This is a genomic window from Nonomuraea wenchangensis (genome assembly GCF_900111685.1).
GTDB lineage: Bacteria > Actinomycetota > Actinomycetes > Streptosporangiales > Streptosporangiaceae > Nonomuraea > Nonomuraea wenchangensis.
In genome coordinates this window covers 1-49,830 of record NZ_FOHX01000007.1, presented here as the reverse complement: position 1 = coordinate 49,830, position 49,830 = coordinate 1, and the positions used below count along the sequence as shown (strand labels likewise).

The 49,830-nt window shown below is 72.4% G+C and carries 48 protein-coding genes and 1 pseudogene; 20 read left to right on the top strand and 29 right to left on the bottom strand.

Features of this window, described 5'->3' with window-relative positions:
* Nucleotides 1-591, top strand: a 591-nt coding sequence (locus BMW85_RS21815) for an FG-GAP and VCBS repeat-containing protein (RefSeq protein WP_177240813.1), incomplete at its 5' end; no start/stop codon positions are given.
* Here BMW85_RS21815 and BMW85_RS21810 read toward each other — a convergent pair.
* Genes BMW85_RS21810 through BMW85_RS21785 form a run of 6 tightly spaced genes read right to left on the bottom strand, consistent with a single transcriptional unit; the run spans nt 576 to nt 6,413 of the window.
* Nucleotides 576-2,069, bottom strand: a complete 1,494-nt coding sequence (locus BMW85_RS21810) for a sensor histidine kinase (protein WP_091084261.1) — start codon at nt 2,067-2,069, stop codon at nt 576-578. The genes BMW85_RS21815 and BMW85_RS21810 overlap by 16 nt on opposite strands.
* 5 nt (nt 2,070-2,074) lie before the next feature.
* Entirely contained in the window at nt 2,075-2,773 is a 699-nt protein-coding gene (locus BMW85_RS21805; RefSeq protein ID WP_091084258.1) for a response regulator transcription factor, read from the bottom strand.
* On the bottom strand, nt 2,770-3,312 hold the full coding sequence (locus BMW85_RS21800; protein WP_091084247.1) for a hypothetical protein: 543 nt from the start codon (nt 3,310-3,312) through the stop codon (nt 2,770-2,772). The genes BMW85_RS21805 and BMW85_RS21800 overlap by 4 nt, the downstream gene beginning before the upstream one ends.
* Before the next feature lie 10 nt (nt 3,313-3,322).
* On the bottom strand, nt 3,323-4,588 hold the full coding sequence (locus BMW85_RS21795; protein ID WP_091084246.1) for an ABC transporter permease: 1,266 nt from the start codon (nt 4,586-4,588) through the stop codon (nt 3,323-3,325).
* Entirely contained in the window at nt 4,585-5,334 is a 750-nt protein-coding gene (locus BMW85_RS21790) for an ABC transporter ATP-binding protein (RefSeq protein ID WP_091084244.1), read from the bottom strand. The genes BMW85_RS21795 and BMW85_RS21790 overlap by 4 nt, the downstream gene beginning before the upstream one ends.
* Nucleotides 5,331-6,413, bottom strand: coding sequence for an efflux RND transporter periplasmic adaptor subunit (locus BMW85_RS21785; RefSeq protein ID WP_091084242.1), 1,083 nt, complete (start codon nt 6,411-6,413; stop codon nt 5,331-5,333). The genes BMW85_RS21790 and BMW85_RS21785 overlap by 4 nt, the downstream gene beginning before the upstream one ends.
* A 194-nt stretch (nt 6,414-6,607) precedes the next feature.
* Here BMW85_RS21785 and BMW85_RS52010 point away from each other — a divergent pair, with 194 nt between their 5' ends.
* A complete protein-coding gene (locus tag BMW85_RS52010) occupies nt 6,608-8,311 on the top strand; it encodes an efflux RND transporter periplasmic adaptor subunit (protein ID WP_091084241.1) in 1,704 nt (567 codons plus the stop codon).
* A gap of 57 nt (nt 8,312-8,368) precedes the next feature.
* Here BMW85_RS52010 and BMW85_RS21775 read toward each other — a convergent pair whose 3' ends face one another.
* From BMW85_RS21775 to BMW85_RS21765, 3 genes are all read right to left on the bottom strand, one after another.
* Complete coding sequence (locus BMW85_RS21775; protein ID WP_091084239.1) at nt 8,369-9,907, bottom strand: alkaline phosphatase D family protein; 1,539 nt, start codon at nt 9,905-9,907, stop codon at nt 8,369-8,371.
* A 75-nt stretch (nt 9,908-9,982) separates the two neighbouring features.
* Complete coding sequence (locus BMW85_RS21770; RefSeq protein ID WP_091084237.1) at nt 9,983-10,576, bottom strand: HAD family hydrolase; 594 nt, start codon at nt 10,574-10,576, stop codon at nt 9,983-9,985.
* Complete coding sequence (locus BMW85_RS21765; RefSeq protein ID WP_245774990.1) at nt 10,573-11,400, bottom strand: hypothetical protein; 828 nt, start codon at nt 11,398-11,400, stop codon at nt 10,573-10,575. Before BMW85_RS21765 ends, BMW85_RS21770 begins: the two co-directional genes overlap by 4 nt.
* A gap of 102 nt (nt 11,401-11,502) precedes the next feature.
* Between BMW85_RS21765 and arfB the strand changes: the two genes are divergently transcribed.
* A complete protein-coding gene (gene arfB / locus BMW85_RS21760; RefSeq protein WP_091084233.1) occupies nt 11,503-11,910 on the top strand; it encodes an alternative ribosome rescue aminoacyl-tRNA hydrolase ArfB in 408 nt (135 codons plus the stop codon).
* A 42-nt stretch (nt 11,911-11,952) separates the two neighbouring features.
* Here the strand turns inward: arfB and BMW85_RS21755 are convergent, their stop codons facing one another.
* From BMW85_RS21755 to BMW85_RS21725, 7 genes are all read right to left on the bottom strand, one after another.
* Nucleotides 11,953-12,627 (bottom strand): NADPH-dependent FMN reductase, encoded by a 675-nt coding sequence (locus tag BMW85_RS21755; protein WP_177240812.1) that lies wholly within the window; start codon nt 12,625-12,627, stop codon nt 11,953-11,955.
* 117 nt (nt 12,628-12,744) lie between these two features.
* Complete coding sequence (locus tag BMW85_RS21750; RefSeq protein WP_091084229.1) at nt 12,745-14,748, bottom strand: ABC1 kinase family protein; 2,004 nt, start codon at nt 14,746-14,748, stop codon at nt 12,745-12,747.
* A gap of 81 nt (nt 14,749-14,829) precedes the next feature.
* On the bottom strand, nt 14,830-15,756 hold the full coding sequence (locus BMW85_RS21745; protein WP_342743431.1) for an acyl-ACP desaturase: 927 nt from the start codon (nt 15,754-15,756) through the stop codon (nt 14,830-14,832).
* A 155-nt stretch (nt 15,757-15,911) separates the two neighbouring features.
* On the bottom strand, nt 15,912-16,310 hold the full coding sequence (locus tag BMW85_RS21740) for a hypothetical protein (protein WP_143082362.1): 399 nt from the start codon (nt 16,308-16,310) through the stop codon (nt 15,912-15,914).
* 187 nt (nt 16,311-16,497) lie between these two features.
* A complete protein-coding gene (locus tag BMW85_RS21735; protein ID WP_143082361.1) occupies nt 16,498-17,064 on the bottom strand; it encodes a hypothetical protein in 567 nt (188 codons plus the stop codon).
* A gap of 131 nt (nt 17,065-17,195) precedes the next feature.
* Nucleotides 17,196-17,822 carry a hypothetical protein gene (locus tag BMW85_RS21730; RefSeq protein ID WP_091084221.1) on the bottom strand — a complete coding sequence of 209 codons (627 nt, stop codon included), beginning with the start codon at nt 17,820-17,822 and terminating at the stop codon, nt 17,196-17,198.
* Between the two features lie 43 nt (nt 17,823-17,865).
* A complete protein-coding gene (locus tag BMW85_RS21725; protein ID WP_091084219.1) occupies nt 17,866-18,645 on the bottom strand; it encodes an HAD-IIA family hydrolase in 780 nt (259 codons plus the stop codon).
* 59 nt (nt 18,646-18,704) lie between these two features.
* On the opposite strand from BMW85_RS21725, the gene BMW85_RS21720 reads away from it, so the two are divergent.
* From BMW85_RS21720 to BMW85_RS21685, 8 genes are all read left to right on the top strand, one after another.
* Nucleotides 18,705-19,898, top strand: coding sequence for a M20 metallopeptidase family protein (locus BMW85_RS21720; RefSeq protein WP_091084217.1), 1,194 nt, complete (start codon nt 18,705-18,707; stop codon nt 19,896-19,898).
* A 78-nt stretch (nt 19,899-19,976) separates the two neighbouring features.
* A complete protein-coding gene (locus tag BMW85_RS21715) occupies nt 19,977-20,942 on the top strand; it encodes a zinc-dependent alcohol dehydrogenase family protein (protein WP_091084216.1) in 966 nt (321 codons plus the stop codon).
* A 145-nt stretch (nt 20,943-21,087) separates the two neighbouring features.
* Nucleotides 21,088-22,923, top strand: coding sequence for an ABC transporter substrate-binding protein (locus BMW85_RS21710; protein ID WP_245774989.1), 1,836 nt, complete (start codon nt 21,088-21,090; stop codon nt 22,921-22,923).
* A gap of 3 nt (nt 22,924-22,926) precedes the next feature.
* A complete protein-coding gene (locus BMW85_RS21705) occupies nt 22,927-23,934 on the top strand; it encodes an ABC transporter permease (protein ID WP_091084213.1) in 1,008 nt (335 codons plus the stop codon).
* Nucleotides 23,931-24,836, top strand: coding sequence for an ABC transporter permease (locus BMW85_RS21700; protein ID WP_091084211.1), 906 nt, complete (start codon nt 23,931-23,933; stop codon nt 24,834-24,836). The genes BMW85_RS21705 and BMW85_RS21700 overlap by 4 nt, the downstream gene beginning before the upstream one ends.
* Before the next feature lie 5 nt (nt 24,837-24,841).
* The gene (locus BMW85_RS21695) at nt 24,842-25,855 is read left to right on the top strand and encodes an ABC transporter ATP-binding protein (RefSeq protein WP_245774988.1); all 1,014 of its coding nucleotides are present in this window, start codon (nt 24,842-24,844) and stop codon (nt 25,853-25,855) included.
* Nucleotides 25,852-26,862, top strand: a complete 1,011-nt coding sequence (locus BMW85_RS21690; protein ID WP_091084207.1) for an ABC transporter ATP-binding protein — start codon at nt 25,852-25,854, stop codon at nt 26,860-26,862. The genes BMW85_RS21695 and BMW85_RS21690 overlap by 4 nt, the downstream gene beginning before the upstream one ends.
* A complete protein-coding gene (locus BMW85_RS21685; protein WP_091084204.1) occupies nt 26,862-27,734 on the top strand; it encodes a GNAT family N-acetyltransferase in 873 nt (290 codons plus the stop codon). The genes BMW85_RS21690 and BMW85_RS21685 overlap by 1 nt, the downstream gene beginning before the upstream one ends.
* Nucleotides 27,735-27,736: 2 nt before the next feature.
* Here the strand turns inward: BMW85_RS21685 and BMW85_RS21680 are convergent, their stop codons facing one another.
* Nucleotides 27,737-28,840, bottom strand: coding sequence for an exo-beta-N-acetylmuramidase NamZ family protein (locus tag BMW85_RS21680; protein ID WP_091084201.1), 1,104 nt, complete (start codon nt 28,838-28,840; stop codon nt 27,737-27,739).
* Between the two features lie 58 nt (nt 28,841-28,898).
* On the opposite strand from BMW85_RS21680, the gene murQ reads away from it, so the two are divergent.
* Genes murQ through BMW85_RS21665 form a run of 3 tightly spaced genes read left to right on the top strand, consistent with a single transcriptional unit; the run spans nt 28,899 to nt 31,281 of the window.
* Nucleotides 28,899-29,798, top strand: coding sequence for an N-acetylmuramic acid 6-phosphate etherase (gene murQ, locus BMW85_RS21675; protein WP_091084200.1), 900 nt, complete (start codon nt 28,899-28,901; stop codon nt 29,796-29,798).
* Nucleotides 29,799-29,820: 22 nt separating this feature from the next.
* Nucleotides 29,821-30,867, top strand: a complete 1,047-nt coding sequence (locus tag BMW85_RS21670) for a serine hydrolase domain-containing protein (protein ID WP_245774987.1) — start codon at nt 29,821-29,823, stop codon at nt 30,865-30,867.
* Between the two features lie 33 nt (nt 30,868-30,900).
* Nucleotides 30,901-31,281: a VOC family protein gene (locus tag BMW85_RS21665; RefSeq protein ID WP_091084197.1), complete on the top strand. Its 381-nt coding sequence runs from the start codon at nt 30,901-30,903 to the stop codon at nt 31,279-31,281.
* On the opposite strand, the gene BMW85_RS21660 is transcribed toward BMW85_RS21665, so the two are convergent.
* Nucleotides 31,278-32,165, bottom strand: coding sequence for a TIGR03619 family F420-dependent LLM class oxidoreductase (locus BMW85_RS21660; protein WP_091084195.1), 888 nt, complete (start codon nt 32,163-32,165; stop codon nt 31,278-31,280). The genes BMW85_RS21665 and BMW85_RS21660 overlap by 4 nt on opposite strands.
* Nucleotides 32,166-32,210: 45 nt before the next feature.
* On the opposite strand from BMW85_RS21660, the gene BMW85_RS21655 reads away from it, so the two are divergent.
* Complete coding sequence (locus BMW85_RS21655) at nt 32,211-33,074, top strand: aminoglycoside phosphotransferase/kinase family protein (protein ID WP_091084192.1); 864 nt, start codon at nt 32,211-32,213, stop codon at nt 33,072-33,074.
* 57 nt (nt 33,075-33,131) lie between these two features.
* The gene (locus tag BMW85_RS21650; protein WP_091084190.1) at nt 33,132-33,386 is read left to right on the top strand and encodes a TFIIB-type zinc ribbon-containing protein; all 255 of its coding nucleotides are present in this window, start codon (nt 33,132-33,134) and stop codon (nt 33,384-33,386) included.
* Between the two features lie 47 nt (nt 33,387-33,433).
* On the opposite strand, the gene BMW85_RS21645 is transcribed toward BMW85_RS21650, so the two are convergent.
* The 3 genes from BMW85_RS21645 to pcp form a co-directional block, all read right to left on the bottom strand.
* Entirely contained in the window at nt 33,434-34,414 is a 981-nt protein-coding gene (locus tag BMW85_RS21645) for a hypothetical protein (protein ID WP_143082360.1), read from the bottom strand.
* Between the two features lie 53 nt (nt 34,415-34,467).
* Nucleotides 34,468-36,078, bottom strand: a complete 1,611-nt coding sequence (locus BMW85_RS21640) for an ABC-F family ATP-binding cassette domain-containing protein (RefSeq protein WP_091084185.1) — start codon at nt 36,076-36,078, stop codon at nt 34,468-34,470.
* Nucleotides 36,079-36,351: 273 nt separating this feature from the next.
* Nucleotides 36,352-36,993 carry a pyroglutamyl-peptidase I gene (gene pcp / locus BMW85_RS21635; protein ID WP_091084183.1) on the bottom strand — a complete coding sequence of 214 codons (642 nt, stop codon included), beginning with the start codon at nt 36,991-36,993 and terminating at the stop codon, nt 36,352-36,354.
* Nucleotides 36,994-37,132: 139 nt separating this feature from the next.
* Between pcp and BMW85_RS49650 the strand changes: the two genes are divergently transcribed.
* Together BMW85_RS49650 and BMW85_RS21630 are read left to right on the top strand one after the other, a co-directional pair.
* The gene (locus BMW85_RS49650) at nt 37,133-37,297 is read left to right on the top strand and encodes a hypothetical protein (protein WP_177240811.1); all 165 of its coding nucleotides are present in this window, start codon (nt 37,133-37,135) and stop codon (nt 37,295-37,297) included.
* A 51-nt stretch (nt 37,298-37,348) separates the two neighbouring features.
* A complete protein-coding gene (locus tag BMW85_RS21630; protein WP_091084181.1) occupies nt 37,349-39,103 on the top strand; it encodes an AMP-dependent synthetase/ligase in 1,755 nt (584 codons plus the stop codon).
* An 18-nt stretch (nt 39,104-39,121) separates the two neighbouring features.
* On the opposite strand, the gene BMW85_RS21625 is transcribed toward BMW85_RS21630, so the two are convergent.
* The 3 genes from BMW85_RS21625 to meaB form a co-directional block, all read right to left on the bottom strand.
* The gene (locus tag BMW85_RS21625) at nt 39,122-40,207 is read right to left on the bottom strand and encodes an acyltransferase family protein (RefSeq protein ID WP_245774986.1); all 1,086 of its coding nucleotides are present in this window, start codon (nt 40,205-40,207) and stop codon (nt 39,122-39,124) included.
* The gene (locus tag BMW85_RS21620) at nt 40,204-40,824 is read right to left on the bottom strand and encodes a TetR/AcrR family transcriptional regulator (RefSeq protein WP_091084175.1); all 621 of its coding nucleotides are present in this window, start codon (nt 40,822-40,824) and stop codon (nt 40,204-40,206) included. Before BMW85_RS21620 ends, BMW85_RS21625 begins: the two co-directional genes overlap by 4 nt.
* Nucleotides 40,825-41,000: 176 nt before the next feature.
* Nucleotides 41,001-41,996, bottom strand: coding sequence for a methylmalonyl Co-A mutase-associated GTPase MeaB (gene meaB, locus BMW85_RS21615; RefSeq protein ID WP_245774985.1), 996 nt, complete (start codon nt 41,994-41,996; stop codon nt 41,001-41,003).
* A gap of 76 nt (nt 41,997-42,072) precedes the next feature.
* On the opposite strand from meaB, the gene BMW85_RS21610 reads away from it, so the two are divergent.
* Nucleotides 42,073-43,725, top strand: coding sequence for a serine/threonine-protein kinase (locus tag BMW85_RS21610; RefSeq protein ID WP_091084174.1), 1,653 nt, complete (start codon nt 42,073-42,075; stop codon nt 43,723-43,725).
* Here BMW85_RS21610 and scpA read toward each other — a convergent pair.
* The 5 genes and pseudogenes from scpA to BMW85_RS52000 all read right to left on the bottom strand — a co-directional run.
* The gene (gene scpA, locus BMW85_RS21605; protein ID WP_091084171.1) at nt 43,703-45,856 is read right to left on the bottom strand and encodes a methylmalonyl-CoA mutase; all 2,154 of its coding nucleotides are present in this window, start codon (nt 45,854-45,856) and stop codon (nt 43,703-43,705) included. The genes BMW85_RS21610 and scpA overlap by 23 nt on opposite strands.
* The gene (locus BMW85_RS21600) at nt 45,853-47,589 is read right to left on the bottom strand and encodes a methylmalonyl-CoA mutase subunit beta (protein WP_091084169.1); all 1,737 of its coding nucleotides are present in this window, start codon (nt 47,587-47,589) and stop codon (nt 45,853-45,855) included. The genes scpA and BMW85_RS21600 overlap by 4 nt, the downstream gene beginning before the upstream one ends.
* Before the next feature lie 60 nt (nt 47,590-47,649).
* Nucleotides 47,650-48,426: a peptidoglycan recognition protein family protein gene (locus tag BMW85_RS21595; RefSeq protein WP_091084166.1), complete on the bottom strand. Its 777-nt coding sequence runs from the start codon at nt 48,424-48,426 to the stop codon at nt 47,650-47,652.
* A 79-nt stretch (nt 48,427-48,505) separates the two neighbouring features.
* Nucleotides 48,506-49,042, bottom strand: a complete 537-nt coding sequence (locus BMW85_RS52005) for an S-methyl-5-thioribose-1-phosphate isomerase (RefSeq protein WP_281249596.1) — start codon at nt 49,040-49,042, stop codon at nt 48,506-48,508.
* A gap of 59 nt (nt 49,043-49,101) precedes the next feature.
* A pseudogene (locus BMW85_RS52000) lies at nt 49,102-49,527 on the bottom strand (hypothetical protein); the annotation flags it as partial.
* 26 nt (nt 49,528-49,553) lie between these two features.
* Between BMW85_RS52000 and BMW85_RS21585 the strand changes: the two are divergent.
* Nucleotides 49,554-49,830, top strand: a 277-nt coding sequence (locus tag BMW85_RS21585; protein ID WP_143082359.1) for a transposase, incomplete at its 3' end; no start/stop codon positions are given.

Below are 49,830 nucleotides of genomic sequence, written 5' to 3'. Positions count from 1 at the left end.
CTCGCCACCGGCGACTTCGACGGCGACGGCCGCGACGACCTCGCCATCGGCGTGCCCGGCGAGGGACTGAGCGCGAACCAGCGGGCCATGGACTACGGCGACGGCACGGTGGACGTCCTCTACGGCTCGCGCGGCGGCCTCAGCACCGCCCGCGCCGAAGCCTGGTCGCAGAACACCCTGGAGGGCCGGCCCCGCTACTACGACCGGTTCGGCTCGGCGCTGGCCGCCGGCGACTTCAACGGCGACGGCCGCGACGACCTCGCCATCGGCGTGCCCGGCGAGCGCGCGGTGCAGGTGCTGGCCGGCAGCGCCGGCGGCGGGCTGACCCGCAAGGGCAACCTGCTGATCAAGGGCGAGGGAAGCGACTTCGGCGCCGCGCTGGCGGCCCTGCCCAGGGGCGGGCGGTTCCGGACGTTGGAACGCGGCGAGGCGTGGGAGCAGCGGGGCGGGTCGCCGCAAGGGCTCGTGGTGGCCGCCCCCGGCCAGGGCCTGGTCCTGTACGTGCCCGGCTCGCGCGCGCCGGGCCTGCGGCTGGGCCGGGTCCGCGAGATCGCCAAAGGCACCGGCCTGTACGGCTACGCCCTCGGCTGAGCCGGGCGTTCCCCCGGCCGGTGCAGTGGCAGGATCACCCGGAACAGCGCCCCCTTGCCCGGCTCGCTCTCCGCCACGATCACCCCGCCGTGCGCCTCCACCAGCGTCGCCGCGATCGACAGCCCGAGCCCCGACCCGCCCGTGCTGCGCGCCGGGTCGGCCCGGTAGAACCGCTCGAACACCCGCTCGGCCACCTCCGGCCCGAACCCCGGCCCTTCGTCGGCCACCTCGACCACGGCCCGGTCGCCGTCCACGCCCACCCGCACCTGGAACGGCGTGCCGGCGGGCGTGTGGGCGAGCGCGTTGCCGACCAGGTTGCCCAGCACCTGCGACAAGCGCGGCTCGTCGCCGGTCACCAGCACCTCGCCGTCGCCGTCGAAGAGGCGTACGAGCTCGATGCGCCGGTCGGGGGCCAGCGTCTGCGCGTCGATCACCGCCGTGGCGGCCAGGCTGAGCAGGTCCACCGGCCGGGTGGACAGGGCGCGCCGCTGGTCCAGCCGGGCCAGCAGCAGCATGTCCTCCACCAGCAGGCCCATGCGGGCCGCCTGCCCCTCGATGCGGCCGAGGAGCCGGACGGCCTCGTCCAGGTCCTTCTCCTCCCCCAGCCGGTACAGCTCGGCGAACCCCCTGATCGAGGTGAGCGGCGTGCGCAGCTCGTGCGAGGCGTCGGCCATGAAGCGGCGCATCAGCTCCTCGGAGCGGCGGGCCGCGGTGGCGGAGCGGCGGGCCGAGTCGGCGGCCTCCTCGCGCTCGCGCACGGCGTCCTCGATGCGGGCGAGCATGGTGTTGAGCGAGCGGCCGAGCTTGCCGACCTCGGTCGTGCCGGACCAGAGGGGGACGCGGCGCGACAGGTCGCCGCCCGCGATGTCGTTGGCGGTGCGGGAGATCTCCTGGAGGGGGCGCAGGCTGCGGCGTACCAGCCAGTGGCAGGCGAAGCCGAGCACGGCCACCGTGCAGCCGCCGCCCACCGCGACGATGAGGCCGAGCTGGGAGACGGTGTCGTCAACGTCGCCCAGGTTGATGGCGATCACCCGGCTCTCGTCGTCGCGGCCCGGCACGGCGACGACCCGCCAGGTGGGCCCGGCGGGATCGGCGGACTCGACGGTGAAGGGCCGGCCCCCCAGCTCGGCCACGTCGGCGGCGGCCAGGCGGGGCAGGCTCGGCGTGTGGGCGGCGGTGGACTCGCTGAGCGTACGGAGCGGCGCGCCGCGCGCGTCCAGCACCACCACGTGGAACAGGCCGAGGAAACGTTGCGGCCGGGTGCCCACGGGCCGCGGCTCGGGCGACGGGAGCACGTCACGCGGGGCGGCCGCGGCGTGCAACTGCTGGTCCACCCGCTCCACGAGGTAGCCGCGCAGCAGCCGCACGGCGAACAGGCCGGTCAGCGTGATCGCCAGGGTGACCAGCAGCAGGGTCGCCGACACCAGCCGGAGCCACAGCGGCGTCCTGGCCAGGTGTTTGCGGAGCCTGCCCGGCATCGCGTTCACAGACCGCGCGGCGGGCGCAGGATGTAGCCGACGCCGCGCAGGGTGTGCAGGTACTTGTGCTCGCCGGTGTCGACCTTGCGGCGCAGGTAGGAGACGTACGACTCGACGAGGCCGACGTCGGTGCGCCAGTCGCCGTTCCAGACGTGGTCGAGGATCTGCGTCTTCGACAGCACCCGGCCCACGTTGAGCATGAAGTACCGCAGCAGCCGGAACTCCGTCGGCGACAGCTTCACCGGCAGGCCGTCGCGCCACACCTCGTGCGTCTCCTCGTCCAGCTCCAGGTCGGCGACGCGCAGCCGGTTGGGCGGCGGGGTGCCACGCCGGGTGCGCCGCAGCACGGCCCGGATGCGCGCGATGGTCTCCTCCAGGCTGAACGGCTTGGTCACGTAGTCCTCGCCGAGGCCGAGCCCCGCGATGCGGTCCTCCGAGGTGTCCTTGGCGGTCACGAACAGGACGGGGACCCGCCGGCCGCGCGAGCGCAGCCGACTCGCGACCGTCATGCCGTCGAGGTCGGGCAGCATGATGTCGAGCATCACCAGGTCGGGGCTGCTCTCCTCGGCCACCCGCAGCGCCTCCCGGCCGTCGGCCGCGGTCAGCACCTCGAACCCGGCCATGCGCAGGCTCGCCGAGAACAGCTCCCTGATGTTGGGCTCGTCGTCGACCACCAGCAGCCTGGCCTCGGGCTCGGGGCTCATCGCGGGCCGCCTCCCGGGAACTGCCGGCCGCCCTGGGTGATGGCGGAGGCCGTGACCGAGCCGTCGGCGCCCTGCTCGCCGCGTACGGTGACGTCGCTCCCCTGCTCCAGGTCGGTGACCTTGCCGGGCTTGGAGATCTGGACCGTGGTCTGGTCGGTGGTGGTGACGGTGACCGTCTTGCCGTCCGCGGTCTTGATGTAGACCTTGCCGTCCTCGACCTTCTCGACGGTGCCGAACGTGCCGCCGCCCATGCGCTGGCCGCCACCGGGGAAGCCGCCGTTCCGCTGCTGGCCGTAGCCGGGAGGGCCGCCGCCCTGCTGCTGGCCGGTGCCGCCCGCCTGGCGCTGCCCGCCGGCCGCGGCGGACGCGTCGCCGCCGCCGCCGAAGAGCTTGCCCGCCTGGATGCCGATGAGGATCCCGGCCACCAGCACCACGCCGGCGGCCAGTGCCAGCGTGACCTTCGACCTGCCCTGACGCGGCTCGGCGGCGAGCTCCTCCCCCAGGTCGTCGGGGAACGGCGAGGAGTCGAGCTTCGACATGTGACTCTCCTTATTCGTGGCGCAGGGCCTGGATCGGCCGGAGCTTGGCCGCCCGGTTTGCCGGATAACTGCCGAAGAACAGCCCGATGCCCACCGACACGCCCAGGGCCAGCGCCACCGACGACGGCACGAGGACCGGCTCGATGCCGGCGATCGTGAACCTGGTGCCGACGAAGGCCACCAGCACGCCCGACAACCCGCCCACCAGGCTCAGCAGCGTGGCCTCCACCAGGAACTGGCCCAGGATCGCGCCGCGCGGCGCGCCGATCGCCTTGCGGATGCCGATCTCGCGGGTGCGCTCGGTGACCGTCACCAGCATGATGTTGGTGATGCCGATGCCGCCCACCAGCAGCGAGATCGCGGCGACCGCGCCGAGCAGCACGGTGAAGGTGCCGGTCGCCTCACTGACGGTCTCCTGCAACGTGGCCTGGTTGAGTATGCGGTAGTCGGGGTTGTTGCCGGTGATGCCATGTCGTTGGTTGAGGATAGCGGTGACCTCCGACTGCGCCGCCGTGGTGGTGCCGGCGCCGGTCGCCTGGACGACGATCTGGCCGAGCGAGCCGAACCCGCTCAGGCTCTGCTGCACGGCCGGCAGCGGCGCGATCGCGACGTCGTCGGCGTCCTGCATGCCGGCGGACCCGGCCTCCTTGAGCACCCCCACCACCGTGAACGGCACCCCGGACACACTGACCTGCCTGCCGATCGGGTCCACCGTGCCGAACAGCTCCTCGACCACGGTCCGGCCGAGCACCACGACCTTCCGCGCGGCCAGCACGTCGTCGTTGAAGAAGTACGTGCCCTGGGCGACGGGCTTGTTCATCGCCTCGAAGTAGCTGGGGTAGGTGCCGACGAACTGGGCGATCGCGTGGCTGGCCGGCCCGTACGAGGCCGTGGCCGAGGAGGCGTTCACGACGGGCGAGACGCTCTTGACCGACGGCGCGAGCGTCCGGTCGGTCAGCGCCTTAGCGTCGGCCAGGCTGAGCTGCCTGGCCTGGGTACGCGGCCCGGTGTTGCCGCCCCCGCCCGTCGCGCCACGGAAACCGCCACCCCCGCCGCCGCCGCCACCCCCGCCCGAGAACGACGGGGAGATCGTGAGGGTGTTCGCGCCGAGGCGCTGGATGTTCTGCTGGATCGAGCGGGAGGAGCCCTCGCCGACCGCGACCAGCAGGATGACCGCCGCCACGCCGATGAGGATGCCGAGCGTGGTCAGCGAGCTGCGCATCTTGTTGGCCAGCAGGCCGCGCAGCGCGAAGCGGAGGATCTCGAGCTGGTTCATCCGGCGGCCGTCCTCGGGGGCGGGCCGTCCACCGGCGCCTGCCTGCGGTCCTCGACGATCTCGCCGTCCACCAGGCGGACCACCCGTTTGGCGTGCGCGGCGACGTCGTCCTCGTGCGTGATGCAGACGATCGTGCGGCCGGACTCGCTGAGCCGGTCCAGGATCTGGAGCACGTCGTGCGTGGAGGCGGTGTCCAGGTTGCCGGTCGGCTCGTCGGCCAGCAGCAGGGCCGGCGCGGTGACCAGCGCCCGCGCCACGGCGACACGCTGCTGCTGGCCGCCGGAGAGCTGGTTCGGCTCGTGGTGCACGCGGTCGCTAAGGCCGACCTGCTCCAGCGCGGCCAGCGCGCGGGCGCGCCGCTCGGCCTGGGGGACGCCGCCGTACACGAGCGGCAGCTCGACATTGGCCAGCGCGCTCATGCGCGGGATCAGGTTGAAGGACTGGAAGACGAACCCGACCCGCCGGTTGCGCAGGATCGCGAGCTGCCGCTCGTCCAGGCGGCCCACGTCGGCGCCGTCGATCAGGTACGTCCCCGAGGTCGGCACGTCCAGGCAGCCGAGGATGTTCATGAGCGTGGACTTGCCGGAGCCCGAGGCGCCCATGATCGCCACGTAGTCGCCCTGCTGGACGTCCAGGCTGACGCCGCGCAGGGCGCGGACCCTGGCGTCGCCCTCGCCGTACTCCTTGACCAGGTCCCGTACCCGGAGGACCGGCGTCGGCTCCACGACGCGCAGCCCGGCGGTCATCGCCCGCCTCCCGGCATGCCGCCACCGCCGGGGAAGCCGCCGCCGAAGCGGCCGTTGCCGCCCTGCGTGGTGCCGGTCGAGACGGCCGGGGGCACGATCTGGTCGCCCTCCGAGACGCCGGACCTGATCTCGGTCAAGGTCGTGCCCCGCACGCCGACCTCCACCGGGGTCCGGGTCTGGCGGCCCTGCTGGAGCACGGTGACGGTGGTCTGGCCGCCGCTGGTGGAGATCGCCGTGGACGGGACGGCGACGACGTTCTCCGCGCGGCCGGTGACGACCTCGACGGTGGCGGTCTGCCCCAGCCGGACCGCGTCGGGCACCTCCGTGAACGTCACCGTGACCGGGTACTGGACGACGTTGTTGCTGGTGGTGGCGACCGGCTCGATCTGGCTGACCTTGCCGGTGGCGCTCACGCCGGGCAGCGCGTCGAACGTGACCGTGGCGCTCTGGCCCTTCTTCAGCTTGCCGACGTCGGACTCGGTGAAGGTGCCGACGAGCTGCAGCTTGGCGGTGTCGGCGAGCTCCACGAAACCGGAGCCGGACGTGGAGCCTGACGTGGAGGTGGAGCCGCTGGTGCCCTGTCCTCCACTGCTCTGTCCTCCGTTGCTCTGGCCGACCGAGCCGTTGACGGCCGTGACGGTGCCGCCGAAGGGGGCCTTCAGCACGGTGGCGGCGACCGTCCGTTGCGCCTCGCGGTACGAGTTGCGGGCCTTGACGTAGGCGGCGTAGAGCTGCGCCGTGTCCGTGCCGTCGGCGAGGGCGCTGTCGTAGGAGGCCTTGGCCGCCGACAGGTTCTCCCGGGCGGCGGCGTCGTCCAGCCGGGCCAGGATCTGGCCCTTGCTCACCTTGTCCCCGGCCTTGACGTAGATCTTCTCGACCGTGCCCGACGTGCCGAAGGACAGGGCGCGGAACCTGGAGCTCTCGACCGCGCCCGTGGCGGACACGGCGGCCACGACCGTTCCGCGGCTCGCCGTCACCGTCCGGACGGCGCTCTCGCTCGCCGCCTCCTCCGTACCGAGCTGGGAGTAGGCGAACGCGGCCCCGCCCAGCAGGAGCACCGCCAGCGCTCCGTTGGTCATCAGCGCTCCGCGGCTCTTGCGCGATCTGCGCCTGTTCGACACCTTCACGAGCCGTGACCCTTGCACACCAGGCTGCGCCGCAGCCGCGAGCAAGCTGAACGTTCGCTGACAGCGGGCCCTCTACATGGGGCGCACAGAAAACTTGCAGGCTGTTCGCAGGCTGCCACGAACCTGCTTCGCCAGGATGATCCGTCATGAGACGGACTTTCGCGCTGGGCGGGCTCGCCCTGGTCGTGCTCGCCGCCGGGTCGGGCGTGGCCGTGCTCGCGTTGCGCGACGACTCCCCCGCCGCCGTCCAGGTACGGCTCGCCGCGGCGCAGCGCGGGCAGGTCACGGCGGTGGTGAGCGCCGCGGGCAACACCGTGGACGGCTCCCGCCGCGACCTGGCCTTCGGCTCCTCCGGCACCGTCACCAAGGTGTACGTCAGGACGGGGGCCAAGGTGAAGAAGGGCCAGGTCCTGGCCCGGATCGACGGGCGGGAGGCGCGGGAGGCGTACGAGGCGGCCAAGGCCGACCTGGCGGCGGCCGAGGAGGCACTGGACAAGGTGTCCACCGCCGCCACGACGTCCACGTCCGCCGCCCCGGGCACGGGCACCTCCGCGGCGCGCGGCGGCACGAGGAACGGCGGCACGACCGGCGACCGCGGCACCGGCGGCACGGACTGCACCCCCGCCGGCGGCAAGCGCTCCGCCACGCCCAGCGCCACCACGTCCGGCCGTCCCGCCGGCACCCCCTCGGCCACCCCGACCACCGGCCCGACCAGCGGCGGCACCGCGACGAGGGCTGCGGATCCCGGCGTCGCCCCGGTCGCCGACGGCCCCGCGGGGGGCGCGCTGCTCGGTCCCGTCCACTCCCCCGGCACCGACCACGGCGGCACGACTTCGCCGACGCCCGAGCCGACCCGTACCCCGCATCCCACGGCCACGCCGACCGTCACCCCGACCACCAGGCCGACCGACGGACCGACCGAGCCCGAGCCTCAGCCCACGGTGACCGTCACCGCCACCGTGACGACCACGGTCACGGTCACGGTCATCGCCTCACCCCAGGACGACGAGACGCGACAGACCGACCGCCCGGCGGCCTCCGGCTCCCCCACGGCCAAGCCGTCCACCACCAAGAAGCAGCCCACCACCGGCAAACCCTCGGCCCGCCCGAGCACCGGCTCCTGCACCCCGTCCACCGCCCCGTCGACAGCCCCGTCCACCGGCGGCGTACCGAGGACCGGCACCAGCGGCGGCCAGGGCGCCGGCAAGGAGCAGGCCGCCGCGAACGTGGACCGCGCCGAGGCCGCCCTGGAGGAGGCCGCCGACGCCGTACGCGCCACCCGCATCGTCGCCCCTGCGGCGGGCACGATCCTCTCGGTGGCGGGCGCGCCCGGCGACCAGTCCGGCACCGGCACCTTCATCAGCCTGGGCGACCTGGACGAGCTGCAGGTCCAGGCCATGGTGACCGAGTCCGACGTGAACCGGCTGCAGCTCGGCCAGCAGGCCGGGATCACCCTGGCGACCCGTCCGGGCGAGCGCTACACGGGCACGGTGACGGCGATCGCGCCGACCGCGACGAGGGACGGCCAGCTCGTCCGCTACTCGGTCACCCTCGCCTTCGACGAGCCGCCGACCGGCCTGATGCTGGGGCAGACGGCCTCGGTGACGGTCACCACGGACGAGGCCGCGGACGCGATCTACGTCCCGGCGGCGGCGGTCCGCAGCAGGCCGGACGGCACCCAGGTGATCACCGTCCGGTCCGATGGCCGCGACCTGGCCAAGGTGGTGGAGACGGGCGTGCGCGGCGACCAGTACGTCGAGGTCACCTCGGGCCTGACGGAGCGCGACCAGGTGGTGATCTCGGACGGCACGACGGGCGAGTTCCCCGACGGCGCCTGGCCCGACGCCTGACGCGTCCTGCGTCCCATGATCTCCGGGCCGCGGATTGAGCGGATCCTCAGTTTGCTCTCAGCGGGCGTTCAGGGAGTCGGCCGTCAGGGTGAGCCGGTGCGAGGTCCTGGCCGGGGCGCCGCGCCGGGAGACGCGGTCGAGCGTACGGAAGTCGACCGACAGCTCGTCCTTGGTGAGCCGGGCCATGAGGTAGCCGCGGCGCTGGTCGATGTAGGAGAAGTGCGGGTTCTCGCGCAGCGCGGCGTCGATCCACTCCCGGTCGCGGTAGCCGTCGCCGTCGCTGGCGATGGACGAGGTGATCAGTTCCTTGGCGACGACCGGCGAGTCCGGGTCGTCGAAGTCGGGCTTGAGCTCGGCCAGGTGGTGCATGTGGGCGTCGCCGGTCAGCACCACCGGGTTCGAGGTACGGGACAGCGCGCCGAGGAGGCGGGTGCGCTCGGCGGCGTACCCGTCCCAGGAGTCCAGGTTGACCTCGCGGCCCGGGCCGGTCTTGAAGTCGCGCTGGGCCACCATGATCTGCTGGCCGAGCAGGTTCCAGCGGGCGGTGGAGCCGTGCAGGCCGTCCTCCAGCCAGCGCCACTGGTCGCCGCCGAGCAGGGTGCGCCCGCCGGACAGCCGCTCGTCGCAGCCCGCCCGTACGCCGTCCAGGCAGGCCTGGTCGTCGCGGAACTGCCGGGTGTCGAGCAGGTGGAAGCGGGCCAGCGTGCCCCAGGAGACGCGCCGGTTCACCCGCAGGGAGGTGCCCCGGAGGCTGGCGCGGCGCAGCGGCATGTTCTCGTAGTAGGCGCGGAACGCGTGCGCCCGCCGCGCGGCGAAGCCGGTCGCGCCGGTGCTGGAGATCTCGCCGGCCCAGTTGTTCTCCACCTCGTGGTCGTCGAAGGCCACCAGCCACGGCGCGCCCGCGTGCGCCCGCTGCAGGTCGGGGTCGCTCTTGTACTGGGCGTGGCGGAGGCGGTAGTCGGCCAGGGTGCGGCACTTGCCCGGCGTGTGCGTACGGACGCGACCGGCCAGGGCGTTGTAGCCGCTGGGGCCGTACTCGTACATGTAGTCGCCGAGGAACACCACGAGGTCGGGCTCCTGCTCGGCGAGGCGGCGGTAGGCGGTGTAGTAGCCGTGCTCGTAGTGCGCGCAGGCGGCGACGGCGAACGTGAGCGGCGTCGTCGCGCCGGCGGGCGTGGTACGGGTGCGCCCGGCCGGGGACAGCCGGCCCTCGCTCCGGAAGCGGTAGAAGTACTCGCGGCCCGGCTCCAGGCCGGACAGCTCGACGTGCACGCTGTGGGCGTCGCGGGCGCGGGCCGTGGCGGTGCCTGACCGGACGATCGTGGAGAAACGTTCGTCGGCCGCGACCTGCCAGTCCACCTCGACGTCGCGGGAGGGCATGCCGCCACGGCCGTCGCCGCCGAGGGGGTCGGCGGCGAGCCGGGTCCACAGCACGAAGCCGTCGGCCGAGGGGTCGCCGGAGGCCACGCCGAGCGTGAACGGGTCGGAGCGGAGGGTTCGGGAGGCTCTGGACGGGGTGGCCGAGGCGGGGGCGGCCCACGCCGGTGAGGTGACGAGGCCGGCCGCCGCCGCGGTCAGGAAGGCTCTGCGGTCCACATATCAGGTATGTCCGGCCGTTCTGACTCGCCCGTGGCCGGGGAGTCAAGGCCTGGTGAACAGCAACGGTCGTCCTCAGGCGGCCAGGACGGCCCGGAGGTCGGCGCGCAGGTCGGCGGAGCCGGTGTAGAGCAGGCCGGTCATGCCGGCGCGTTCGGCGCCCTCGACGTTCTCGGGGCGGTCGTCGATGAAGACGCACTCGGCCGGCTCGGTGCCGAGCGCGCGGGCGACCTCGTCGTAGATCTCGCGGTCCGGTTTCACCAGGCCCATCCTGCCGCTGTAGAAGCGGCGCTCGATGGCGGCGATCCACGGCAGCTCGTCCAGGCCGTCGCCGAGGCAGACCGGCGCGTTGGACAGCAGCGCCACGTCGCGGTCGTCGGCCAGCAGCTCGCCGAGCAGCGCGACGGTGCCCCGGTCGGGGTGGGCCCAGCCAGCCACGTCCATGGCGACCAGGCGGGCGACCTCGGAGTGGGTGACGGACCGGCCGAGCACCGCCGCCCAGTAGGCGTGCGGGGTCAGGTCGGCCCGGTCGAAGTCCAGCCGGTGCTGCCAGTAGCCGCGCAGGAACGCCTCGGGCTCGGCGTTCATCGCGCGGGCCATCTCCAGGGTGTCGGCCTCGGGCTGGGGCAGCGACAGCACGCCGCCGTAGTCGAACACGATCCAGGTCATGCCAGGAATGGTCGCAGATGCGGGTCGAGCGCGGGGCAGCCCAGGTATTTCTCGGCCGTGTGGAAGTCGATCCAGTCGAGGTTGACCAGTTCCTCGGCGTCCACGCCGGTGAAGCAGCCGCCCAGGCCGGCCGGGATGGCGGCGATGTCGTCCTTGTCGGCGATGTTCACCCAGCGGGCCACGCCGGGCGGCCGCTCGCCCCTGCCGTTGATGGGGGCGGGCAGCAGGCGCTCGAAGACGACGTTGCGCATGCCGAGCGGGCTGCCGAGGGTGATCAGCAGCTCGATCCGCAGGTCGGGGTTGGCCCATAAGGTCTCGTACGTGACGACGCTCCCGAGCGAGTGTGCGATGACCACCTTGGGATGGTTGCGGCGGACCGTCTCGGCCACGGCCTGGCGGCACCGCTCGCGCCTGGCCGCGTCAGTGAGGTACGCCGCCATCTCCGGCGCAAAGAGCTCGGCGAAGGCCGTGGACCGGGCGTCGAGCCTGGTGAGCAGCCATCCGGTGAACGTCCTGAGCGCGCCCGTCACCTGCTCGCCCAGCCCCCGGTTGCGCGCCCATTCCAGCAGGACCTGCTGGGCGGAGTCGTCCATGGCGGCCAGGGAACGTCTCCGCGCCCCGCCGTCGCGCAGCAGGTGGGAGAAGTACGCGATCTCGCTGAAGTAGTGCCCGGTCCCCTCGCCGCCGAGAGCCGCGTGCAGGTAGCGGTCCCATTTGACCCGCATGGCCTCCGCCGCTCCGGCGGCCGAGCCCGCCTCCTGGAAGTAGTCGTACTTGCCGATGCCGTGCACCCCGACGATGACCGCCACTCCTGCCTCCCTCATGCCGTGTCCAAGGAAATACCGTTGCTATCGGCATATGTCATCCAGATACGGTGACACTCGTTCTCAAGGACGCATGGTCCCATCCCGACAGGAGTTCCGCTCATGCCCGGCCCGCTGGTCGTCAACGACGCCGTCGTCATCCCCGACGCCGAGCTCGTCTGGCGCTTCTCGCGTTCGTCGGGGCCTGGCGGCCAGGGCGTCAACACCACCGACAGCCGGGTGGAGCTGACCTTCGACGTGGCGGCGAGCACGGCGCTGCCGCCCGCGCTCAAGCAGCGGGCGCTCGACCGGCTGGGGTCGGCCACCGTGACGATCGCCGCATCCGAGTACCGTTCGCAGCTCAGGAACCGCGAGGCCGCCACGCAGCGGCTGGCCCAGCGGCTGCGCGAGGCCATCGCCCCGCCGCCGAAGCGGCGGCGCCCGACCAAGCCCAGCCGGGGCTCCGTCGAACGCCGCATCGCCGCCAAGAAGCAGCGCTCGGACCTCAAACGGCTGCGCCGCGACCTCTGAACCGGCGCTCACCGGGGAGAAGAATCCAGCGGGAGAAGGGGCTCAGCGGGAGAGTACGGGCTCGCGCACCCCGGCCTTGAGCGCGTCCAGCGCCACCTCGGGCAGTTCGAGGGCAGGCTCTCCGCGCAGGCCGAGCGCGGGCTCCACGACCTCGTCAAGACCGGGGACCTCGGTAAGGCCGGACTCGATGTCAAGGTCGGGCTCGACCAGCTCGGCCGGGCACAACCGGCCGATCACGTCACGCACCTGCGCGCGCAGAACCGGATCGGAGAGGCGACCGTCCTCGTCGAAGTGCCGGCGGCCGGGCAGGATCACCAGCTCGGCGCCCGTCACCACGGCCCCGGCGCTCTGCAGCCTCTTGTAGAGCTCCGCCTGCGCCCACATCGCCCCGCACGCCCGCGCGCTCGCGCTCATCACCGCGACCAGCCTGCCCGCCAGCACCCCGCGTGCCGTCAGCCAGTCGAGGGTGTCGATCAGCTCGTCGGGCAGCAGGCTGTGCTCGGGCGCCGTCACGACCACCGCGTCCGCCGCCAGGATCAGCCGGGTGAGCTCCCGTACGGGCGCGGGCACCGGCCCCGGCTCGTACGGCGGGATCTCCGGCAGCCCGGACCACACCTCGAATCCGACGTCCTCGGGCAGCTCACCGCCGGCCGCGCCCAGCAACCTGTTGACGAACGAACCGGCGTGCAGGCCGGCGGCGATTCCGATGATTTTCACCCTCTGCTCCCAAGGGGTTCCGGTGTTACCGGAAACCTGCCCGATGCGTAGGTTGTCCAAGACCATGCCCCGGTCAAGAGTGGTTTCCGCGCCGCAGCTCTACCCCTGGTGCTGGAGTTATTCCTCGGATTCCGGCCGTCTTCTGAAGATCGGCGCGAGCACCCGCAACGTGAGGATCGCCGAGATCCCCAGCAGGTTGTAACCGATGAGGTGATACAGCGTCGCCCCCGGCATGAGCTGCGGCCCGCCGTCGTTGCCGAGCAGCATCACCGCCATGACGCCCGACGTGGCGCCGAGCACCGTCAGCAGCACCTGGTGCAGCAGCCCGGTCACGTAGCGGCGGTCGCGCTCGTCGGCGAGCAGCCGCACGTTGAACGCCAGCCGGCCGTGCTCGGCGGCGCTGGCGATGCGCTCGACCCGGCGCGGCAGGCGGCGCAACATCGGCAGCAGCGCGGCCAGCTCCTGCGTGAGCGCCTCCCGCACCGCGGCCGGCTCCGACCGCTCGGCGATGTGGCGGCCGGCGAACGCGCGGGCCTCGCCGATGAGGTCGAAGCCCGGCGACAGGCGCACCAGCGTGCCCTCCAGCGTGGCCAGCGCCCGGAAGACGGCCGCCACCTCCGGCGGCACGGACAGCCCGTACGCCGTGACGATCCTGAACAGGTCCGTGAACATCTGGACGCTGTCCATGCCCGGCCCCAGGTGGCGGGCCATGAACTGGCCGAGCGCGCGTTCCAGCGCGGCCTCGTCGATGTCCTCGGGGCGGGGCACCACCTCCAGCAGGGCGTCGGTGACGCCGAGCGGGTCCTGGCGGTCCATGGCGAGCAGGAAGCGCTGCAGGGCGGAGCGGACCGCGGCGTCCAGGCGGCCGACCGAGCCGAAGTCGAGCAGGCCCAGGGCGCCGTCGTCGAGCAGCATGAGGTTGCCGGGGTGCGGGTCGGCGTGGAAGACGCCGTCCACGAGGATCTGGCGGAGCAGGCAGTCGAGGAGGTCGCGGGCCAGGCGCGGGCCGTCCTCGGGGGCGGCGTCGGTGACCGGCCGCCCGGACAGTCGCCGCATGACCAGCACCTGCTCGGTGCAGAGCGCGGTCATCGGCGCCGGGTAGCGGACGCGCGGACCGCCCTCCGTAACGCTCTCCGTACCGCTCTCCGCGCCGCCGGGCGGCTGCGGCGCGGTGACGGCGGCCATGTTGGCGGCCTCCACGCGGAAGTCCAGCTCCTCGCGGATGGCCGCCGCGAACCCCTCCGCGAGGTCGCGCAGCCCCAGCGAACGCCCCCACCGGGTACGGGACTCCAGCGTGGCCGCCAGCCGCCGGACGATGTCGAGGTCCTTGGCCACCACCCTCCCGATGCCCGGCCTGCGTACCTTGACGACGACGTCCTCGCCGCCGGGCAGCCGGGCGGCGTGGACCTGCCCGATGGAGGCGGCGGCCAGCGGCGTACGGTCGAAGGCGGCGAACACCTCATCCACCGGCGCGCCCAGCTCCGCCACCAGCACCGGCTCGATCTGCGCCCACGGCGCCGGGACCACCTGGTCCTGCAGCCGCCCCAGCTCCTCGACGAACTCGGCGGGCAACAGGTCACGCCGCGTGGACAGCACCTGGCCGAGCTTGACGAACGTGACGCCGCCCTCGTCCAGCGCCTGCCTCAGCGACCTGGCCAGGCGTACCTTGCCGGGACGGTCCTCCAGCCGCTCGCCCCGGCCGCGCAGGTAGGGGCCGAGGCCGTGCTTGATCGCGATGCGGGTGATCTGCGAGTAGCGGCGGGCCCGCGAGACCCGTCCTCGTACCGAGCGCAGCAGCTCCAGCGGCCCCGGCACCGAGCCCGGCGGGACCAGCGCCTCGGCCAGCACCAGCAGCACCATGGGGATGAGCACCATGGCCATCGTGGCGAGCAGCAGGACGCCCAGCGCGCCCGCGTCCGGCAACTGCCCGTCCGCCGGGAGGTTCAGCGCCGTGAACAGCGGCCCGAGCACCGGCTGCGCCAGTAGGAAGGCGGCCAGCGCGGCCACGAGCGTACGGACCGCGCCGAACCTGACGCCCAGCAACCGCTGCGCCGCCAGGGCGAGCAGGATGATCGTCAGTAACGCGAACAGGCCGATGAACAACTGGGCGAGGACGTCCATGGGGCAGGATCATGGCACGTCCGGCCCGCGCTCCTCATCACGGGCTGGCCGTTCCCGGAACGGCCGTCCCCGGAACGTCCGTCAGCCGAGGCGGGCAGCGGCGCGGGCGCGGCGCTCCTCCCGGCGCTCGACGAACCTGGCGGCCGTCGCCTCGGTCCTGGCCAGGAACGCGGCCAGCTCCTCGCGGGCGGCCTCCCCCTCGGGGCCGAGCCCGGTCTTGTCGAACACCGACCACTGGCGCAGCACCGGCATCAGCACGTCGTCGAGGTGCAGGCGCAGGTCGTAGATGCCCTCGTTGGCGATGATGAGGGCCTTGCGGGTGAAGCCCTCCATGCCCTGGCCGGGCATCTGGAACGTCGTGACGACGTCGGTCACCGCGCGCATGGTCTGGCCCGGGTCGAGCTCGAAGGCCGCCTTGAGCAGGTTGCGGTAGAAGAGCATGTGGAGGTTCTCGTCGGCGGCGATGCGGGCGAGCAGGCGCTCGCAGCCCTCGTCGCCGGAGGCCCTGCCGGTGTTGCGGTGGGAGATGCGGGTCGCGAGCTCCTGGAAGGAGACGTAGGCGAGCTGCTGGAGCATGGTGCCGTATTCGGTGGCGAAGCCCTGCTCCATGTGCTGCATGCGGGCCCGCTCCAGCGCGACGGGATCGACCGCGCGGGTCACGGTGAGGTAGTCGCGGATGGCGGTGCCGTGCCGGTCCTCCTCGGCCGTCCAGCGGTGCACCCAGGTGCCCCACGCGCCGTCGCGGCCGAACGTGGTGGCGATCTCGTGGTGGTAGCTGGGCAGGTTGTCCTCGGTGAGGAGGTTGACGATGAGGGAGACACGTGCGGCCTCGGGGATCTTCGAGTCGCTCTCCTGCCACGCCTCGCCCCCGTAGACGCCGTCGAAGTCACGGCCTTCGCTCCACGGGATGTACTCGTGCGGGAACCACTCTTTGGCCATCTTGTCGTGGCGGTCCAGCTCGCCGGCCACGACGGGCTCGAGCTCGTGCAGCAGCTCCGTCTGAGTCATCGCCATATATGATCTTCTCCTTCAGGTTACGGTACCGTAGGTTAGGCTACCTGAAGGACCTACCGGTCAAAGAGTGTGGGCGTCTATGACTCGGTGCGACTTTTTGTGCACGATGTCCATTGTGTCCATGCCTGCCTTGCCCGGCCCGGTCCGGTTCAGTCGTCCTCCCGGGCCAGTAACCTGTCGAGCTTGATGCCGAGGTCGACCATCTCCGAACGTACGGACTCGAACTCCTGGGCCATCTCTGCCCGCACCCCGGCGAGCCCCTCGGCCAGGCCGGCCCGCAGCTCGGCGTCGCCGCCACAGCCCCTGGTCACCCGGGCGAACGACGGGCCCATCGCGCGGCGGACGCCCTCGACCTCGGTCTGCAGGGCCGCGAGGTCCTGGCCCATCTCCAGGCAGACCTCGCCGATGCGGCCGCGGAGGGCGGCTATCTCCTTCTGGAGGTGCCGAGTCCGTTCGTTGATCTCGCGCAGCAGCTCCGCCTGCCGGGCCGCCGCCTGGCCACCTGACATGTCGCGGTCCGCCTCCAGGTCCTCAACACGGAGCTTCAAGCCGAGAATCTCCGTCTGCACATCCACACACGCCCGCCTTCTCCTTCGCGATCTCGTGTCCGGTCGGTCGCTTTCCGTGACGATCGTAGCCAGTGCGACCCCCCTGCGAGACCGGCTTTGCCCACATCAGGCGTGTCGCGCCGAACATGCTGGAGCCCCCGGCCCATTGGCCGGGGGCCCACCGCACTTACGCGCTCAACTTCTCCAGGATCAGATCCACCTTGGAGTCCAGCTTCGTCACCTTCTCATCCAGGTGGGTCACCTTCGAATCGAGGTGAGTCACCTTCTCATCCAGGTGGGTCACCTTCGCATCCAGGTGAGTGACCTTCGAATCGAGGTGAGTGACCTTCGCATCCAGGTTGGTGACCCTCGCGTCCAGGCTCGTGACAGTGGCTCGAAGCTCGGACACCTCGCCCTTGATCTCAGCAACGTCCCCTTGCAGGCGGGTGATGTCGCCCTGCATCGTCGTCACATCGCCCTGGAGGCGGGTGATGTCGCCCTGCATGGTCGTCACGTCCTGGCGGAGGTGCGTGACGTCGGCCTGGAGGTGGGTGATGTCGCCCTGCATCGTCGTCACGTCCTGGCGGAGGTGCGTGATGTCCTTCTGCATCTTCTCGGTGCGGGTGTCGACGCGTTCGAAGAGCTTGAGGTGCCGGTCGAGCTCCTTGGTGTGGTCCGTCACGATGCCCCCGGTCTTCAGGAACTGCTCGATGTCACCGACCCGCCGCTTCAGGCCGTCGATCTCGAATTCCACGTACACGAGCCCCTCCAATTGCCTACAGTGACTGGCGGGACCTGGTTACGTAGTTTAGCCAGGTCCCTTTCTGCGCCAGGCGATGATTGCACAGAGTGGGCGGGTCGCGACGTTGAGTAGTAGATTCTGATCTACCTCCGGTCCTCGATCTCCCATACGTGGTCGAGGACGTGCCAAATGATGCGCCGCAGCGCGTAGCGGGGTGGCCAGGCGGTGGTGGAGGGTGGCTGCCAGGCGGATGACAGGGTGGCGGCGAGTTCCTGGCGCAGGGCGTCGCGGTCGGCGACCGACTTGTACGGCTTGTGCCGGACATCAACCTTGCGGGCGAAGGCACGTTCGGCGTCCACCACGTGGCTCACGATCCGGTCGCGGTCGCGCCCGCCGCCACGCGGGCCCTTGCGCAGTTCCTCGGGGGCGTTCCCCGCGACCTCGTCGAACAGGTCCCAGGCGGCGCGCATCAGCGCGACCTGGCGCGCGGCGTCGGCGGCGGGCAGCGGCTCCAGGTCCAGGCCGGGTACGACGACCGCGGGGACGCCGAAGTCGGTGGAGGTGTCGCCAGGCACGCTGACCACCACCTCCGGCTCCCCCGGCTGGAACGGCACGCCGGCCCGGTCGGCGACGACGCGGTAGCGGGCTTCGTAGTCCATCAGGCGTTCCAGGGCCGCCTCCTCGCTCTTGTCGACGCGGGCCCAGCCGGGCCAGTCGAGCGAGCAGGCGAACATCTTCTTCCGCCCGATCTCCAGGTGAACGCGGTTCATGGCGTCATAGCCTGCCAGGCGTACCTGTCGGGATCGGTCAGGTTCAGACGAGGTCGATGAGGTCGGCGACCGAGTCGACGATGAGGGATGGCCGGTAGGGGTAGCGGTCGATCTGGTCGCGCTGCATGACGCCGGTGAGCACGAGGATCGTGTAGAGGCCCGCCTCCATGCCGGAGACGATGTCGGTGTCCATGCGGTCGCCGATCATCGCGGTGGTCTCGCTGTGCGCCTCGATGTCGTTGAGCGCGCTGCGCATCATGCGGGGGTTGGGCTTGCCGACGAAGTAGGGGGCGACGCCGGTGGCCTTGGTGATGAGGGCGGCGACGGCGCCGCAGGCCGGGAGGGAGCCCTCGGTGGACGGCCCGATGGGGTCGGGGTTGGTGGCGATGAAGCGGGCGCCGTTCTCGATGAGCCGGATGGCGCGGGTGATCTGGGTGAAGCTGTAGGTGCGGGTCTCGCCGAGCACGACGTAGTCGGGGTCGAGGTCGGTGAGGATGTAGCCGACCTCGTGCAGGGCGGTGGTGAGCCCGGCCTCGCCGATGACGTACGCCGACCCGCCCGGCCGCTGGTCGTCGAGGAACTGCGCGGTGGCGAGGGCGGAGGTCCAGATGGACTCGGCGGGCACGGTCAGCCCGGCCCCGGCCAGGCGTACGGACAGGTCGCGCTGCGTGTAGATCGAGTTGTTGGTGAGCACCCGGAACTTCTTGCCGGATTCGCTGAGCCGCTTGATGAATTCGGCGGCCCCGGGCACCGGCCGCCCCTCGTGGACGAGGACGCCGTCCATGTCGGACAGCCAGGAGTCGATCCGCTTACGCTGAGTCACCCGGCCATCGTACCGACGTATCTTGTCGACTTCCGTGCCGGTACGTGAACAATGTCGTCATGTCGTTCTTGGAATCCGCACAGGACATGCGGGACGAACTCGTACAGCTCAGGCACTCCCTGCACACCACGCCGGAGCTCGGCCTCCACCTCCCCCGCACCCAGGAAAAGGTGCTGGCGGCGCTGGACGGGCTGCCACTGGAGATCAGGACCGGCGCGGCGCTCAGCTCGGTGACGGCCGTGCTGCGCGGCGGCAGGCCGGGCCCCGCGGTGCTGCTGCGGGGCGACATGGACGCGCTGCCGGTGACGGAGAAGAACGATCTGCCCTACGTCTCCCAGTTGCCCGGCCAGATGCACGCCTGCGGCCACGACCTGCACACCACGATGCTGGCGGGCGCGGCGCACCTGCTGAGCGCGCGGCGCGAGGAGCTGGCCGGTGACGTGATCTTCATGTTCCAGCCGGGCGAGGAGGGCCACGAGGGCGCCAAGTACATGATCGAGGAGGGCGTGCTGGAGGCGGCGGGCGAGCGGCCCGTGGCCGCGTACGGGATGCACGTGGTGTCGTCGATGTTGCCGAACGCGCTGTTCGCCTCCCGGCCGGGGCCGATCATGGCGGCGGCGGACGTGTTCTGCGTGACGGTCAAGGGCCGGGGCGGGCACGGGTCGAGCCCGCACCGGGCGCTGGACCCGATCCAGGCGGGCTGCGCGATGGTGACCGCGCTGCAGACGATGGTGACGCGGACGTTCGACGTGTTCGACCCGGTGGTGGTGACGGTGGGCAGCTTCCACGGCGGCTCGGCCGACAACGTGATCCCCGACGAGGCCCGGTTCGAGGCGACGGTGCGCACGTTCAGCAAGGAGAACAGGAAGCTGGTCAAGCGGCGGCTGGTGGAGCTGGTCGAGGGCATCGCGGCGGCGCACGGCATGACGGCCGAGACGTCGTTCGGTATGGGCTATCCGGTGACGGTCAACGACCAGGACGAGGCCGGGTTCGTGGGCAGGACGGCCGACGAGCTGTTCGGCGCGGGGCGCTACTTCGTCGCCCCGCAGCCGGTGATGGGGTCGGAGGACTTCTCGTACGTGCTGGAGCGGGTGCCGGGGGCGTTCGTGTTCCTGGGCGCGTGCCCGCCCGAGCTGGACCCGGCCACCGCCCCCTACAACCATTCCCCCGAGGCGCGCTTCGACGACGCGGTGCTCACGGACGGCGCCGCGCTCTACGCCTCACTCGCGGCCACGCGCCTCGCCGCCGTCTGAGAGCGCGAGCGAACGCCGCCCGAAAGCGGGAGTGAACGCCGCCTGAGGAGGTAACACCGCAGGAGGAGGTGGCGTGGCATGAGAGCGTGGGTGGTGCGCGAGCCGGGACCGATCGCGTCCGGCCCGCTGGAGCTGGTCGAGCGGGACGTCCCCGAGCCGGGCCCCGGCGAGGTGCTGGTGCGGGTGGAGGCGTGCGGCGTATGCCGGACCGACCTGCACCTGGCCGAGGGCGACCTGCCGCCCCGCCGCCCGCGCACCACTCCTGGCCACCAGGTGGTCGGCCGGGTCGAGGGCACCGGGCGCCGGGTAGGCGTGGCCTGGCTCCGCTCGACCTGCGGCACGTGCCGCTACTGCCGCCGGGGCATGGAGAACCTGTGCCCCTCCTCCACCTACACGGGCTGGGACGCCGACGGCGGCTTCGCCGAGTACGTGACGGCGCCCGAGGACTACGTCTACGACCTGCCGGACGACGTGCCCGCCGAGCGGCTGGCGCCGCTGCTGTGCGCGGGGATCATCGGCTACCGGGCGCTGGCCCGCTGCGACCTGCCGCCGGGCGGGCGGCTCGGCATCTACGGCTTCGGCGCCTCGGCGCACCTGACGGCGCAGGCGGCGATCGCGCGGGGCGCGACGGTGCACGCGGTGACCAGGTCGGCGGCCTCGCGCCGGCTGGCGCTGGAGCTGGGCGCGGCCTCGGCGGGCGACCGGCCGCCGGAGCCGCTGGACGCGGCCATCCTGTTCGCGCCGGTGGGCGAGCTCGTGCCACCGGCGCTGGAGGCGCTGGACCGGGGCGGCACGCTGGCGATCGCGGGGATCCATCTGACCGACATCCCGTCGCTGAACTACGAGCGGCACCTGTTCCAGGAGCGCACGGTGCGCAGCGTGACGGCCAACACGCGGGCCGACGGGCGGGCTTATCTGGAGCTGGCGACGGCGCATCCGCCGCGCGTCGCGACGGTGCCCTACCCCTTGGAGGCCGCCGCCCGAGCGCTGGCGGATCTGGCGAACGACCAGGTCAACGGCGCGGCGGTGCTGGTCGTCGCTTAAAGCTTTACTTGATGGCGCTTAGCGTCACTCTGTACAGTGATGAAGGAAAGTTACATTAACCTCACAGTCTCTGGAGATTATTGACGCCTTCCGGAGGCGACCGTAGGGTCCGGTCAATCCCTTGAGACATCCCCCGGAGCGGCAAATGAAGCGACTGGCAGCGGTAGTGACGTTGCTGGGCCTTGCCGCCGCGACAGCGGCGTGCAGCGGTGGTTCGACCAACAAGTCCGGCGACGCGGCGGGCGGTGGCGGTGGTGGCCTGTTCACCACCATCGACGTCAACCGGCCGGGCCTGGAGGCATCCGCCCCGGCCAACCCGTACAACCCCAAAGGCAACTCCTTCCCGGGCTACAGCTCCATGAAGCTCGGCTGGGTCAAGAACCACCTCACCGACCCCAACCAGGCACTCCCCGGCATCGCGGCCAGCTGGGAGATCGCCCCCGACAACTCGGCGATCACGCTGAAGCTGCAGCCGAACGCCAAGTGGTCCGACGGCAAGCCCGTCACCGCCGAGGACGTGAAGATGTCCATCGGCATCGCCTACACGCAGGGCAGCACGGCCTTCTCCGTCACCCCCGGCGCCGCGGGCGCGGCCGCCGAGGTGACCGTGGTGGACCCGCAGACGGTCAAGATCACGCAGGACATGGCCAACCCCAGTCCGAAGTTCGCGCGCGGTGTCCTCGACACCACCGTACTGCCCTCCCACGTGTGGAGCAGTGTGCTGCCGGCCGACTTCTGGGACAAGCTGAAGGCCGCCCGCGGTGAGGGCGCCGACGCCGAGAAGGCCCGCGAGGAGGTCACCGGCCTGGGCGAGAAGGTCATCGCCTTCGCGCCGGAGAAGGACGTCTCCGCCGGCCCGTTCGTGCTGGAGCGGGTGAACCCCTCCGAGGCGCTGCTGGTCAAGAACAAGTACTTCTTCAACGCCGCGAACGTGGCCCCGTCGCAGGTGAAGTTCCTCAACTACACCGGCAACGAGCAGATCTGGAACTACCTCATCGCCGGCAAGCTCGACCACGCGGGCTTCACCGCGGCGCCGACCGACGTGATGAACCGGATCAAGCAGGCCAACGGCAACGAGGTCATCAAGGGCTACTCGCCGGTCGCGGTGGGCATGGCCTTCAACCAGTCCAAGAAGCCGTACGACAACGTGCACGTGCGCCGCGGCCTGGCCTACCTCATCGACCGCGAGCAGGTCACGCAGGTCGCCTCGCCCGAGGGCGGCACCGCCGCCGCCACCACGAGCGGCATCCACCAGAAGGCAGCCCAGGCCTGGATCCCGGACACGCTGCCGTCGCTGGAGCCGTACAAGGTGGACGCGGCCAAGGCCGAGGAGGAGTTCAAGAAGGCCGGCCTGACCAAGAAGGACGGCAAGTGGGCGCTGGCCGACGGCTCGGCGTGGAAGGTCTCCATGCACGCGCCCGCCGGCTTCTCCGACTGGCTGTCGGCGCAGGAGAACATCAAGAGCCAGCTCGTCAAGGCCGGCGTGGACGCCGAGGTCGTGACGACCGCCGACTACCCGCTCTACCTGGAGGAGCTGAACGCCGGCAAGTACGACGTCGGCTTCTGGCTGATGGCGCTCGGCCCCGCGCCGTACGACATCTTCCAGCGCCTCTACGGCGCCTCCAACGGCTGGGCCAACGTGGCCGGCAAGGTGCAGCACTCCGCGCCCGGCAAGAACGGCAACTGGATGGGCGGCCCCGAGGAGATCGAGGTCGGCGGCGAGAAGATCAACCCCGGTGAGCTGACCGCCAAGCTGAACTCCTCCGACGAGGAGGCCGCCAAGCCGATCATGGCCCAGCTCGCCCAGGCCGCCAACCAGGACCTCCCGGTCATCCAGCTCTGGGACTACGTCAACACCCAGTTCGTCAACAACAGCCGCTTCACCGGCTGGCCGCACGACGACTCCATCCTGCGGATGGGCACCGGTGTCCTGCCCTCGGGCGTGTGGATCCAGCAAGGTCTGATCAAGGCGAAGCAGTAGCCTATGACGCTCATCGCACGGCGACTCGCGGGCCACCTGGCCCGCGGGTTCGTCATGATCCTCGTAGTCGCGACGATCAGCTTCTTCATCGTCAACAACATCCCGGGCGACCCGATGGCCGCCCGCTACGAGAAGCTGGTCGAGGGCGGCATGGCCCCGGAGGCGGCCCGGCAGGCCGTCAAGGTGCTCTACGGCTTCCAGCCCGACGGCAGCCTGTGGCAGCAGTACACCGACTTCATGGCCGGGCTGTTCCGGCTCGACCTCGGCGTCTCGGTCACCAGGCCCGGCACCCCGGTGCTCGACGTGCTGACCGACGCGGCCAAGTGGACCGTTCTACCGGTGCTGGCCGGCACGCTGCTGAGCTTCCTCGTCGGGATCATCCTCGGCGTGTACGCCGCCGTCAAGCGCAGCGGCAAGCTCGGCGACGCCCTGTCCATCTCGGGCTCGCTGCTGCACGGCGTCCCGCAGTACGTGCTGGCGCTGCTCGTCGTGATGATCTTCTCGACGCTCCTCGGGGTCCTGCCCGCGGACGGCTCGGTGGACATCCTGTACGAGCCCGGCTGGAACGCCGGCTACCTCGGCTCGCTCGTCGAGCACGCCCTGTTGCCGGTGCTCACCTATGCCCTGTCGGCGTACGGCGGCTGGATCCTGGCGATGAAGTCGTCGGTGGTCACCGTGCTCGGCGACGACTTCATCCTGGCCGCCGAGCTGCGCGGGATGAAGCGCTCGATCGTCTTCCGCTACATCGCGCGCAACGCGATCCTGCCGCTGTTCACCATGCTGGCCCTGTCGCTGGGCCTGCTGCTCGGCGGCGCGGTCTTCATCGAGAAGATCTTCAACTATCCCGGGCTCGGCTGGCTGCTCATCGGCGCCGTCACCGAACGGGACTACGCTCTGATGGGCGGCGCGTTCCTGCTCATCACCGTCGGCACCATCCTCGCCAACATCGTCGCCGACCTCTTCTACACGGTCATCGACCCGCGGGTGCGCAGCGGGGAGGAGGTTTCGTGAGCGCGACGCTCATCCCCGAGACCGGATCGGCCGCCTCGACCCTGCGCCGCAACTTCTGGCGGGGCGTGTGGCGGGTGATGCGGCGCAAGCCGAGCCGCCTGGTCGGCGTGGTCATCCTGGCCGGGTTCGTCGTCATGGCGGTCGTCGGGCCGATGCTGCTGCCCGACCCGCTGCCCAACGACCCGGCCGCGATCACGCGGCCGCCGAGCTGGGAGCACTGGCTCGGCACCGACCCGCAGGGCCGCGACGTGCTCGCGCTGGTCATCACCGGCTCCCGGTACGTGCTGCTGACCGCCGCGATCACCGCGGTCATCACGGTCGTCGTCGGCACCTCGATCGGCCTGTTCTCCGGCTTCAAGCGGGGCCGCTGGGACACCGTGCTCATGCGGCTGACCGACATGAAGCTCACCATCCCCGGCCTGCCGCTGCTGCTGGTGCTGGCCACCGTGTGGCGCTTCGGCAGCCCGTGGCAGATGGGCCTGGTGCTCGGCCTGCTGGGCTGGGGCGGCGTGGCGCGGGCGGTGCGCTCGCAGACGCTGTCGCTGCGCGAGCGCGGCTTCATCGAGGCGGCGCGCGGGCTCGGGCTGTCCACGACGCACATCATCGGCAAGGAGCTGCTGCCGAGCATGGCGCCGTACATCGCGATGAACATGCTCATCTCGGTGACCGGCGCGGTCTACTCGCAGGTGGGCCTGTTCTTCCTGGGCGTGCTGCCGTACGAGTCGGACAACTGGGGCGTGATGCTCAACCTGGCCGTGTTCCAGGCGGGCGCGCTGATCACCCCGAACGCGCTCGGCTACCTGCTCGGGCCGCTGATGGCGATCCTGCTGCTGACGCTGGCCATCGTGCTCGTCGTGGACGCGATGGACGAGATCTTCAACCCCCGGCTGCGCGAGGAGTAGTGAGGGTGAGCAACCAAGCGCCGGGAGTGCGCATCGACGGACTGACCGTCGTCTACAAGACCCCCGCGGGAGAGCTGCCCGCCGTCCGTGGCGTGACGCTGACGCTGGAGCCCGGCTCGATCACCGGCATCGTCGGCGAGTCCGGCTCCGGCAAGTCCACGCTGGCGCTGTCGCTGCTGAACGCGGTGCAGCCGCCCGGCAGGATCGCGGGCGGCAGCGTCGAGATCGACGGGCTCGGCGACGTCGTCGGGCTGCGCGGCGAGGAGCTGCGCAAGGCCCGCGGCAAGCACATCGGCTACGTCTTCCAGGCCGCCCAGAACTCCCTCAACCCGCTCAAGACGGTCGGCAAGCAACTGCTCGACCTGGGCCGCTCGCACGGCGTGGACGACCTCCGCGGCCTGGTGCGAGAGGCCAAGGAGCTGCTCGGCCGCATGGGGCTGGACGGCGCCAGGGTGCTCGACTCGCACCAGCACGAGCTGTCGGGCGGCATGCGCCAGCGCGTCGGCATCATGCTGGCGCTGGTGCTCAACGCCCACCTGGTCGTGCTGGACGAGCCGACGACCGCCCTCGACATGATCACGCAGGCCAACATCCTGCGCATCGTGCGCGAGGTGCACGCCGAGCGCGGGCTGACCACGCTGGTCATCACGCACGACATCGGCGTGGTGGCCGAGGTGGCCGACCGGCTGGCCGTCATGTACGGCGGCCGCCTGGTCGAGCAGGGGCCGACGCGGGAGGTGCTGGGGGCGCCGCGGCATCCGTACACGCGGGGCCTGATCCAGGCCATCCCCCGGCTGACCGGCGACATCGACGAGGCGCGGGCGCTGCCCGGCCGGCCGCCGACGCTGGTGACCGTGCCGAAGGAAGGGTGCGTGTTCAGGGAGCGCTGCGAGCTGCGCATGGACGTGTGCGACACCGTGGACCCGGAGCCCGTCGCCGACGGCCCGCGCCTGGTGGCCTGCCACGCCGTGAACAGCGCGTCGGCGTCCACGACCGTCGCGACGAAGGAGCACGCGTGATCACCGGGACCGGCGTCGTCAAGACGTTCAAGCAGCGCGGCAAGGTGCTCGGCGCCCGCGAGGTGCGGGCGCTGCGCGGCGTGGACTTCTCGATCCCGAAGGGCGGGGCGGCCTCGTTCATCGGGGAGTCCGGCTGCGGCAAGACCACGCTGGGGCGCATCATCGCGGGGCTGGAGAGCTACGACGAGGGCGAGATCGTCATCGACGACGTGCCGATGACGCCGCTGCGGCCCAAGCAGCGCCAGCCGCACTTCCGCAAGATCCAGATGATCCACCAGGACCCGTACTCGGCGCTCAACCCGACCCGGACCATCCACCAGACGCTGTACGCGCCGCTGAGCCTGCGCGCCAAGCAGACCGGCCGGTCGGCGGCGTGGATCGAGGAGCGGGCGGCCGAGGTGCTCTCGCTGGTCGGCCTGGACCCGGGCACGGTGCTGGGGCGCTACCCGCACCAGCTCTCGGGCGGCATGCGGCAGCGGGTGGTCATCGCGCGGGCCCTCACGGTGGACCCGGAGATGCTGGTGGCCGACGAGGCGGTGTCGATGATCGACGTCTCGCTCCGGCTCGGCATCCTGGCGCTGCTGAAGGACCTGCGCGAGCGGCTCGGCGTCAGCGTGCTGTTCATCACGCACGACGTGGCCACCGCCCGCTACATCGGCGACGACGGCGAGCTGTACGTCATCTACCGCGGTCAGGTCGTCGAGCGCGGCCCCGTGGACACGGTCATCGCCGATCCGGTGCATCCGTACACGCAGTCGCTGCTGTCGGCCATCCCGGTGCTGCACGGGCTGGAGCGGCCGGGCGAGGAGCCGGTGACGCCGCTGTCCTCGCTGGACGAGAGCCAGTCCGACGAGGGCTGCCTGTTCGCCCGCCGGTGCCCGTTCCAGGGCGAGCGGTGCGCCGACGAGCGGCCGCTGCTGCAGCTCACCGAGGGCGTCCCGCAGGAGCACGCGTGCTTCTACCCCGAGCGGCGCAGCGTGATCGCGCGCCCGATGAGTGAGGTGTGATGGCCTTCGAGGCGCGGCCGATCGCGGACGCGGCGGACCTGGCGGAGGCGGCCAGGATCGCCGGGGACGCGCTGACCTGCGACCCCGGGGAGGGGGCCGCGCTGGTCCGGCGGCTGGCCGCGCCGCCACCAGGCCGTACGTGGACCGCGCTCGCGGTGGACGGCGGCGTGGTGATGGCGTCCCTGTCGGAGAAGGATCCGGGGGCCGGGCATCTCGACCTGCTCGCCGTGCACCCGTCGGCGCGCGGCGAGGGACGCGGCCGTGCGCTGGTGGGCGCGGCCGAGGACTGGCTGCGCGAGCGGGGCGCGCGGGAGGCCCGCTGGGCCGGCAACCCGCCCTGCTACGCCTGGCCCGGCATCGACGTGCGCTACACCGCCGCCGCCTGCCTGGCGGAGAGCCTCGGCTACGAGCGCTACCACGTGGCCTGGAACATGACGGCCGACCTGGGCGCCGGCGACCTGTCGGTCGAGGCCGACCTGGTCCGGCTGGAGCAGGCGGGGGTCGCCGTGCGCGCGGCCGCCGGTGACGAGCGGGAGCGGGTGGCGGCGTTCGTCGCCGGCCACTGGAACGAGCGGTGGGCCTGGGAGGCGGCCAACGCCACCGGGCTGCACTTCGCCGAGCGCGACGGGGAGATCCTGGCGTTCGCCGCGTGGGGGGCTCGGCCGTCCTGGTTCGGCCCGATGGGCACCGCGCCGGCCGCGCGAGGGCTCGGGCTGGGCCGGGTGCTGCTGCGCAGGTGCCTGGCCGAGCAGCGGGCCGCCGGGCAGGCGGACGCCCAGATCGGGTGGGTCGGGCCGTTGCGGTTCTACTCGCGGGCCGTGGGCGCGCGGGCGGAGCGGGTCTTCTGGCTCTACCGGCGCGCCCTGGCGTGATGTCAGCCGTAGAGCAGCGGTCCCGAAGGGGTTCCCGGCGGCGGGCACAGCTCGCGCGGGTCCTCGCCGGCCTCCAGCCGCCGGGTCAGCTCGCCGGACCCCCACAGGTGGTCCAGGCCCGGCAGCAGGCGCAGGTCGTCCGGGTAGAGGGTGCGGGCCACGTGCAGCATCGACACACCGGTCAGCACCGGACGGAACGCCTCGCGGTCGTGCACGTGGAGCTGTACGCCGCGGACGGGGGTCCCGGCGTGCTTGTGGAAGGTCGGGGTGAAGCGCACCTCGCGGAAGCGCACGCCGGGCAGGCCGAGCGCGTCGAGCGCCGGGGCGAACCGGCCGTCCACGTACGGCGCGCCGATCAGCTCGAAGGGCCGGGTCGTGCCGCGCCCCTCGGAGAAGTTCGTGCCCTCGAACAGGCAGGTGCCGGGGTAGACGAGGGCGGTGTCGGGGGTCGGCATGTTGACCGAGGGCATCACCCAGGGCAGCCCGGTCGCCTCCCACGGCGTGTCGCGCCGCCAGCCGGTCATCTCCACGACGGTCAGGTCCACGTCGAAGCCGAACCGCCCGGCCAGCTCGCCCGCCGTCAGCGCGTGCCGCACGGGGATGGGGTGGCGGCCGACGAAGCTGGCGTACGCGGGGTCGAGCAGGGGGCCCTCGGCGACCGTGCCGCCGAGCGGGTTGGGCCGGTCCAGCACCACGAACCGCAGGCCCAGCCGGGACGCCGAGGCGAGCAGGTCGTACATCGTCCAGACGTAGGTGTAGAAGCGGCTGCCCACGTCGGCGATGTCGAAGACGAGCGTGTCCACGCCGGCGGCGGCGACCGCCGCGTCCAGCTCCGCACCGGCCAGCTTGTACGTGTTGTGCACCGGCAGCCCGGTCCGCTCGTCCACGCCGTCGGCCTCGGCCCCGTCGGCCTGGGCGGTGCCGTGCAGCCCGTGCTCGGGGCCGAACAGGGCGGTCACGGGGGCCCCGGCGGCCAGCAGCGCCTCCGCCGTGGGGGTCAGGTCGGGCAGCACGCCGGTGGGGTTCGTGACGAGGCCGAGGCGGGTACCTCCCGCGAGCGCGGGATCTTCGGAAAGCCGTTCGGCGCCGGTACGCACAAGAGTCATGGAGCCATTGTGCTGAAAGATATTTACAAGAGGGAAGATAAGGGTGGAAATTAGCGTCATGATTGATCCGCTACCCGAGCTGTCCACCGAGCAGAGCGACCCCCGCTACAGCCAGATCGACCGGCTGCCGACGGAGCAGATCGCCCGACTGATGAACCAGGCCGACGCCGCCGTGCCCGTGGCCGTCGCGGTGGCCATCCCGGCGATCTCGGGAGCCATCGACGCGATCTCCGCCCGCATGTCGCAGGGCGGCCGGCTCATCTACGTCGGCGCCGGCACGTCGGGACGCCTGGCCGTGCTGGACGCCAGCGAGTGCCCGCCCACGTTCGGCACCGACCCGTCGCTGGTCCAGGGCGTCATCGCGGGCGGGCCCGACGCGCTGACCCGGTCCGTCGAGGGGGCGGAGGACGACACCGAGGCGGGCGCAGCCGCCATGAAGGACCTCGACGTGGGCGCGCTGGACTCGGTGGTCGGCGTGTCCGCGAGCGGGCGGGCCCCTTTCGTGCTGGGCGCGCTGGCGGAGGCGGCCGGCCGCGGCGCGCTGACGGTGGGGCTGTCGTGCAACGAGGGCGCGCCGCTGTCGGCCGCCGCCCAGCACGGCATCGAGGTGGTCGTGGGACCTGAGGTGGTGACCGGCTCGACCCGACTCAAGGCGGGCACGGCTCAGAAGCTCGTGCTCAACATGATCTCGACGATCAGCATGGTGAAGCTCGGCCGGACGTACGGCAACAAGATGGTCGAGATGTCGGCGATGAACTCCAAGCTGGCGGACCGGGCGCTGCGCATGGTCCGCGACATCACCGGCGCCGACCGGGAGACGGCCGGGGCGGCACTCGACGCGGCGGGCGGACGGACCAAGGTCGCGGTGCTCATGATCCAGCACGGCATCGACGCCGACGCGGCCCGCGCCCTGCTCGCCACGCACGGCGAGCGGCTGAGCGACGCGCTGAGCGGCTGATCGACGGGTGAAGGGGGCGGACATGCCGGAGGGGCTTGCGGCGATCCTCGCGGGGGCGGTGCCGCAGGTCTGCCCCGCGGCGGTGGCGATGATCGCCGTGGACGGCGACGTCGCCGCCACGGCCGCCACGGGCGAGCTGGTCCGCTACACCGGCGCGGACGGCGCACTGGCCGCCGAGCGCCCGCCGGTACGGCACGACTCGATCTTCGACCTGGCCTCGGTCAGCAAGCTGTTCACCACGGTCGTGCTGCTCTCCCTCGCCGAGGAGGGCCGGCTGGCGCTGGACGAGCCGGCCGCCGCGCTGGTCCCCGGCCTCGACCCCCGGATCACCCCGCGCCGGCTGCTCACGCACACCGCGGGCCTGCCGCCCGGCCGCCGCGTCGACCGGGAACTGCCGGACGCCTCCGCCGCCGAGCGCATGGCGGCGATCTGGCGCACGCCGCCGGCCCACCCGGTCGGCGGCCCCTACCTCTACAGCGACATCGGCATGATCATGGCGGGCGGGCTCGCCGAGCTGGCCGGGGGCGCGCCGCTCGACGTGCTCGTCCGCGAGCGCGTCACCGAGGTGCTCGGCCTGGCCGACACCGGCTACGGGCCCCGCGACCCCGCCCGCGTCGCCGCCACCGAGTGCAAGGCAGGGCGTCCCGGGGCCGGCTGCGTACGCGGCGAGGTGCACGACGAGACCTCCTGGGCCCTCGGCGGCGTCACGGGCCACGCGGGGGTGTTCGCCACCGCCGCCGACCTGCTGGCCTTCGGCGAGACGCTGCGCCGCGGCGGCGGCCCGATGCTGCGGCCGGAGAGCGTGGCCGAGCTGACCCGCGACCAGGGCGCGACGGGCGCGCCCTTCCGCCACGGGCTCGGCGTGCGCCTCGACGACCCGGCCATCGTCGGGCCGCTGAGCGGCGCCTACGGCCACTCGGGCTTCACCGGCACGTCCCTCGTCGTGGACCCGGCCCGCCGCCTCACCGTGGTGCTGCTCACCAACGCCGTCCACCCCGTACGGGGCCGCGACGGCATCCGCGAGCTGCGCCACGCCGTCGCCGCCGAGGCCCTGCGCCTGGCCACCTGAGCAACCCGGCGCTTCGGCGCATAGCGTGGAAATATGGCAGTGCAGCTGAACCACACCATCGTCGCGGCCCGCGACCGTGACGCGACCGCCGCCTTCCTCACCGAGGTCCTCGGGCTGGAGCCCGCGCCCGTCTACGGCCCCTTCCGGGTCGTCTCGCTAGGCAACGGCGTCTCGCTGGACGTGGCCCAGACCGACGGGCCGGTGACCGCCCAGCACTACGCGTTCCTGGTGAGCGAGGAGGAGTTCGACCGGATCTGGGAGCGCATCAAGGAGCGGGGGCTGACGTACTGGGCCGATCCGCACCACCGGCGGCCCGGCGAGATCAACACCAACGACGGCGGGCGCGGCCTCTACTGGTCCGATCCCGACGGCCACAATCTGGAGATCATCACCGTCCCGTACGGCGGGGGCTAGGGAGCCAGCGCCTCCAGCGCCTCCTCCGCGCGGCGCGCGGCCTCCCCGGCGTCGAGGCCGACGAACTCCGGATCGAAGTTGAGGTCGTGGAAGACGTCGGTCACGCCGGCCGCGGCGAGCGCGTCCACGTCGGCGCGGATCTTGTCGTACGGGCCGGTGAGCGGCCGCTCGCCGGGCTTGGGCCTGACCCGCGTGACGCCGCGGCAGACGAACCGGAACCCGGCCGCGTCCCGCCCCGACGCGGCCAGCTCCGCCTTGATCAGCTCGATCCGCTCGGCGATGGCCGACAGGTCCTCCCTGCTGGAGCTCACCCACCCGTCGGCCAGCCGGGCGGCCCGGCGCAGCGCCACCTCGGCGGTGCCGCCGAGCAGGATCGGCGGCGGCCCCGGCGCCGGCTTGGGGTCGACGTGCGACGCAGGCACCCGGTAGAAGGCGCCCTCGTGCTCGACCGGGTCGTCGTTCCACACCTTGCGCAGCACCTCGACGAACTCCTCGCCCCGCCGCCCGCGCCCCTCGAACGCCACGCCGGCCGCCGTGAACTCCTCCGGCAGCCACCCGAGCCCGATCCCCGCGGTGAGCCGCCCGCCGGAGAGCGTCTGCAGCGTGGCGAGCTGCTTGGCCAGCACCACGGGTTGCGCGTACGCGTTGAGCACGGCCACCGCGAGCCCGATCCGCCCGGTCACCCCCGACAGGTGCGCCAGCGTCACCACGGGATCCTGCACGCTCCGGTAGGTCGGCCCCATCTCGTGCCCCACGGGGTAGAGCAGGCGCTGGAACGTCCAGAGGTCGTGGTAGCCGAGCTCCTCGGCGCGGACGGCGACCCGGCGCAGGTTGTCCGGTGTGGCCCAGGCGCCTGACTGCGGTACGGCGAAACCTGTTCTCATGCTCCCAGTCTGACCGACCGCTTTGCCGCCAATAGTCTTTACCCCGTGGGTCTCAAGGAGGAGCTGGCCGAAATCGCCGCCGGCTACGGCGGCACGGGCGCGCCCGTGTTACATCCGACGCGTACGGACGTGGTCGTGCTGCGCAGGGGCGAGGTGGTGGTCAAGGCCCACTCGGCCCGCGACGACGCGGAGGAGCTGCGCGTACGGTTACGGGCCGCCGCCTCCCCCGCCGTGAGCGCGGTCATGCTGGCCCCGCTCGACCCCGAGGTGCTGACGGTCGCCGGGCGCGCGGTCACCGTGTGGCCCGCCGGGCAGCCCGTCCGTCAGGACGACCTCGACCACGCGCCCTGGGAGGAGGGGGCCAGGCTGCTGGCCGCGCTGCACGCCGTGCCGCTCACGCTGATGCCCGCGCTGCCCGCCGCGGGAGGGCCGGCGCGGGCCGCCCGCGCCGTCGGCAGGATGAGCGGCGACGGGCCGGTGGAGGCGCTGGTGCGGCGGGCGTTCAAGGAGCTGCCCGCGCCCGCGCCCACCCTTGGGCCCGTCACCGGGCTGCTCACGCACGGCGACTGGCATCTCGGGCAGCTCGTCCGGCGCGACCGCTGGCTGCTCATCGACGTCGACGACCTGGGCGTCGGCGACCAGGCGTGGGACCTGGCCCGGCCGGCCGCCTGGTATGCCGCCGGCCTCCTGGACCCGGCCGTGTGGCAGCGGTTCCTGGGCGCCTACCTGGCGGCGGGCGGTCCCGCGCTGGGCGGCGGCGACCCGTGGGCGCGGCTCGACGTCCCGGCGCGGGCGCTGACCGTGCAGCTCGCCGCCGTGGCCGTGGTCAACGCCGGGCGCGAGGCCCGGGAACTCGACGATGTCGAACATTCGTTGATCGAGGCGTGCAGCCGAATCGTCAGAGCGTAGGCGGGTTGCGCGCGGTAGGTTTCATCCGAGACCTGAAAGCCAAGGAGAGCGACTTCGATGCAGTGCCCCAAGTGCCGCGGGAACATGCGGACCTATGAGCGCAACGGCGTCCACATCGAGCAGTGCGACAACTGCCGCGGGATCTTCCTCGACTACGGCGAGCTGGAGACCCTGACCAGGATGGAGTCGCAGTACCACGCGGCTCCCCCGCCGCCGCCGGCCCCCGGGCCGGCCTGGGGCGCGCCGCACGGCGGCTACCACCACGGCCACCACCGCCAGCGCAGCTGGGTGGGCATGCTGTTCTCCACCTGATCGGGTGCGGGCCGCGTCCTCCTGCGGAGGCGCGGCCCCCCGGCCGGTCAGCCGGGGAAGGACTCCGGGTCGACCGGGGCGGTGCGGGCGTTGCCGCCCGTGATGGCGTGCAGCGTGACGCGCCAGTCGTGCCAGCGGATCTGCGTGGCCGTGACCGTCGTCCTGAACGTCACCGACTTCTGGAACCTCTCGAAGCTGCACTGCCGGGTGAACGCCTTGTTCCGGCCGTCCCAGTCCACGCCGTGCGTGAAGTAGATCTTGTACGAGCCGTCCCGCACGCCCTTCACCTTGAACTTGGCCTTGCGGCGTACGTACACACTGAACGCCTTGCTCTTGCCGCGCATCACGGTCACCACCGCGTCCCTGGTGGCGCCGTTGTCGATCTCCAGCGAGCTGCGCCCGCCGAACGATCCCCTGCGGACGAACGAGCCGTTGCCGAGCCGCCGGGTCTGCTTGCGTGCCGCCTTCACCTCCACCACGTCGGCCGGGTAGCCGCCGGCCTTCTGCAGCGCCTCCCCCGCCTCGTCCAGCGCCTTGAGCTTGGCGCCGAGGTCGGCGAGCACGGCCGAGGGGGTGCACAGGGCGCGCGCGCCGACCTTGCCGCTCGTGGTGCCGAGCGCGGTGACGAAGTCCTGCAGCCTGGTGACGTACGCGTCGTGCTGCGGGCGGACCTCGGCCGGGGGGACCAGCGCGGCCAGCGACTCGGCCGCGCCGGCCAGCGTCTCCTCGGCCTTGGTGACCCGCTGGTCGAGCGCCTTGACCCCGCGTGCCCCCGCGAGCGAGCTGATCGCGTCGGCCATCGGCTTGTGCCTGCCGTCGAGCTCGGCCTTGTAAGCCTCGGGAGTGAGCGCGCTCGCGCTCGGCGCGGCCGAGGCCGAGCCGTTGTCGCCACCGGTCCCGCCGGTGCCGCCGGCGACGCCGGAGACCGTGGACGAGCCGCCTTCGGGGGTCGGCGCGGCGGAGGAGCAGGCGCCGAGTGTGAGGGTCGCGAGTGCGAGAACACACGAGATCAAACGGGGTGAAGCCACCTGCCACACTATCGCCCGGTTGCTCCCTGCCCGTCAATCGGAGCCCTCTCCGGTCACACCTCCGTCAGCCCTCTCTCCCGGTCCTGGACCAGCCGCCGGGTGATGCCGATCGTCTCCAGGAACGGCAGGTCGTGGCTCGCCACGATCAGCGCGCCCCGGTAGGCGCCCAGAGCCTCGGCGAGCCGGCGGACACTCGCCAGATCGAGATTGTTGGTCGGCTCGTCCAGCAGGAGGAGCTGCGGCGGCGGCTCGGCCGACAGCAGCGCGGCCAGCGTGGCGCGGAAACGCTCGCCGCCCGACAGCGTGCCGACGGCCTGCGCGGCCCGCTCGCCGCGGAACAGGAAACGCGCGAGCCGGGAGCGTACCTCGTTGACCGACGCCGAGGGCGCGACGGCCCGGACGTTGTCGATGATGCTGAGCGCGTCGTCGAGCAGGTCGAGCCGCTGCGGCAGGTAGCGGACCGGCACGGCCGCGCCCTCGCCGGCGGCGATGCGCTTGAGCAGGGTCGTCTTGCCCGAGCCGTTCCGCCCGAGCAGCGCGATCCGTTCGGGGCCGCGGACGACCAGCGTCTCCAGCGGCACGAACTCCTCGTCTTCGTCCGTCTCCTGCCGGGACTCCGGGAGGGGGCGGGCGAGCGCGAGGCTCAGGACCGTGCGGCCGGACGGGACCTCGGTGCCCGGCAGCTCGATCCTGATCTCCGCGTCGTCCCGCACCGCCTGCTCGGCCTCGCCCAGCCGCTCGCGCGCCTCCTCCAGCTTCTCCTCGTGCAGGGTCCGCTGCTTGCCCGCGGTGGCCTGCGCCTTGCGCTTGAGCCCGTTGGCGACGATCTTCGGCGCCCTGTTGTTCGCGGCGGCCTTCTTGCCGGCCCGGATGTTCCTGTCGATCCTGATCCGCGCCTCGACGAGCTCGCGCTGCTGCCGCCGCACCTCGCCCTCGGCGACGCGTACGGTCCGCAGCGCGGCCTCCTGCTCGGCGGCGGCCTGCTCCTCGTAGTCCGTGAGGTTGCCGCCGTAGAAGCGCACGCCGCCGTCGCGCAGCTCGGCGACCTGGTCGACGAGCTCCAGCAGCGCCCGGTCGTGGCTGACCACGACGAGGACCCCGGGCCAGGCGGTCACGGCGGCGTACAGCCGCTCGCGGGCGTCCAGGTCGAGGTTGTTGGTGGGCTCGTCGAGCAGCAGCACGTCGGGCCGCTTGAGCAGCTGGGCGGCGAGCGCGACCATGACGGTCTCGCCGCCGGACAGCGTGCCGACCGTGCGGTCCAGCCCGAGATGGGCCAGGCCGAGCCGGTCGAGCTCGGCCCGAGCGCGCTCCTCGACGTCCCAGTCGTCACCGATCGTGGTGAAGTGCTCCTCGGCGACGTCGCCGCTCTCGACGGCGTGCAGCGCGGCCCGCTTCCCGCTGATCTCCAGCAGGTCGGAGACGGTACGGGCGGCGATGAGCGGCACGTTCTGCGGCAGGTATCCCACCTCCCCCGAGACGGTGACCGAGCCGGACCGCGGGGCCAGCTCGCGGGCGATGATCTTCAAAAGGGTGGACTTGCCCGACCCGTTGACCCCGATCAGGCCGGTACGGCCCGCGGGGAAGGCGGCGTCGAGCCCGTCGAGCACCCGGGTGCCGTCCGGCCAGGCGAAGCTGACACGGTCGACGACGATGGAAAAAGGCATGGAGCGGCTCCCAGCACAAAAGTCGAAATCTTGCGACGAACTTCGTGACAGGCGGGGAACACCGCAGACGCGCGACACATGGAAGCCGGGGCCGAGCCCGCGACGGAGGGGCGAAGAGATCGCCGAGAGGTCCAGGTGAGCGCGCGTCAGGCCCGTGACAGGGCGGAACGGCGCGGTGCCCGCGACCTCAGATCCTCACGTCAACTGCCCCCGTGGGTCGGCGATAAGACCGTTCCAGGTTAGGGGATCACCTGGAGCGGAGGCAACCGTGGATCAGTGGAGCGAGCCGCCGGTCTCCTTCAGGTCCTCGGTGGTGGTGACCGCCGCGGACACGATCGCCGTCAGCGCCTCGGCGATGGACCGGGCCGGCATCGACGGCTTGTCGCCGTCCGGGACCTGCTCGGGCAGGTAGGGCACGTGCACGAAGCCGCCGCGCCGTCCCGGCCTGCCGGACTCCAGGTGGTGCATCAGCCCGTAGAAGACGTGGTTGCAGAGGTAGGTGCCCGCCGTGTGCGAGACGGACGCCGGCAGCCCGGCGTCGCGGACGGCGGCCACGCACGCCTTCACCGGGAGGGTGGAGAAGTACGCCGCAGGGCCGTCCGCGACGATGGGCTCGTCCACGGGCTGGACGCCCTTATTGTCCGGGATCCTGGCGTCGTCGAGATTGACGGCGACGCGCTCGATCGTCATGCCGGCCCTCCCGCCCGCCTGCCCCACACAGATGACGACCTCCGCGCCGGACTCCTCGACGGCGGCGCGCAGCCGTACGAGGGCGTCGTGGAAGACCACCGGCAGCAGCGCCGTGCTCAGCGACACCCCGTCCGGCGGCGCGGCCTCGGCCAGCCGCACCGCCTGCCACGACGGATTGACGGCGGAGCCGCCGAACGGCTCGAATCCGGTGAGCAGCACGCGCATCGGGGATTTCCTCTCGGGTGCGGGGGAAGGGGCGGGGAGGCCAGGAGAGCGAACACCATGATGGCCCACGTGCGGCCGGCGCCGGCGAAGCAGGCTGTAAGTGTTGAACTGAACAAGGTCCTTACCTCAGGTTGGAATCATGCACCCCGGACACCGGCACGACCCCCTCGCCCTGACCGTCGTCTCCTCCCACCGCACCTCCGACGGCCTGGTGTGCTATCTCCGCTGCGCCTGCGGCGCGTGGGAGGTCCGCACCCCGGGCACGGTCGCCGCGGTCCAGCCGCGGCGCCGGACCGTCGACTGATCGCGGCCTCCCGGCCTAGAGTCTGCACAACCGCACCTCTGGAGGCCAGGCATGTCGAGCATCCCCGCCCTGTTACGCGACCGGATCGCGGCCACCCCCGACGCCGAGGCGTACCGCGTGCCCACCGACGACGGCTGGGAGTCGTTGTCGTGGCGCGAGGTGGGCGAGCGCGTGCGCGGGCTGGCCCTCGGCCTGGCGGCACTGGGAGCCGGCCCCGGCAGACGGGTGTCCATCCTGTGCTCGACCCGGCTTGAGTGGATCCTCACCGACCTCGCCGTGCTGGCGACCGGCGCCGCCACGACGACGATCTACCCGTCCAACACGGCCGCCGAGGCGGCCTTCGTCATCACCGACTCCGGCAGCACCATCGTCGTGGCCGAGAACGACGAGCAGGTGGCCAAGCTGCGCTCGGTCCGGGAGGAGCTGCCCGGCGTCACGCGGGTGATCGTCGTCGACGGCTCCGCCGGCGACGACGAGTGGGTGGTGCCGCTCGACTCGGTGACCGGCGAGGGCGACTACGACGCCATGGTGGACGCCATCACCGAGGACGACCTGGCCACCCTCATCTACACCTCCGGCACCACCGGCCGGCCCAAGGGCGTGGAGCTCACCCACGACAACTGGCTGTACGCCGCCGACGCGGTCCGGCAGCTCGGCCTCATCTCCCCCGCCGACCTGCACTTCCTCTGGCTGCCGCTGTCGCACTCGTTCGGCAAGCTGCTGGAGGTCGTGATGATCGGCATCGGCGTGCCGACCGCGATCGACGGCCGGCTCGACAAGATCGCCGACAACCTCGGGGTGGTGCGGCCGACCATCATGGCCGCCGCGCCGCGCATCTTCGAGAAGATCCACAACACCGTGGTCGCGTCCATGCGGCGCGAGGGCGGCGCGAAGCTGCGCATCTTCGAATGGGCGCGCAGGACCGGCATCCGGGTCAGCCGGGCCCGCCAGCGCGGCGCCAGCCTGCCGCTCACCACCCGCGCCGAGTACGCGCTGGCCGACCGGCTCGTCTTCGCCAAGCTGAGGGAGCGGTTCGGCGGCCGGGTCCGCTACTTCATCTCCGGCGCCGCCCCGCTCAACACCGACATCGCCGAGTTCTTCGACGCCGCCGGCCTGACGATCCTCGAAGGATACGGGCTGACCGAGTCGTCGGCGGGCAGCTTCCTCAACCGGCCCGACGCGCCGCGCTTCGGCACGGTGGGCCCGCCGCTGCCCGGCACCGAGGTGCGCATCGCCGACGACGGCGAGATCCTCATCGGCGGGCGCGGGGTCATGCGCGGCTACCACGGGCTGCCCGAGGAGACGGCGGCGGCGCTGGAGGACGGCTGGCTGCGCACGGGCGACATCGGCGAGCTGGACGAGGCCGGCCGGCTGCGCATCACCGACAGGAAGAAGGAGCTGATCAAGACCTCCGGCGGCAAGTACGTCGCGCCGACCCATCTGGAGGGCTCGATCAAGGCGGCCTGCCCGTACGTGTCGCACGTGTTCGTCCACGGCGACCGGCGCAACTACGTCACCGCCCTGGTCACGCTCGACATGGACGTGGTCGCGCCGTGGGCGGCGGCCGAGTCGCTGCCGGCCGACGCCGAGGCGCTGCGCGAGCACCCGCGCATGCGCGAGGAGATCCAGAAGGCGGTCGACCAGGTCAACGCCGACCAGGCCAGCTACGCGACGGTCAAGAAGTTCGCGATCCTCGCCGAGGACTTCACCGTGGAGACCGGCGAGCTGACCGCGAGCCTCAAGATCCGCCGCAAGATCGTCGAGGAGCGCCACGGCAAGACCCTGGACGGCTTCTACGACGGCTGAGCACGTACCGGGGGCCGGTCACAACACACGATCGGCCCCCGGCAGCCGCCGGACCAGGAAGGCCAGCCCCCAGCACAGGGGCAGCGCCGGCACCAGCATGATCAGGAACTTGACCGCGGCGGGCGCGGACAGCCAGCGCAGCGCCCAGCCGAGTCCGACCAGCACGAGCGGGTGGACGACGTAGACGGCGTAGGCGTGCCGGGACAGGAACCGGCCGCGGGGCCCCTGCCGGTTCCACCGCTCGCGGAACCACACGGTCAGCCCGATGATCATGCCGACCGCGAAGACCGACTGCCACACGCTCATCGCGGCCGAGGCCAGCGGCCCCGTGCCGAGCGCCACCGGCATGAGCGCCACCGTGGCGGCCCCGGCCGCGCCGAAGCCCAGCCGCGACGCCCGCACCGGCAGCGTCTCGAACCAGCCGCGCCGGTGGGCGACGCAGCCCAGCACGAACATGGCCGCGTACTGCGGCATGAAGTCCGGCGTCGGCAGCCCCAGCACGTAGGTGCCGGTGGGCACCGGGATCCGCCACAGGATCGTGGCCGCCGCCAGCCCCAGCGTGAACAGCACGATCCACCGCGTGCGCAGCGGGGCCGGGCGGGCGGGGAGCGGCGCGCGCAGCGCCCGCCAGCCGGCGTAGGCGAGCGCGAAGACGATCAGCACCTCGGCGAACCACATCGGGCCCGCGTCCCAGGTGTCGAGGTAGTGCTGCCAGTAGGGGACCTGCCTGTCCTCTGTCAGGTAGCCCCCGAGCCCGACCAGCGGTCGCAGCAGCGCGACGTAGGCGAGCAGCGGGATGCCGAGCCGGAGCAGCCGGTCGACGACGAACCGGCCCGCGCCCTTGCGGTCGTAGGAGCCCGGGGTGAAGAAGCCGGAGATGAGGAAGAAGAACCCCATGAAGAACGCCTGGTTCATGACCAGCAGGACGTCCAGCAGGAAGCCCGAGGGGTCCTGGGCGGGCTCGCTGTAGTACCAGAGCGGGATGTGGGAGTAGGTGATGGCGGCGTGGTGCACGACCACCAGCACGGTGAGCACGACGCGTAAGTTGTCGAGGGCGAGGATCCTGGTGGTGGTGGCCGTGGTGCCGGTGGCCTCGGTCTTCATGTCACACATGCCCTTTCGAGAAGGTCGGCGAGCTGGCGGGCGTGCTCGTCCAGGTCGTGCTCGGGGTGCACGACCCAGTAGCCGAACATCGCGTCCACGGCGGCGGAGTGGGTGACGGCCATCACCCGGACGTCGAAGTCGCGGAACTCCCCGGCGGCCTGGCCGGCGCGGTAGATGTCCTCCAGGCTCCGGTAGATCTCCTCGTTGGTCCTGATGCCGAAGCGGGCCCTGCCGTCGGCGTCGCGCAGGTTGCCGAAGATCTCGCCCAGCGCCTTGAGCCCCTTGCGCTGGCCCCGCATGTAGGCGGCGACGGACAGCACGTGCGTGCGCAGCAGCTCCCTCGGCGACTCGACGCCCTTCATCGCGGCCAGGACGTGCTCGGCGATGGCGCCGTAGGTGACCACGACGACCTCGGTCATCAGCTCCTCCTTGCCGGCGAAGTGGTAGGAGATCAGCCCCTTGCTGATGCCGGCGTGCCTGGCGATGCGCGCCAGGGACGCCTGGGCGAACCCGACGTCGGCGATCACGTCGATGGCCGCGGCCACGATCTGAGCCCTCCGGGCGTCCTCGATGAACGACCGCGTCTTCTGACCAGTTGGCTCATTTTCTGATCGCATGGCCAAAATCTAGCACGCGCGGCCAGGAAGCGCGCGCCGGTGAGCTCACGCGGGACGGCGGCGTCCTTGTCTCAGGAGGTGGCAGGGTCTCAGGAGGTGGCAGGGCCGCCTTCGCCTCAGCAGGGCCGCCTTCGCCTCAGCAGGGCCGCCTTCGCCTCAGCAGGGCCGCCTTCGCCTCAGCAGGGGCGCTTGAAGACCGAGAGGAGCCGGTCGGCGGCGAGCGCCGGGGTCAGCGTGCCGTCCAGGATCTGCCGCTCCACCTCGTCCTTGATGGCGGCCACCTCGGGGTCGTCGCGCAGCTCGGCCAGCAGCCGCTCGCGGACCATCGTCCACGTCCAGCCGACCTGCTGGGCCCGGCGCTTGGTGGGCAGGTCGATCGACTCCTGGTGCGCCACGACGTGCCGCCACAGCTTCTCCAGGCCGTCGCCGGTCAGTCCGCTGCAGGTCAGCACGGGCGGCGGGGTGCTGTCGGAGCGCAGCATGCGCAGCGCGCCGGCCAGCTCCCTGGCCGCCTTCTTGGCCGGGAGCTGGTACTCGCCGTCGGCCTTGTTGACCGCGATCACGTCGGCCAGCTCCAGCACGCCCTTCTTGATGCCCTGGAGCTGGTCACCGGTACGGGCCAGCGTGAGCAGCAGGAACGTGTCCACCATGTCGGCCACGGCGGTCTCCGACTGGCCGACGCCGACGGTCTCCACCAGCACCACGTCGAACCCGGCCGCCTCCACCACGACCATCGCCTCCCGGGTGGCCTTGGCCACCCCGCCCAGCGTCCCCGACGTGGGCGAGGGCCGGATGAAGGCCGCGGGATCGACGGCCAGCCGGGACATGCGCGTCTTGTCGCCGAGGATGCTGCCGCCGGTGCGGGTTGAGGACGGGTCCACGGCCAGGACGGCGACCTTGTGCCCCTCGCCGGTCAGCATCGTGCCGAACGCGTCGATGAACGTGGACTTGCCCACGCCCGGCACGCCGGACACGCCGATCCGGCGGGCGCGGCCGGTGAGCGGGGTGAGCTCGACGAGCAGCCGCTGGGCCAGGGCCATGTGGTCGGGCCTGGTGGACTCGACCAGCGTGATCGCGCGGGCGATCCACGTACGTGAGCCCGCCCGGACGCCGTCGGCGTAATCCTCCAGCGAGTGCACGCCCCGCACCTCTTTCTTCCTTTTGATCATCATGTCTTCTGACAAACGTTGACTTTGCCAGTATGGTGCTGGGGTTCCCGTCTCAGCCGTCACAGGAGTCACTCCCCTCATGCCTGATGTCGAACCGCTGCGTGCGGGCGACCCGGCTGCCGCCGGACCCTATCGGCTCGTCGGGCGGCTCGGCGCGGGGGGCCACGGCGGCGGCTACCTCGGCCGGGCGCACGACGGCAGGCCGGTCGTCGTCAAGCTGCTGCCCGAGGGGCCGGCCGACCGGGAGCGGCTGGTCAGGGCGCTGGCCGTGGCGCGGTGGATGGCGCCGCCGTCGTGCCTGGCGCGGGTGCTCGACGTGGCGACCGGCGAGCGGCCGTACGTGGTGCGCGAGTACGTGGACGGGCCCACCTTGGAGCAGGCCGCGCCCGCCCCGGCGGCGGAGCTGCCCCGGCTCGCCGCCACCGTCGCGACCGGGCTGAACGCCCTGCACCAGGCTGGCGTCGCGCATCTGGCGCTCAAGCCGGCCAACGTGCTGCTGGTGCCCGGCGGTGCGCGGGTGGCCGACTACGGGATCGCGGGGTCGTACGGGCCGGTGGCGGGCGGCGGGGGTGCGCCCGCGTATCTGGCGCCCGAGCAGGTGGCCGGGCTGCCGGGCGGCGCGCCGGCCGACGTGTTCGCCTGGGGCGCGGTGGTCGGGTTCGCGGCCACCGGAGTGCCGCCCTTCGGGGACGGCTCCCCGGCCGAGGTCGCCGAGCGGGTGCTGCGCGGCGAGCCGCGGCTGGACGGGCTGCCCGTTCCCTTGCGCGAGGTGGTGACCGCCTGCCTGGCCAAGGATCCGGCGGCCCGGCCGACCATGCGTGAAGTGCTCCTGCGCCTCACCGGCGCCACCCCCGCCCCTGACGACGACTTCGCCACCCCAGCCGCCACCCAGGACTTCCGCCCCCCGAGCATCCCCCTCCGAGCACCACACACCCCACCCCCGGACCCACACACCTTGCCCCTGGATCCCCACCTCCCGCATCGAGATCCACCCGGCCCGCTCGCGGCGCCGGGTGATCCCTCGCCGATGGCGGAGAGCCCGCTCCGGGCGACGGATACCGGGACGCTCCTGGTGCGGCCCTTCGCGGCCTCCGCGCATCCCGGTCAGGCGCGGGCGACCGCTCCCCCCGCCGACTGGATGGCGTTCCACCGCGCCGGGCAGCCGCGGGTCGAGGACGGGCAGCGGTCGGCGTTCGTGGACGTCCTCGTCACCGGCGACGCCCCGGCTGCTCCCAGGAGCAGGGGAAGGCGTGTCAAGATGGCGCTCATCACGACCGTCTCGGGCATCCTCGTGCCGGTCCTGGCCGCCGCGATCGTCTGGCTCACCCCCGCCGAGCCTCCGCCCTCCGCGCCCGCCGCCGCCCCGCCGGAGAGCAGCCGCGCCACCGACCCGGGCCCCGCCCGCCTCCAGGTCACCCGCCTGCGCCCGTACGGCACCAGGAACGACGGCGACGCCGGCTGCTGGGCTCCCGGCGAGGTCACCGTACGGGCTCTGGCGGCCCGCACCGGCGGCCCGCTGACCATCCGCTACGCATGGCTGGTCGACGGCGCGCCCGCGGGCGCGACCGCCTCCACGCTCATCCCCGGGAACGGCCAGCGCTACCTGACCTCACCGCGGGCCCTGACGGCGGACCCGCCGCCCGAGGGCGCCACGCGCCGCGTCACGCTACGCATCACGTCCCCGGTCGTCGTCCAGCGGTCGGTCACGCTCACGCTGTGCGCCGCCGGCTGAGCTGCTCCAGCAGGCCGAGCGCGGCGTCGGCGATCACCGTGCCCGGCGGGAAGATCGCGGACGCGCCCGCGGCACGCAGCTCGTCGTGGTCGCCGGGCGGGATGACGCCGCCGACCACGATCATGATGTCGCCGGCGTCGAGTCCGGCCAGCGCCTCGCGCAGTGCGGGCACCAGCGTCAGGTGCCCGGCGGCCAGCGAGGACACGCCGACCACGTGCACGTCGGCCTCCACGGCCTGACGCGCGACCTCCTCCGGCGTCTGGAACAGCGGGCCGACGTCCACGTCGAAGCCGAGGTCGGCGAAGGCCGTCGCGATCACCTTCTGGCCGCGGTCGTGCCCGTCCTGGCCCATCTTGGCGACCAGGATGCGCGGACGACGCCCCTCGGCCCGCTCGAATTCGGCGCAGGCGCGGCGCGCGCGCTCGATGTTCTCGGCGGGGCCGGACTCGTCGCGGTACACCCCTGAAATGGTACGGACCCGCTCGGCGTGCCGCCCGAACACCCGCTCCAGCGCCTCGGAGATCTCCCCCACCGTCGCCTTGGCGCGGGCGGCGTCCACCGACAGTTTGAGCAGGTTGTGCTCCAGCCCCGGCCGCGGATCGGCGGCGGCCGCGGTGAGCGCGTCCAGAGCGCGCCGTACCGCGTCGGCGTCCCGCTCGGCCCGCAGCCGGGCCAGCTTCTCCAGTTGCCGGCCGCGGACCGCGCTGTTGTCGACCTTGAGCACGTCGATGACCTGGTCGTCGCCGGTCCGGTACTTGTTGACGCCGATCACCGGCTGCCGCCCGGAGTCGATGCGGGCCTGCGCGCGGGCGGCGGCCTCCTCGATCCGCAGCTTCGGCAGCCCGGCCTCGATGGCCTTGGCCATGCCGCCGGCCGCCTCGACCTCCTCGATGTGCTGCCAGGCCCGCTCGGCGAGGTCGTGGGTGAGCCGTTCGACGTAGTAGGAGCCGCCCCACGGATCGATGACGCGGGTGGTGCCGGACTCCTGCTGGAGCAGGAGCTGGGTGTTGCGGGCGATGCGCGCGGAGAAGTCGCTGGGCAGCGCGAGGGCCTCGTCCAGGGCGTTGGTGTGCAGCGACTGGGTGTGGCCCTGCGTGGCCGCCATCGCCTCGACGCAGGTGCGGGCCACGTTGTTGAACACGTCCTGCGCGGTGAGCGACCAGCCGGAGGTCTGGCTGTGCGTACGCAGCGCCAGCGACTTGGGGTTCTCGGCGCCCATGTCCCTGACGATGCGGCTCCACAACAGCCGCGCGGCGCGGAGCTTGGCGACCTCCATGAAGAAGTTCATGCCGATGCACCAGAAGAACGACAGCCGCGGCGCGAACGCGTCGATGTCGAGCCCGGCCGCGACCCCGGCCCGCAGGTACTCCATGCCGTCGGCCAGGGTGTAGGCCAGCTCCAGGTCGCAGGTGGCCCCGGCCTCCTGGATGTGGTAGCCGGAGATGCTGATGGAGTTGAACTTCGGCATCTTCTCGCTGGTGTAGGCGAAGATGTCGGAGATGATGCGCATCGAGGGGGCCGGCGGATAGATGTAGGTGTTGCGGACCATGAACTCCTTGAGGATGTCGTTCTGGATGGTCCCCGTGAGCTGCTCCGGCTTCACCCCCTGCTCCTCCGCGGCCACGATGTAGAGGGCCAGGATGGGCAGGACGGCACCGTTCATGGTCATCGACACCGACATACGGTCGAGCGGGATCCCGTCGAAGAGCTGACGCATGTCGTAGATGGAGTCGATGGCGACCCCGGCCATGCCGACGTCGCCCGCCACGCGCGGGTGGTCGGAGTCGTAGCCGCGGTGCGTGGCCAGGTCGAACGCGACCGACAGGCCCTTCTGACCGGCCGCGAGGTTGCGCCGGTAGAAGGCGTTGGAGTCCTCGGCGGTGGAGAAACCCGCGTACTGGCGGACGGTCCACGGCTGGTTGACGTACATGGTCGGGTACGGCCCGCGCACGTACGGCGCCGCCCCGGGATATGTGCGCAGGAAGTCGAGCCCGTCGAGGTCGCCCTCGGTGTAGAGGGGTTTGACGGCGATGCCCTCCGGCGTCTCCCAGATCTCGCCGTCCGGCTCGGGCCGCCGTCCCGGCTCCTTGGCCAGGCCGTTGAGCGGTACGCAGGAGAAGTCCGGGATCATCGGGTCACCCCCAGGTCGTCGCCGAGCACGTCGTCATAGGTGGTGCGCAGCACATGGAGGGCGTCGCAGCCGGCGTGCACGGTGCCGTCCACGCCGTCCACGTCCTCGTGCCCGCCCTGGCCCGCGAGCCACACCCGCCTCGCCCCCGCCCGTCGGAGCGCGGCGGCCACGGGGGCGGCGTGCTCGGCGTACAGCCGGTCGCTGGAGCACAGGCAGGCGACGCGGGCGCCGCTGACGGCGAAGGCGGTGGCGATCTGTTCGGGGTCGGTGCCCGGCCCGGCGGTCTCGGTCGCGAAGCCACCGGCCTGGAACAGGTTGGCGGCGAACGCGGCCCGCGCCGTGTGGGCGGCGACGGGCCCGATCGTGGCGAGGAACACCTTGGGCCGCTCCGGCCGCGACTCGGCGAGGTCGCGCAGCGCCTCGAACTCCTCGGCGTAGCGCGGTGTGGCGATGCCGTTCCCGCCGCGCCGTACGGGCGGTTCCGCGAGGTCGGGGTATTCGCTGACGCCGGTGATCGGGAAGCGGCGGTGGGCGAGGTCGGCGGCGCGCCGCTCGCGGGTGGCGGCCACCCGGGCGGCGGTCAGCTCCTCGGCCGCGTCGGCGCCGCCGGCGGCCTCGATCTCCTGGAACCACGCCCACGCCCGCTCGGCGAGGTCGGCGGTGCGGCGCTCGACGTACCAGGAGCCGCCCGCGGGGTCGAGCACGCGGGCCAGGCCCGCCTCCTCCAGCAGCAGGGCCTGGGTGTTGCGGGCGATGCGGCGGGAGAAGGAGTCCGGCAGGCCGAGCGCGGCGTCGAACGGCTGCACGGTGACGGCCTCGGCCCCGCCGACCCCGGCGGCGAAGCAGGCGACGGTGGTGCGCAGCAGGTTCACGTACGGGTCGCGGACGGTCATCATGGCCGAGCTGGTGACCGCGTGCTGCCGCTGGCCGCCGTGCTCGGGCGCGCCGCACACCTCGGCGACCCTGGCCCACAACCGCCGGGCGGCGCGCAGCTTGGCGATGGTGGCGAACTGGTCGTCGGTGGCGGCGTACCGGAACTCGATCTGCCCCAGCGCCTGCTCGACCGAGAGCCCGGCCCCGGTGAGCTCGCGCAGCTCGGCCACGCCCCGCGCGATCGAGCAGCCCAGCTCGTCGGCGTCGCCACCGCCCGCGTCGTGCCAGCGGGTGGCGTCCACGGTGACGGCCCGCAGCCCCGGGAAGTCGGCGGCGCAGCGCACCGCCAGCTCCGCCCCGGCCGCGCCGGAGCCCCCCAGGTTGCCCGAGACCGCGACGCCGCGCTCGGCGGCCAGCGCGAGCAGCGCGTCCGCGGCCTCGCGGGTGCGCCCGCCCGCCTCCAGCACAACGGGGGCCAGGTCGAGCAGCACGTCCTTGAGCACGACGGCCAGCGACTCCGGCGGGATCGCGCCGTCGCCGACGACCAGCCACAACGAGGTGACGCCGTGCTCCAGGTCGGCCAGCACCGCCTCGGGGTCGGGCGCGGCGTGCCGCTGCCGGACGTCCCAGCCGGGGACGGTGCGGGTGCCCCGCACGTACGGCGGCGCGCCGGGCAGCCCGGGGTCACCGGGCAGGTCGTCCAGGTCGTAGAGGGGCGCGATCGTCAGCCCGTCGTAGGTGGAGGTGGACAGCGCCTCCTCGGGCGAGCCCGCCTCGATCCCGGACCTGCGCAGGACGGCCGCCGCCAGCTCCCGCCAGTCGTCCCGGGTCTTGGGCGTGAACCCCGCTGCGAGTTCCATGTCTCGGATAGTAGGCGGAACCGGTCGGAACCAGCACCCCAGGGGCCCCCGACACCCTGATCAGCTTTGCGGGGCCTCCCAGGTGAGCCGCCAGGTGAGCGGGCCCACCACGCCGTCGTCGGCGATGCCCTGCCGCCGCTGGAAGGCGATGCAGGCGGCGCGCGAGTCGGGACCGTACGCGCCGTCGGCGTCGAGGTCGAAGCCACGCTGCCGGATGCGGCTCTGCCAGGTGCGTACGTCCTCGCCCCGCATGACCGGCGGGTAGGACAGCAGCCGCCCGGGGAACGGCGGCGCGACCGGCCCGGACGGAGGCGGCTCCCCTCCGCCCGACGGCCGGGGCGCGCCCCGCCGCACCCAGGAGTACAAGGGCTCGCCGGGGCAGTCGGTGGAGTAGCCGTCGCGGTGCCCCTTGATCTCCTTGCCGGCGCCGCCGCGGGCGCGTACGTGCTCGACGGCGTCGAGGATGGCGTGCAGGATCTGGTCGGTGGGCTGCACGAGCCCGGTGTTGCCGACCAGGCCGAGCACCGCGTAGTGGCCGGAGTTGAGCCCGGGGCCGTTGGCGGCGGGCAGGTGGTGCAGGCCGCGCCCCTCGAACACCTTGCGGTGGGGGCAGGCCACGAAGGAGTAGCCGATGTCGACCCAGCCGTTGCCCTCCATGTGGAAGGCCTGGATGGAGCGCACCAGAGCCGCGCACGCGCCGTGGTCGCCGACGATGCCGGGCTCGACTCTGCCGCCGGTGTAGTGCACCTTCACGCCTTTGGTGGAGTCGAGCTGTGAGTAGTCGCCGCGGGGGGCGCGGGCGTTCCAGTCGCGCCGTGACACCAGGTCGATGGCCAAGACGAACTCCGAGACTAGTGCGGGGAATACTGAGCGTAACAAGGGATACGCGGACAGGTCCCGGAGTTGGCTGATTTGCCTAGGGCCGGATCACCCGGCTCTCCGTCACGATGGCGGTGATGAGGTCGCGGGGAGTGACGTCGAAGGCCGGGTTGATCGCGTCGGTGCCCTCCGGGGCGACCCGTACGCCCCTGATCGAGACGATCTCGCCGGCGCCGCGGTCCTCGATCTCGATGTGCCCGCCGGTCGGGGTGCCGGGGTCGATGGTGGACTCGGGGGCGACGACGACGAACGGGACTCCGGCGCGTTCGGCGCCGAGCGCGAGGGCGTACGAGCCGATCTTGTTGGCGGTGTCGCCGTTGGCGGCGATGCGGTCGGCGCCGATCAGCACCGCGTCCACCCCGCCCCTGGCCAGCAGGTAGGGCCCCGCCGAGTCGGCGACGAGGCGGTGCGGCGCGCCCATCCTGGCCAGCTCCCAGGTGGTGAGCCTGGCCCCCTGGAGCAGCGGCCGGGTCTCCAGCGCGAGGACCTCGGCCAGCCGGCCGCGCTCGTGCAGCGTACGGACGACGCCGAGCGCGGTGCGTGCTCGACGGCGGCGAGCGCGCCCGTGTTGCACACGGTCATGATCCGCAGCCGGTCGCCCTCCAGCAGGTCGGCGCCGCGCTCCCCCATGGCCCGGCAGGCGGCGATGTCGTCGTCGCGCAGCCGCAGCGCGGCGGCGAGCACGGCCTCCCTGCCCTCGCCGAGGCGGGCGGCGGCGCGGTCGACGCCCCAGGCGAGGTTGACGGCGGTGGGGCGGGCGGCGCGCAGCCGGGCGATCAGCTCCTGGTCGCCGTCGGCGAGCACGACGCCGAGCGCGCCGGCCACGCCGAGGGCGGGCGCGCCGCGCACGGCGAGCCGGCGGATCGCGTCGACGAGCTCGTCCACGGTGTGGACGCGCAGCGTCACGCACTTGTCGGGCAGCAGCGTCTGGTCGATCAGCTCGATCGCGCCGTCCACCCAGTCGATGGTCCTCACGGCAGAAACGTTAACGGGTCGGGCGGCCCCAAGGTCCGGCCCTAGGAGCCTTCTGATGATGTTGCTGGTCAGACTTCCGATCATGTAGGCCGAGGTTCAGGCTGGGCAGCATGATGGGGCATCGTCCCGCACGGCCGGTAGGGCCGGATGTGTGGAGCACCTGCCGGGAGCTGATCCCGGCAGGCAGCGTGTACGCGTTCTTGGCCGAGCATCGCGATGAGCTGTTTCCCGAGGAGATGTTCGCCGACCTGTACGCCGCGACCGATGGCCGGCCGAGCATCCCGCCGCAGGAACTGGCGTGTGTGCTGGTGTTGCAGGCCTTGCTGCACCACTCCGACCCGGAGGCGGCGCTGGCGCTGCGTTGTGATCTGCGGTGGAAGGCCGCCT

Bases quoted from the DNA above. Each gene is read 5' to 3' on its own strand.
- BMW85_RS21810 (WP_091084261.1), bottom strand. From the start codon at position 2,069: ATGCCGGGCAGGCTCCGCAAACACCTGGCCAGGACGCCGCTGTGGCTC.
- BMW85_RS21805 (WP_091084258.1), bottom strand. From the start codon at position 2,773: ATGAGCCCCGAGCCCGAGGCCAGGCTGCTGGTGGTCGACGACGAGCCC.
- BMW85_RS21800 (WP_091084247.1), bottom strand. From the start codon at position 3,312: ATGTCGAAGCTCGACTCCTCGCCGTTCCCCGACGACCTGGGGGAGGAG.
- BMW85_RS21795 (WP_091084246.1), bottom strand. From the start codon at position 4,588: ATGAACCAGCTCGAGATCCTCCGCTTCGCGCTGCGCGGCCTGCTGGCC.
- BMW85_RS21790 (WP_091084244.1), bottom strand. From the start codon at position 5,334: ATGACCGCCGGGCTGCGCGTCGTGGAGCCGACGCCGGTCCTCCGGGTA.
- BMW85_RS21785 (WP_091084242.1), bottom strand. From the start codon at position 6,413: ATGACCAACGGAGCGCTGGCGGTGCTCCTGCTGGGCGGGGCCGCGTTC.
- BMW85_RS52010 (WP_091084241.1), top strand. From the start codon at position 6,608: ATGAGACGGACTTTCGCGCTGGGCGGGCTCGCCCTGGTCGTGCTCGCC.
- BMW85_RS21770 (WP_091084237.1), bottom strand. From the start codon at position 10,576: ATGACCTGGATCGTGTTCGACTACGGCGGCGTGCTGTCGCTGCCCCAG.
- BMW85_RS21765 (WP_245774990.1), bottom strand. From the start codon at position 11,400: ATGAGGGAGGCAGGAGTGGCGGTCATCGTCGGGGTGCACGGCATCGGC.
- arfB (WP_091084233.1), top strand. From the start codon at position 11,503: ATGCCCGGCCCGCTGGTCGTCAACGACGCCGTCGTCATCCCCGACGCC.
- BMW85_RS21750 (WP_091084229.1), bottom strand. From the start codon at position 14,748: ATGGACGTCCTCGCCCAGTTGTTCATCGGCCTGTTCGCGTTACTGACG.
- BMW85_RS21745 (WP_342743431.1), bottom strand. From the start codon at position 15,756: ATGACTCAGACGGAGCTGCTGCACGAGCTCGAGCCCGTCGTGGCCGGC.
- BMW85_RS21730 (WP_091084221.1), bottom strand. From the start codon at position 17,822: ATGAACCGCGTTCACCTGGAGATCGGGCGGAAGAAGATGTTCGCCTGC.
- BMW85_RS21720 (WP_091084217.1), top strand. From the start codon at position 18,705: ATGTCGTTCTTGGAATCCGCACAGGACATGCGGGACGAACTCGTACAG.
- BMW85_RS21715 (WP_091084216.1), top strand. From the start codon at position 19,977: ATGAGAGCGTGGGTGGTGCGCGAGCCGGGACCGATCGCGTCCGGCCCG.
- BMW85_RS21710 (WP_245774989.1), top strand. From the start codon at position 21,088: ATGAAGCGACTGGCAGCGGTAGTGACGTTGCTGGGCCTTGCCGCCGCG.
- BMW85_RS21705 (WP_091084213.1), top strand. From the start codon at position 22,927: ATGACGCTCATCGCACGGCGACTCGCGGGCCACCTGGCCCGCGGGTTC.
- BMW85_RS21685 (WP_091084204.1), top strand. From the start codon at position 26,862: ATGGCCTTCGAGGCGCGGCCGATCGCGGACGCGGCGGACCTGGCGGAG.
- BMW85_RS21680 (WP_091084201.1), bottom strand. From the start codon at position 28,840: ATGACTCTTGTGCGTACCGGCGCCGAACGGCTTTCCGAAGATCCCGCG.
- murQ (WP_091084200.1), top strand. From the start codon at position 28,899: ATGATTGATCCGCTACCCGAGCTGTCCACCGAGCAGAGCGACCCCCGC.
- BMW85_RS21670 (WP_245774987.1), top strand. From the start codon at position 29,821: ATGCCGGAGGGGCTTGCGGCGATCCTCGCGGGGGCGGTGCCGCAGGTC.
- BMW85_RS21665 (WP_091084197.1), top strand. From the start codon at position 30,901: ATGGCAGTGCAGCTGAACCACACCATCGTCGCGGCCCGCGACCGTGAC.
- BMW85_RS21660 (WP_091084195.1), bottom strand. From the start codon at position 32,165: ATGAGAACAGGTTTCGCCGTACCGCAGTCAGGCGCCTGGGCCACACCG.
- BMW85_RS21650 (WP_091084190.1), top strand. From the start codon at position 33,132: ATGCAGTGCCCCAAGTGCCGCGGGAACATGCGGACCTATGAGCGCAAC.
- BMW85_RS21640 (WP_091084185.1), bottom strand. From the start codon at position 36,078: ATGCCTTTTTCCATCGTCGTCGACCGTGTCAGCTTCGCCTGGCCGGAC.
- pcp (WP_091084183.1), bottom strand. From the start codon at position 36,993: ATGCGCGTGCTGCTCACCGGATTCGAGCCGTTCGGCGGCTCCGCCGTC.
- BMW85_RS49650 (WP_177240811.1), top strand. From the start codon at position 37,133: ATGCACCCCGGACACCGGCACGACCCCCTCGCCCTGACCGTCGTCTCC.
- BMW85_RS21630 (WP_091084181.1), top strand. From the start codon at position 37,349: ATGTCGAGCATCCCCGCCCTGTTACGCGACCGGATCGCGGCCACCCCC.
- BMW85_RS21625 (WP_245774986.1), bottom strand. From the start codon at position 40,207: ATGAAGACCGAGGCCACCGGCACCACGGCCACCACCACCAGGATCCTC.
- BMW85_RS21620 (WP_091084175.1), bottom strand. From the start codon at position 40,824: ATGCGATCAGAAAATGAGCCAACTGGTCAGAAGACGCGGTCGTTCATC.
- meaB (WP_245774985.1), bottom strand. From the start codon at position 41,996: ATGATGATCAAAAGGAAGAAAGAGGTGCGGGGCGTGCACTCGCTGGAG.
- BMW85_RS21610 (WP_091084174.1), top strand. From the start codon at position 42,073: ATGCCTGATGTCGAACCGCTGCGTGCGGGCGACCCGGCTGCCGCCGGA.
- scpA (WP_091084171.1), bottom strand. From the start codon at position 45,856: ATGATCCCGGACTTCTCCTGCGTACCGCTCAACGGCCTGGCCAAGGAG.
- BMW85_RS21600 (WP_091084169.1), bottom strand. From the start codon at position 47,589: ATGGAACTCGCAGCGGGGTTCACGCCCAAGACCCGGGACGACTGGCGG.